The 57,671-nt window shown below is 65.8% G+C and carries 47 protein-coding genes and 2 pseudogenes (2 of these 49 cut by a window edge); 23 read left to right on the top strand and 26 right to left on the bottom strand.

Annotation, left to right across the window (positions count from 1 at the left end; all coding sequences use genetic code 11):
* On the bottom strand, positions 1-46 hold the start of the coding sequence (locus tag MAAFP003_RS13160; RefSeq protein ID WP_096287542.1) for a ferredoxin. 302 nt of this gene lie to the left of the window's left edge; 46 of the gene's 348 nt are visible here — the first part of the coding sequence; the start codon lies at positions 44-46; its stop codon lies off the left edge, out of view.
* Positions 37-1,164, bottom strand: a complete 1,128-nt coding sequence (locus tag MAAFP003_RS13155; protein WP_096287540.1) for a 3-ketosteroid-9-alpha-monooxygenase, oxygenase component — start codon at positions 1,162-1,164, stop codon at positions 37-39. Before MAAFP003_RS13155 ends, MAAFP003_RS13160 begins: the two co-directional genes overlap by 10 nt.
* Positions 1,165-1,265: 101 nt before the next feature.
* Between MAAFP003_RS13155 and MAAFP003_RS30105 the strand changes: the two are divergent.
* Positions 1,266-2,968, top strand: a pseudogene (locus MAAFP003_RS30105) (3-ketosteroid-delta-1-dehydrogenase).
* Here MAAFP003_RS30105 and MAAFP003_RS13145 read toward each other — a convergent pair.
* A complete protein-coding gene (locus MAAFP003_RS13145; RefSeq protein WP_096291118.1) occupies positions 2,965-3,576 on the bottom strand; it encodes a PadR family transcriptional regulator in 612 nt (203 codons plus the stop codon). The pseudogene MAAFP003_RS30105 and the gene MAAFP003_RS13145 overlap by 4 nt on opposite strands.
* 209 nt (positions 3,577-3,785) lie before the next feature.
* On the opposite strand from MAAFP003_RS13145, the gene MAAFP003_RS13140 reads away from it, so the two are divergent.
* From MAAFP003_RS13140 to MAAFP003_RS13125, 4 genes are all read left to right on the top strand, one after another.
* Positions 3,786-4,706, top strand: coding sequence for a TIGR03619 family F420-dependent LLM class oxidoreductase (locus MAAFP003_RS13140; protein ID WP_165796400.1), 921 nt, complete (start codon positions 3,786-3,788; stop codon positions 4,704-4,706).
* A 165-nt stretch (positions 4,707-4,871) separates the two neighbouring features.
* The gene (locus tag MAAFP003_RS13135; RefSeq protein WP_423790895.1) at positions 4,872-5,981 is read left to right on the top strand and encodes an alkene reductase; all 1,110 of its coding nucleotides are present in this window, start codon (positions 4,872-4,874) and stop codon (positions 5,979-5,981) included.
* Positions 5,982-6,074: 93 nt separating this feature from the next.
* Positions 6,075-9,623 (top strand): carboxylic acid reductase, encoded by a 3,549-nt coding sequence (gene car / locus MAAFP003_RS13130; RefSeq protein WP_096291116.1) that lies wholly within the window; start codon positions 6,075-6,077, stop codon positions 9,621-9,623.
* Between the two features lie 35 nt (positions 9,624-9,658).
* Positions 9,659-10,591: a TIGR03564 family F420-dependent LLM class oxidoreductase gene (locus MAAFP003_RS13125; RefSeq protein WP_096287536.1), complete on the top strand. Its 933-nt coding sequence runs from the start codon at positions 9,659-9,661 to the stop codon at positions 10,589-10,591.
* 4 nt (positions 10,592-10,595) lie between these two features.
* Here the strand turns inward: MAAFP003_RS13125 and MAAFP003_RS13120 are convergent, their stop codons facing one another.
* Together MAAFP003_RS13120 and MAAFP003_RS13115 are read right to left on the bottom strand one after the other, a co-directional pair.
* Positions 10,596-11,447, bottom strand: a complete 852-nt coding sequence (locus MAAFP003_RS13120) for a hypothetical protein (protein WP_243394016.1) — start codon at positions 11,445-11,447, stop codon at positions 10,596-10,598.
* A 57-nt stretch (positions 11,448-11,504) separates the two neighbouring features.
* Positions 11,505-11,954, bottom strand: a complete 450-nt coding sequence (locus MAAFP003_RS13115; protein WP_096291114.1) for a DUF1003 domain-containing protein — start codon at positions 11,952-11,954, stop codon at positions 11,505-11,507.
* A gap of 339 nt (positions 11,955-12,293) precedes the next feature.
* Between MAAFP003_RS13115 and MAAFP003_RS13110 the strand changes: the two genes are divergently transcribed.
* The 4 genes from MAAFP003_RS13110 (at position 12,294) to MAAFP003_RS13095 (ending at position 15,910) form a co-directional block, all read left to right on the top strand.
* A complete protein-coding gene (locus MAAFP003_RS13110) occupies positions 12,294-13,418 on the top strand; it encodes an FAD-dependent oxidoreductase (protein WP_096287534.1) in 1,125 nt (374 codons plus the stop codon).
* A 63-nt stretch (positions 13,419-13,481) separates the two neighbouring features.
* Positions 13,482-14,570 (top strand): zinc-binding metallopeptidase family protein, encoded by a 1,089-nt coding sequence (locus tag MAAFP003_RS13105; protein WP_096291113.1) that lies wholly within the window; start codon positions 13,482-13,484, stop codon positions 14,568-14,570.
* A 144-nt stretch (positions 14,571-14,714) separates the two neighbouring features.
* Positions 14,715-15,155 (top strand): flavin reductase family protein, encoded by a 441-nt coding sequence (locus tag MAAFP003_RS13100; protein ID WP_096291112.1) that lies wholly within the window; start codon positions 14,715-14,717, stop codon positions 15,153-15,155.
* A 35-nt stretch (positions 15,156-15,190) separates the two neighbouring features.
* Positions 15,191-15,910, top strand: coding sequence for a pyrimidine reductase family protein (locus tag MAAFP003_RS13095; RefSeq protein WP_096291111.1), 720 nt, complete (start codon positions 15,191-15,193; stop codon positions 15,908-15,910).
* Positions 15,911-15,928: 18 nt separating this feature from the next.
* Here MAAFP003_RS13095 and MAAFP003_RS13090 read toward each other — a convergent pair whose 3' ends face one another.
* Positions 15,929-16,414 (bottom strand): SRPBCC family protein, encoded by a 486-nt coding sequence (locus MAAFP003_RS13090; protein WP_096287532.1) that lies wholly within the window; start codon positions 16,412-16,414, stop codon positions 15,929-15,931.
* A 357-nt stretch (positions 16,415-16,771) separates the two neighbouring features.
* Here MAAFP003_RS13090 and MAAFP003_RS13085 point away from each other — a divergent pair, with 357 nt between their 5' ends.
* On the top strand, positions 16,772-17,113 hold the full coding sequence (locus MAAFP003_RS13085) for a hypothetical protein (RefSeq protein ID WP_096287530.1): 342 nt from the start codon (positions 16,772-16,774) through the stop codon (positions 17,111-17,113).
* Positions 17,114-17,243: 130 nt separating this feature from the next.
* Positions 17,244-19,037 carry a serine/threonine protein kinase PknE gene (locus tag MAAFP003_RS13080; protein WP_096287528.1) on the top strand — a complete coding sequence of 598 codons (1,794 nt, stop codon included), beginning with the start codon at positions 17,244-17,246 and terminating at the stop codon, positions 19,035-19,037.
* A 3-nt stretch (positions 19,038-19,040) separates the two neighbouring features.
* Here the strand turns inward: MAAFP003_RS13080 and MAAFP003_RS13075 are convergent, their stop codons facing one another.
* Entirely contained in the window at positions 19,041-20,483 is a 1,443-nt protein-coding gene (locus tag MAAFP003_RS13075; RefSeq protein WP_243394014.1) for an adenylate/guanylate cyclase domain-containing protein, read from the bottom strand.
* Between the two features lie 340 nt (positions 20,484-20,823).
* Here MAAFP003_RS13075 and MAAFP003_RS13070 point away from each other — a divergent pair, with 340 nt between their 5' ends.
* Positions 20,824-22,044 (top strand): sensor histidine kinase, encoded by a 1,221-nt coding sequence (locus MAAFP003_RS13070; RefSeq protein ID WP_133160857.1) that lies wholly within the window; start codon positions 20,824-20,826, stop codon positions 22,042-22,044.
* Positions 22,045-22,090: 46 nt separating this feature from the next.
* Positions 22,091-22,492, top strand: coding sequence for a response regulator transcription factor (locus MAAFP003_RS13065; protein ID WP_096287522.1), 402 nt, complete (start codon positions 22,091-22,093; stop codon positions 22,490-22,492).
* Here the strand turns inward: MAAFP003_RS13065 and MAAFP003_RS13060 are convergent.
* Positions 22,471-24,243: a cyclic nucleotide-binding and patatin-like phospholipase domain-containing protein gene (locus MAAFP003_RS13060; protein ID WP_096287520.1), complete on the bottom strand. Its 1,773-nt coding sequence runs from the start codon at positions 24,241-24,243 to the stop codon at positions 22,471-22,473. The genes MAAFP003_RS13065 and MAAFP003_RS13060 overlap by 22 nt on opposite strands.
* A gap of 684 nt (positions 24,244-24,927) precedes the next feature.
* On the opposite strand from MAAFP003_RS13060, the gene MAAFP003_RS13055 reads away from it, so the two are divergent.
* The 3 genes from MAAFP003_RS13055 (at position 24,928) to MAAFP003_RS13045 (ending at position 31,188) form a co-directional block, all read left to right on the top strand.
* Positions 24,928-25,977, top strand: coding sequence for an adenylate/guanylate cyclase domain-containing protein (locus tag MAAFP003_RS13055; RefSeq protein ID WP_243394012.1), 1,050 nt, complete (start codon positions 24,928-24,930; stop codon positions 25,975-25,977).
* A gap of 32 nt (positions 25,978-26,009) precedes the next feature.
* Positions 26,010-29,252: an MFS transporter gene (locus MAAFP003_RS13050; RefSeq protein ID WP_096291109.1), complete on the top strand. Its 3,243-nt coding sequence runs from the start codon at positions 26,010-26,012 to the stop codon at positions 29,250-29,252.
* 256 nt (positions 29,253-29,508) lie between these two features.
* On the top strand, positions 29,509-31,188 hold the full coding sequence (locus MAAFP003_RS13045; RefSeq protein WP_096287518.1) for a serine/threonine-protein kinase: 1,680 nt from the start codon (positions 29,509-29,511) through the stop codon (positions 31,186-31,188).
* Here MAAFP003_RS13045 and MAAFP003_RS13040 read toward each other — a convergent pair whose 3' ends face one another.
* The 5 genes from MAAFP003_RS13040 to MAAFP003_RS13020 form a co-directional block, all read right to left on the bottom strand.
* On the bottom strand, positions 31,189-32,313 hold the full coding sequence (locus MAAFP003_RS13040; protein ID WP_096287516.1) for a hypothetical protein: 1,125 nt from the start codon (positions 32,311-32,313) through the stop codon (positions 31,189-31,191).
* A 161-nt stretch (positions 32,314-32,474) separates the two neighbouring features.
* A complete protein-coding gene (locus tag MAAFP003_RS13035) occupies positions 32,475-34,652 on the bottom strand; it encodes a glutamine synthetase III family protein (RefSeq protein ID WP_096287514.1) in 2,178 nt (725 codons plus the stop codon).
* Between the two features lie 174 nt (positions 34,653-34,826).
* Positions 34,827-35,642 (bottom strand): sulfate ABC transporter permease subunit CysW, encoded by an 816-nt coding sequence (gene cysW, locus MAAFP003_RS13030; RefSeq protein ID WP_096287512.1) that lies wholly within the window; start codon positions 35,640-35,642, stop codon positions 34,827-34,829.
* Positions 35,639-36,541 carry a sulfate ABC transporter permease subunit CysT gene (cysT, locus tag MAAFP003_RS13025; RefSeq protein ID WP_096287510.1) on the bottom strand — a complete coding sequence of 301 codons (903 nt, stop codon included), beginning with the start codon at positions 36,539-36,541 and terminating at the stop codon, positions 35,639-35,641. The genes cysW and cysT overlap by 4 nt, the downstream gene beginning before the upstream one ends.
* Entirely contained in the window at positions 36,538-37,590 is a 1,053-nt protein-coding gene (locus MAAFP003_RS13020; RefSeq protein ID WP_207768563.1) for a sulfate ABC transporter substrate-binding protein, read from the bottom strand. The genes cysT and MAAFP003_RS13020 overlap by 4 nt, the downstream gene beginning before the upstream one ends.
* A gap of 479 nt (positions 37,591-38,069) precedes the next feature.
* Between MAAFP003_RS13020 and MAAFP003_RS13015 the strand changes: the two genes are divergently transcribed.
* Positions 38,070-38,723 (top strand): cysteine peptidase family C39 domain-containing protein, encoded by a 654-nt coding sequence (locus MAAFP003_RS13015; RefSeq protein WP_096287508.1) that lies wholly within the window; start codon positions 38,070-38,072, stop codon positions 38,721-38,723.
* 27 nt (positions 38,724-38,750) lie between these two features.
* On the opposite strand, the gene MAAFP003_RS28950 is transcribed toward MAAFP003_RS13015, so the two are convergent.
* Positions 38,751-39,017, bottom strand: a complete 267-nt coding sequence (locus tag MAAFP003_RS28950; RefSeq protein ID WP_133160856.1) for a hypothetical protein — start codon at positions 39,015-39,017, stop codon at positions 38,751-38,753.
* Between the two features lie 103 nt (positions 39,018-39,120).
* Entirely contained in the window at positions 39,121-39,888 is a 768-nt protein-coding gene (locus tag MAAFP003_RS13010; protein ID WP_096287506.1) for a class I SAM-dependent methyltransferase, read from the bottom strand.
* Positions 39,889-40,099: 211 nt separating this feature from the next.
* On the opposite strand from MAAFP003_RS13010, the gene MAAFP003_RS13005 reads away from it, so the two are divergent.
* The gene (locus MAAFP003_RS13005; RefSeq protein WP_096287504.1) at positions 40,100-40,789 is read left to right on the top strand and encodes a DUF899 domain-containing protein; all 690 of its coding nucleotides are present in this window, start codon (positions 40,100-40,102) and stop codon (positions 40,787-40,789) included.
* Here the strand turns inward: MAAFP003_RS13005 and MAAFP003_RS13000 are convergent.
* The 4 genes from MAAFP003_RS13000 to MAAFP003_RS12985 form a co-directional block, all read right to left on the bottom strand.
* A complete protein-coding gene (locus MAAFP003_RS13000; RefSeq protein ID WP_096287502.1) occupies positions 40,786-41,814 on the bottom strand; it encodes an epoxyqueuosine reductase in 1,029 nt (342 codons plus the stop codon). The two genes, MAAFP003_RS13005 and MAAFP003_RS13000, sit on opposite strands and share 4 nt — an antisense overlap.
* Before the next feature lie 21 nt (positions 41,815-41,835).
* A complete protein-coding gene (locus MAAFP003_RS12995; protein ID WP_096287500.1) occupies positions 41,836-43,509 on the bottom strand; it encodes a tetratricopeptide repeat protein in 1,674 nt (557 codons plus the stop codon).
* 34 nt (positions 43,510-43,543) lie between these two features.
* Positions 43,544-45,004 (bottom strand): MFS transporter, encoded by a 1,461-nt coding sequence (locus MAAFP003_RS12990; RefSeq protein ID WP_096287499.1) that lies wholly within the window; start codon positions 45,002-45,004, stop codon positions 43,544-43,546.
* Between the two features lie 212 nt (positions 45,005-45,216).
* The gene (locus tag MAAFP003_RS12985; RefSeq protein ID WP_096287497.1) at positions 45,217-45,438 is read right to left on the bottom strand and encodes a hypothetical protein; all 222 of its coding nucleotides are present in this window, start codon (positions 45,436-45,438) and stop codon (positions 45,217-45,219) included.
* A 300-nt stretch (positions 45,439-45,738) separates the two neighbouring features.
* Here MAAFP003_RS12985 and MAAFP003_RS12980 point away from each other — a divergent pair.
* Positions 45,739-46,850, top strand: a pseudogene (locus tag MAAFP003_RS12980) (GGDEF domain-containing protein).
* Between the two features lie 43 nt (positions 46,851-46,893).
* Here the strand turns inward: MAAFP003_RS12980 and MAAFP003_RS12975 are convergent.
* Both MAAFP003_RS12975 and MAAFP003_RS12970 read right to left on the bottom strand, forming a co-directional pair.
* Complete coding sequence (locus tag MAAFP003_RS12975; protein WP_096287495.1) at positions 46,894-47,634, bottom strand: SDR family NAD(P)-dependent oxidoreductase; 741 nt, start codon at positions 47,632-47,634, stop codon at positions 46,894-46,896.
* A 57-nt stretch (positions 47,635-47,691) separates the two neighbouring features.
* Positions 47,692-47,976 (bottom strand): hypothetical protein, encoded by a 285-nt coding sequence (locus MAAFP003_RS12970; RefSeq protein ID WP_096287493.1) that lies wholly within the window; start codon positions 47,974-47,976, stop codon positions 47,692-47,694.
* 145 nt (positions 47,977-48,121) lie between these two features.
* Here MAAFP003_RS12970 and MAAFP003_RS12965 point away from each other — a divergent pair, with 145 nt between their 5' ends.
* Positions 48,122-48,772, top strand: a complete 651-nt coding sequence (locus tag MAAFP003_RS12965; protein ID WP_096287491.1) for a biliverdin-producing heme oxygenase — start codon at positions 48,122-48,124, stop codon at positions 48,770-48,772.
* A gap of 13 nt (positions 48,773-48,785) precedes the next feature.
* On the opposite strand, the gene MAAFP003_RS12960 is transcribed toward MAAFP003_RS12965, so the two are convergent.
* The 3 genes from MAAFP003_RS12960 to MAAFP003_RS12950 all read right to left on the bottom strand — a co-directional run bounded on the left by MAAFP003_RS12960 (position 48,786) and on the right by MAAFP003_RS12950 (position 52,509).
* A complete protein-coding gene (locus tag MAAFP003_RS12960) occupies positions 48,786-51,062 on the bottom strand; it encodes a SpoIIE family protein phosphatase (RefSeq protein WP_243394010.1) in 2,277 nt (758 codons plus the stop codon).
* A gap of 307 nt (positions 51,063-51,369) precedes the next feature.
* Positions 51,370-52,131 carry an SDR family NAD(P)-dependent oxidoreductase gene (locus MAAFP003_RS12955; protein WP_096287489.1) on the bottom strand — a complete coding sequence of 254 codons (762 nt, stop codon included), beginning with the start codon at positions 52,129-52,131 and terminating at the stop codon, positions 51,370-51,372.
* A gap of 78 nt (positions 52,132-52,209) precedes the next feature.
* Positions 52,210-52,509, bottom strand: a complete 300-nt coding sequence (locus MAAFP003_RS12950; protein ID WP_096291106.1) for a hypothetical protein — start codon at positions 52,507-52,509, stop codon at positions 52,210-52,212.
* A gap of 155 nt (positions 52,510-52,664) precedes the next feature.
* Here MAAFP003_RS12950 and MAAFP003_RS12945 point away from each other — a divergent pair, with 155 nt between their 5' ends.
* Both MAAFP003_RS12945 and MAAFP003_RS12940 read left to right on the top strand, forming a co-directional pair.
* Positions 52,665-53,303, top strand: coding sequence for a TetR/AcrR family transcriptional regulator (locus MAAFP003_RS12945; RefSeq protein WP_096287487.1), 639 nt, complete (start codon positions 52,665-52,667; stop codon positions 53,301-53,303).
* Positions 53,300-53,959, top strand: coding sequence for an enoyl-CoA hydratase/isomerase family protein (locus MAAFP003_RS12940; protein ID WP_096287485.1), 660 nt, complete (start codon positions 53,300-53,302; stop codon positions 53,957-53,959). Before MAAFP003_RS12945 ends, MAAFP003_RS12940 begins: the two co-directional genes overlap by 4 nt.
* A 27-nt stretch (positions 53,960-53,986) precedes the next feature.
* On the opposite strand, the gene MAAFP003_RS12935 is transcribed toward MAAFP003_RS12940, so the two are convergent.
* Both MAAFP003_RS12935 and MAAFP003_RS12930 read right to left on the bottom strand, forming a co-directional pair.
* On the bottom strand, positions 53,987-55,168 hold the full coding sequence (locus MAAFP003_RS12935; RefSeq protein ID WP_096287484.1) for a serine hydrolase domain-containing protein: 1,182 nt from the start codon (positions 55,166-55,168) through the stop codon (positions 53,987-53,989).
* Positions 55,165-56,637: a biotin carboxylase gene (locus tag MAAFP003_RS12930; protein WP_096287482.1), complete on the bottom strand. Its 1,473-nt coding sequence runs from the start codon at positions 56,635-56,637 to the stop codon at positions 55,165-55,167. The genes MAAFP003_RS12935 and MAAFP003_RS12930 overlap by 4 nt, the downstream gene beginning before the upstream one ends.
* A gap of 717 nt (positions 56,638-57,354) precedes the next feature.
* Here MAAFP003_RS12930 and MAAFP003_RS12925 point away from each other — a divergent pair.
* Positions 57,355-57,671 carry the 5' portion of a DUF732 domain-containing protein gene (locus tag MAAFP003_RS12925; RefSeq protein WP_165796399.1) on the top strand. It continues 82 nt past the right edge of the window, so only the first 317 of its 399 coding nucleotides appear in the window; its start codon is at positions 57,355-57,357; its stop codon lies off the right edge, out of view.

Here is a 57,671-nt window from a genome sequence, read left to right as displayed (position 1 = left end):
TCTCGTCGAGCCGATTATCCATCTGCACCGGCGAATTCAACCACATACCGAACCCTGAGCCGCCATGTTCGCCTCGACCTCTTTCATCCACGCCTCGTACGGCCGAGTGGTGTCGAGCTCGAACTCGAAGCGGTCCACCATCTCCGGCTCGACATCGGCGACGTCGACGTAGAACTGCTCGTACCAGCGCCGCAGCTGATAAACCGGGCCGTCCTCCTCGACCAGGAGCGGATTGTCGATGCGCGCCTTGTGCCGCCAGATCTCGACGTCCTGTTCGAAACCCAGCTTGACGTAATCGCCGAGCTGAATCGCGGTCTGGACTGGGTCTCCGGGCAGCGCTTCGGACTTCTTGACGATTATGCCGTACTGCAGCACAAAGGAATTCGAGTCGATCGGATAGTGGCAATTGATCAGCACGGATTGCGCGTCACCATATTCGTAGTGATAGGTCAGGTCGTCGATCATGAAGGACGGACCGTAATACGACGCCACCGACGTGTTGCCGAGCATCCGAGCACCTTCGGTGCCACCCATGTCGGGGCGACCCTCGCCGTTCATGTACTGCGTCGCGACGTGACCCTCGAAGATGTTCTTGAAGTAGGTCGGCAATGCACCGTGGATGTAGTAGAAGTGCGCCATATCCACGACGTTGTCGATGATTTCACGGCAGTTGCTGGTAGCGACGACCGTGGTGTACCAGTGCCAGTCGGTCCATTCGTCGCTGGTGGCACCCTCGATGCGCGGGATCGTCACCTCTGGCGGCGGTGGTTTGCGTTCCGGATCGTTCCAGACGAACAACATGCCGTCCTGCTCCAGCGTCGTCCAGGTCGCCGTGCGGGCCAGCCGGGGCGCACGTCGGGCGTACGGGACCATCTTGCATCGTCCGTCACCGCCCCAGCGCCAGTCGTGGAACGGGCAGGCGATCTCGTCGCCCTTCACCTCGCCCTGGGACAGGTCGCCGCCCATGTGCCGGCAGTAGCTGTCCAGGACGTTGATTTTGCCGTCCCCGCTTCGGAAGACGACAAGCTTCTGGCCGAACGCGTTGACCGCGTGTGGCTTGCCGTCACCGAAATCTCTGATCAACCCCAGACAATGCCAGCCGCGGGCAAACCGCGTCGGTGCGGCCTGGGCCTCAATGAGCCGAATGTCGTCGGTGTCATGCATAGGCACGATTTAACTCCGCGAATAGACCCTTTTGGACTTGGCTGTTCCACTCATCAGGACGACCATTCCGCTGCCTGGGCGGCGCGAAATACCGTTCTCGGGTGACAGCACACAGCGCGACCATCCCCGCTGGACTTCCTGTGGCCGACACGAGCGCCGACTTGCTGGTCGTGGGCTCGGGCACCGGGATGGCCGCGGCGCTGGCCGCCCACGAACTCGGGTTGTCGGTGCTGGTCGTCGAGAAGGCGTCGCACGTCGGGGGCTCGACCGCGCGGTCCGGCGGCGCACTGTGGTTGCCCGTGGGTCCGGTGCTGGCCGAAGCGGGTGCCGGCGATACGCAAGAGCACGCCACGACCTACCTGGACGCGGTGGTTGCGGATTCGGCGCCCCGGCAGCGCTCGACGGGATTTGTGACGCACGTGAGCGCGATGGTCGACATGTTGCGACGAACCACTCCCCTGCGATTCTTCTGGGCGCGCGACTACTCCGATTACCACCCCGAGGAACCCGGCGGCAGCGCGACGGGACGCACCTGCGAGTGCCATCCGTTCGACACGTCGCTTCTCGGCGCCTACCGCACCCGCCTGGAACCGGGCTTGATGGAGGTGAGCGTCCCGGTCCCGACGACGGGCGCCGATTACCGCTGGATGAATCTGGTGGCACGAGTGCCGCGCAAGGGAATTCCGACGTTCGCCAAGCGAATTGGGCAAGGAGTGGGCGGCCTGATGCTGGGCCGGCGCTACGCCGCCGGCGGTCAGGGTTTGGCGGCGGGCATGTTCGCGGGCGTGTTGCGCGCCGGCATCCCGGTATGGACCGACACCAGCCTGTTGCGTCTAGACGTCGACGGTCATCGGGTCCGCGGCGCGATCGTGGTGCACGGCGGCCGTGAGGTGTCGATCACGGCTCGGCACGGCGTCGTGCTGGCCACCGGCGGTTTCGATCACAGCATGGACATGCGCTGGAAATTCCAGTCGGAATCGTTGGGCGCCAACCTGAGTCTGGGTGCGGCGGCCAACACCGGCGACGGTATTCGCGCGGGGCAGGAACTCGGCGCTGGCATCGATCTGATGGACCAGGCATGGTGGTTCCCCGCCGTCGCGCCGCTGCCCGGCGAGGCGCCCGCCGTGATGCTGGCCGAACGGTCGCTACCGGGCAGCCTGATCGTCAACCAGCATGGGAGCCGCTTCGCCAACGAGTCCTCGATTACATGACCTTCGGCCAACGGCTGCTGGAGTTGGAACGCGCGGGCAGTCCGGTGGAATCGATGTGGATCGTTTTCGACCAGCAATACCGCAACAGCTATGTCTTTGGCGCCCAACTCTTTCCGCGGATGCGTATCCCGCAGAGGTGGTACGACGCCGGCATCGCGGTCCGCGCCGACGACTTCGCCGAACTCGGCGCCCGGATCGGCGTGCCGGTTCCGGAGTTCACCACGACGGTCACCCGCTTCAACGAAAACGCCGCCGCCGGTGTCGATCCCGACTTCGCGCGGGGTCGCAGTGCCTACGATCGCTATTATGGCGACCCGACGATATCGCCGAACCCCAACCTGCGAGCGTTGACCAAGGGCCCGTTCTACGCCGTGAAGATGGTGCTCAGCGACCTGGGCACCTGCGGCGGATTGACAGCCGACCACCGGGCGCGGGTGCTGCGTGAGGACGGCGCCGTGATCAACGGGCTCTACGCAATCGGCAATACCGCTGCCAACGCGTTCGGCACTACGTATCCGGGTGCGGGTGCCACGATCGCGCAGGGACTTGTCTACGGCTACATCGCCGCGCGGGACGCGGCCGGCGCCGATTAGTCGGCTTCGCGCTTGGCCTGGACCTGTTTTTCGACCTCGCGCCAGGAACCTGGCGTGGTCCGCGGTTTGCCCGAACTACCCTTCGGCGCCGTCTGCAGTATGCGGTCGGCCTCGTCGATGTCCTTCATCATCTCCAGGGCGAACTCGCGCTCGGCGGCGTAGTACTTGGCCGCCCAGCGCAACGCGATCACCGAGTAAGCCCACGCGGGTTCGGCTTCGGCGCCCTCGGCGTCCTCGACCGCCTTGCGATGGCAGGCCTCGGTGTAGGCCACGTAGTCCTGCAGCAGCTCCTTGAGCCGGCTCGGGTTACTCAAATGCCCCAGCGTCATGCGCATCAGCACGCTGTGTTTGAGCACCGGGGGGTCCACCGGTGCGTCAGTGGCCCACTCGGTAACCGCCGCCATTCCAGCCTTGGTGATCTTGTAGAGCCGCCGGCTGCGGGTGCCCTCGTCGTGCTCGACGCGAGACGTCGCCAGGCCCAGGCCCTCCAGCTTCTTCAGCTCGGTGTAGATCTGGCTGTACGACGGGCTCCAATAGTAGAGGTCGACACTCCAGTCGATCCACTTCTTCAGGTCGTAACCCGAAACTTCCTCTTCGTAGGAGAGCATGCCCAGCAGCGCCCAGCTGGTCGCCGCAAGCGACCCTTTCACCGGCTCTTCGCTGGTCCGCGCCACGTGGCCAGGTTAACAACTCCGCACCCGTGATCGCGCGACACTGACCGCTGGCCGGGACACGCTAGGTTTCCGGTTTTGGATGACGACGGCGGCCGGGTGAGCTTTGATTTCGTGGTGGGCAGCATTCGAAAAGGAGTTCCCGCGTGAAATTCGTCTTCCCGCTTCCGCATATGCTCCGGCTCAAGGCCACGATGCAGCCGTGGGAACCAGAGGTCACCGGGCCCGATCAGACCCGAATGGCAAAATGCGCCGACCGCTGGGGCTACGACATGATCGCTTTTCCGGAACACCTCGTCATTCCGGTCGAGCATGTCGAATTGTCCGGGCCGCACTATCTGCACTCAACGGTCGCCCAAGCCCATGTCGCCGGCGCCACCGAACGCATCGCCATCAATTCCTGTGTCACGATCTTGCCGCTGCAGCATCCGATCGTCCTGGCCAAGGCGTTGGCCACCGCCGACTGGATGAGTGGGGGCCGGATGATGGTGACCTTCGGAGTCGGTTGGCTGGCACGGGAGTTCGAACTGCTCGGGGTGCCGTTTCACGAGCGGGGCCGCATCGCCGACGAATACCTCGCCGCGATCGTCGAATTGTGGACCAGCGACACACCGCAATTCGAGGGTCGTTACGTATCCTTCGACAACGTCGTGTTCGAGCCGAAACCCGTTCAGAAACCACATCTTCCGATTTGGATAGGCGGTGACGCCGACGCGGCTCTGCGGCGGGCGGCCCGGCATGCCTCGGGTTGGTGGGCGTTTCTGACGCCGCCCGAACACATTGCCGAGAAGGTGGACTACATCAAATCCCAGCCGTGCTACGACGGTCGGCCGTTCGACGTGATGCACGGGATGGGCACCAATCGGGTCGGCGAGGGACACGTTGTCCGAAAGGGGATCCGCGACCGGCCGGGTATGAGCGCCGAGCAGATCATCGACAGGCTGAACTGGTTTGCCGAGCAGGGCGTGACGGTCAGCGCCGTTCCCGTTCCGGCGGTACGCGGCGTCGACGAATATCTCGACTACGCGCAGTGGGTGATCGAGGAGATCAAGCCGAACGTCCGTTAGCTGCGTTCGCTCGCTGTGGGAGTCCACGCCTCGCATGCGGTAGGACACGTGTCCTAGCGGCGACGGTATCGCACCGACACCATGGAGGTGTCCGCACGAACAACGGGCAGTTCGCAGGTGCGGTGTTGTGGCGGTCAACTCCCCGGACGAAAGGAGCGGACAACCGTGGCTCGAAGATTCGCCGCTCGCGCACTACCCACGCGGCTGCTGTGCCCGGGCCATCCTTTGCTAGCCCCAATTCAATTGGGCGCGTTGTACGCTCCGAACCGGATTCTGATGGCGCCCATCACCCGCACCCGCGCCGACGACGACGGAGTGCCCACCCAGCTGATGGCCGATTACTATGCGCAGCGGGCGAGTTCGGGTCTGATCATTTCCGAAGGCACCTTCGCTTCGGCGCGTGGGCGGGCGTACCCCAACCAGCCCGGTCTGCACACCGACGCACAACTTGACGGATGGGCGCGCGTCGCCGAAGCGGTCCACGCGGCGGGTGGCCGAATTGTGATGCAAATCATGCACTCTGGCCGGATCTCACATCCCGCTATCCTGGGCGGTCGACGGCCCGTGGCGCCGTCGGGGATCAGACCCAACGGCACGGTGCACACCGCCGTCGGCAAAAAACCCTTCGTTGTACCACACCAACTCACTGCTCACGAAATAGATTGCACCGTAGCAGTTTTCGTGTCCGCCGCGTGCCGTGCCCGCGCCGCCGGCGCCGACGGTGTCGAGATCGACGCCGCCGACGGATACCTGTTGAGTCAATTTCTCACCTACGACGCGAACTATCGACGCGACCCCTATGGCGGCTCCGCTCAGGCTCGGGCACGGCTTCCGAGCGAGGTCATCGCCGCGGTCGCCGACGCGATCGGTCCCGACCGGCTGGGGCTGCGCATCTCGCCGGGCAATCCGGAGAACGACATTCACGAACCGGACCTCGAGGCGCACCTGATCCTCGCCAAGCACGCCCGCGAACTGGGGTTGGCATATCTGCACGCACGAGTCCCACCCGAACGGCCGATCTACTCGTGGCTGCGTCGCCGCTGGCCAGACCGTCTGCTGCTCAATCGCAGGTTCCAGACGACGACCACCCGCGAGCGAGCCGTCGACGTCGTCACGACCGGTACCGCAGACGCCGTCACCATCGACAGTGCGTTTCTGGCGAATCCGGATCTGGTGCGGCGATGGACCTACGGCAGCCAACTCAACGCGCCCCGGATGGAATTCCTCTACACCGGCGGCGCATTGGGCTATACCGATTACCCGTCGATGTCGTGACGCGTAACCGAACTCACACTCACTGGGCGCAATACCCCAATCATCCGGGTGGTGGCCGGCTTCGAAGAAGAAATAAAGACGGAAGGACACACGATGACAAGCGGATCGCTGCGTGACACAACCTTGACCGGGACGGGTGATGACCGAGACGAGCAGCTGGCCCGGCGGGTGGCTGAATTGTTCGACACCGAACCGCAATTCCCGGCGGCCGTGCCGCTTCCCGAGGTAATCGAGGCGGCCTGCACGCCGGGCCTACGGCTCACCGAGGTCATCGCGACGATCGTCGGGGGCTACGCCGATCGTCCCGCGCTCGGGGAGCGTGCTCGCGCGTTGGTGACCGACGCCAACGGCCGCACGTCGATCCGGTTGCAACCACGCTTCGAGACCATCAGCTACCGCGAATTGTGGGACCGGGTGCGCGCGATCGCCACCGACTGGCACAACGACCCCGAGAACCCGATCGGCTCAGGCGATGTCGTGGCGACGATCGGATTCTCCAGCGCTGACTATCTGGTCATCGACCTGGTCTGCGCCTACCTCGGCTTGGTGACCGTGCCGCTGCAACACAACGCCTCGGTGGCCCGGCTGCGCCCGATCATCGAGGAATGCGAACCGACGATCGTCGCAGTCAGCGCCGAATACCTGGACCTGGCAAGGGAATCCGTGCTGACCAGTGCCTCGCTGCGGCAGCTGATCGTCTTCGACTATCACGCCGGCGTCGACGAGCAGCGGGAGAACCTCGAACAGACCCGGGTGCGCTTGCAGGGCTCGGGCACTCACGTCGTCGTCACCACGATCGACGATGTCGTCGAGCGAGGCAGCCAATTGCCTGCGGTCGCACCGATCACCGACGGCGGCGACGACCGCTTGGCAATGATCATGTACACCTCCGGCAGCACCGGAACGCCCAAAGGCGCCATGTACACCGAGGCGACGGTCACCAAGGTGTGGACATCGGGCTCGTTCCTCACATCCGGCCTGCCGGTCTTCAACGTGAATTTCATGCCACTGAATCACCTCGGCGGCCGGCTGCCCCTGGCGTCGGCATTCATCGCCGGCGGCACCAACTACTTCGTCCCCGAGTCCGATCTGTCGACGCTGTTCGAAGACTGGGCACTGGTGCGGCCCACCGAACTCGGTGTGGTTCCCCGGGTGGTGGAGATGCTGTACCAGCACTACCGCGGCGCCGTTGACCGCGGGATCGCCGAGGGGGCAGATCCCGCCACCGCGGAGCGGGATGCCGCGACGGAGATGCGCGAGAGTGTGCTGGGCGGCCGGGTTCTGGGCGGTTTTGTCGGGAGCGCACCGCTGGCACCGGAGATGAAGGCCTTCCTGGACGGGGTGCTCGGCACGCACATCCTGGACGGCTACGGTCTGACCGAGACCGGAATCCTCACCCGCGACGGTGTGATCAGCCGCAAGCGGGTCGTCGACTACAAACTGATCGACGTCCCGGAGCTCGGTTATTTCCTGACCGACCGGCCTTATCCGCGTGGGGAATTGCTCGTCAAGACCGACATGATGACGCCGGGCTACTACAAGCGCCCGGAAATCACCGGCCAGGTTTTCGACGAGGACGGCTTCTACAAGACCGGCGACGTGATGGCCGAGGTCGGGCCCGACCGGCTGGTCTATGTCGATCGTCGCAACAACGTGCTCAAGCTTGCCCAGGGCGAGTTCGTCGCGGTGACGAATCTGGAGTCCATCTACGCCGGGGCACCGCTGGTACGACAGATCTTCGTCTACGGCAACAGCGAACGACCCAGCCTGTTGGCCGTAATCGTGCCCACCCCCGAAGCGCTCACCGAATACGGCAACAGCCCTGCTCTGAAAACTGCTGTGCACCAATCCCTTCGGCAGACCGCGGCGTCCGCCCAGTTGCAGTCCTACGAGCTGCCCGTGGACTTCATTCTGGAAACCAAACCGTTCACCACCGAAAACGGGTTGCTTTCCGGCTTGGGCAAGCAGCTGCGCCCCCGGCTCAAGGAACGCTACGGCGAACAGCTCGAGCGGCTGTACACCGAAATCGCGGCCGCACAGGTCGACGACATCCGGATACTGCGCGAGAGCGCGGCCGACCGGCCCGTGGTGGAGACGCTGGCCGGAGCCTGTCGCGCCCTGCTCGGCGCCACGAGCGCCAACTCCGAAGCGCATTTCACCGACCTTGGCGGAGATTCATTGTCCGCGTTGACCTTCTCGCACCTGCTGGATGAGATCTTCCGCGTCGAGGTCCCCGTCGCGGTGATCACCAGCCCGGCCAACACCATCGCGAAGATCGCCGACTACATCGACGCCCAGCGCGGTGCCGGTATCCGTCGGCCGATCTTCAGCACCGTTCACGGGCAAGGCAGCACCGCTATTTCGGCCGCCGACCTGACGTTGGACAAGTTCATCGACGCCCGCGCATTGTCCACCGCTGCGTCTCTGCCGCACGCCGCCGGTGCGGCGGATACGGTGCTGCTGACCGGAGCGAACGGTTGGCTGGGACGATTTCTGACTCTCGAGTGGCTGGAACGCCTTGCCGAACGGGGCGGCAAGCTGATCACGATCGTGCGTGGCCGCGACGACGATGAGGCCAGGGCTCGCTTGGAAAGCGCCTTCGACAGCGGCGATCCCGAGCTGCTGAGCCGCTTCCGCGAGCTTGCCGCCATGCATCTCGAGGTGCATGCGGGCGATGTCGCCGACCATAACCTGGGCCTGGACCCCGCGACCTGGCGGCAGCTGGCCGACACCGTCGATCTGATCGTGCATCCCGCCGCACTGGTCAACCACGTGTTGCCCTATGCCCAGCTATTTGGGCCCAATGTCGTTGGGACCGCCGAACTTATCCGGCTGGCGATCACGACCCGAATCAAGCCGGTCACCTACCTGTCCACCATCGCGGTCGCGATGACGGTGCCGCCCGGCGAGTTTCAGGAGGACGGTGACATCCGGCAGGTAAGCCCCACCCGTGCGCTCAACGACGACTACGCGAACGGGTACGCCAACAGCAAGTGGGCCGGCGAGGTGTTGCTGCGGGAGGCCAACGAGCTGTGCGGCCTGCCGGTCGCGGTGTTCCGCTCCGACATGATCCTCGCCCACACCCGATACCGCGGGCAACTCAACGTGCCCGACATGTTTACCCGGCTGATCTTCAGCCTGCTGGTGACGGGCATTGCGCCGCATTCGTTTTACGAATGCGACGGGATCGGCGGCCGGGCGCGGGCACACTACGACGGGCTGCCGGTCGACTTCATCGCCGAGGCGATCACCACGATCGGCTCGGGGGTCACCGGCGATTACCGCTCGTTCGACGTCATGAACCCATACGACGACGGGGTCTCGCTGGATGTGTTCGTGGACTGGCTGATTCGGGCCGGACACCGGATCCAGCGCATCGCCGACTACGACGAATGGCTGAGCCGGTTCCAGACCGCGCTGACGGGTTTGCCCGAGCGGCAACGTCAGCGGTCGGTCCTGCCGCTGCTGCACGCGTTCGGAAAACCCGAGAAGGCAATCCGGGGTGCGGCCGCACCCACCGCCGTGTTCCACGCCGCGGTGCGTGCCGCCGACATCGGACCCGACAAAGACATCCCGCATATCTCGGCGGAGTTGATCGACAAGTACGCCGAGGACTTGCGGCAGCTGTCCTTGATCGGCTGAGACTCGCCGATAACCACCGAAGAAAGGAATGGTTTATGGAGATCAGCATCTTCAACAGCCTGGGCGACGGCGACGGACCGTCGCTGGTGGACGAGTACATCGAGACCGTTGCACGCGTGGCCGCGGAGGGCTTCACCACCATGTGGTCGGCCCAACTTCCGTGGCAACTCGATCTGCTGACCGTGCAAGGACTCGCACTGCGCGCGGTGCCGGATATTGAACTGGGCGTGGGTGTGTTGCCCCTCCAGGTCGCCCATCCCATGTTGACCGCCCAGCGCGCGCTGACCCTCAGTGCGCTCGCCGGTGGGCGGTTCAAACTCGGTCTGGGAGTGAATCATCCGCAGATGAGCGAGGAGTTGTGGGGAATCCCCTGGGACAAACCGGTACGGCGGATGAACGAATATCTGGACGGTGTGCAACCGCTGCTCGCCGGTGAGGAGGCCCACGCTGTCGGCGAGACGGTGACAACGCGTGGCGCGCTGCGGGTTTCCGGCATCTCGGCTCCCCCGGTCTACATCGCCGCGCTGGGGCCGCAAATGCTGCGCGTGGCGGCGCGGCGCACCGCGGGCACATTCACCTGGATGACCGGACCCACGACGCTGGCCAATCATGTCGGACCCACCTTGCGGGAGGCCGCGGCCGCGGCTGGGCGGCCCGAGGGCGCCGTCGAGGTACTGGCCGGCCTGCCGATCTGTGTCACCGATGACGCGAACGGCGCCAGGGCCCGGGCCGCCGAAGAATTCGCGATCTACGGCACGCTCCCGTCATATCGCGCGATGCTGGAGCGCGAGGGAGTGAGCCGCCCCGAGGAGATCGCGCTCATCGGCGACGAAGCCACCGTCGCCGATCGCGTCGCGGAAATAGGCGCCGCCGGCGTCGACGAATTCGTCGCGTACCCGTTCGGCGACGACGAGACCATGGCACGAACCCGCGCGCTGTTGCGGAAGGTCTCCGACCCCACCACCTGACGGATCACCGGATCCGCAGTCCCCGCTTGCGCACCCAGAGCGTCGCCGCAATGGTTCCGGCCAACCACACCGCGACCGCAATGCCCAGGTGCACGAAGCTTTTCGTGTCGCGGCCGAAGACCGGCCAGATCAGCGCGGGCACCTTCGTCCAGAGCAGCTGATGCTCTACCCCGTTCATCGGGTCGGCGAAGTAGTACAGCGCGTAGGGCAGCGTCAGCGCAACGATCCAGCCGCGGGTGCGGCGATGGTCGCCACGCTGCCGCCAGCGCCGGGTCAGCGGCGCGACGCCGACCGGGTGCAGCACGGAGAAGAAGTTGCCCACCCCGAGCCAGGACACGATGGGCACCGCGACCGTCGGGATCGTGATGCCCAGGCGCTGCGGGGTTTCCAGCCACAGTGTGAGCACCACCGCCGTCACCAACGTCGGCAGCCCGACGATTACCAGCAGGGCCAGGTTCTTGATCACCAGCACCCGCCCGAACGGCACGCCGTCGGACACCGCCTGGATGACTCGATAATGGTCCGAGCCAAGCAGATTCGTCGTGGTGACATCGGCGAGGATCCACGACGAGAAGTACGTGCCGACCAGTACCACCCAGTCCTGGTGGCGGCCCAGCGTCAGCGGCTGCACCGCCAACCACCCCACCGCGAAGACCAGGTTCGCCACCACGCCCATCAACCAGGTGCGGGGCGGGGTGAAGGCCCAGCGGATTTCGGCCGCAACGGCCGGCCACAGCGGGTGACTCAAATCCTTGGCCGCCCGCTTGGCCGCGGCGGGACGAGGTGCGGATGCCCGCACCACCGTTCGCAAGGCGGCACGCAACCGCGGGCGCATCGTCTCCTGCAACTCCGCCATGTCAACCCCCACCCGAGCGACCACCCGCTGTACCAATGCCTATTGATCGAGCGAATGTCACTGCGGCGTTGTCCCGATGAACCGCCGGTGCAGTTCCTCGGTGAGCAGGTGGATCTCACGGGTCAGTTCGGTGTTGGTCTTCAGCTCCAGCTCCTGGGTCTGGAAGTCGTGGTCGGCCCTGGCCTGTTGGAAAGCCGCTTGACGGTTCTGGCCGATCATCACGAATGTCGACAGGAAAATCGCCTCGAGCGACACGACCAGGGTCAGCGTCGGCCATGGACTGGGTTCGACGAACACCATCCACACGCCGAACAAGGCCGCGTGCAGCCAGACGAAGTTCATCGATCCGGCGAATGCCGTGATCCGGTCCGCCAGTCTCAACTGAAAATTGTCGCTGCGCCGCTTGGCTTCCTCGAGGACAGCGGGGTGATGGATCTGCCCACCGCGCAGCAGCCGGCGCGGAATCAATTGGGGGCTGTGTCGATGGCCCTCGGCTGGTGTCGTCATCGGAAGCCGTTCCTTTCTGCGGCGGTGATGCGCGCGTTCGGTGTCCACTGAGCCGCTCCGGCGAATGGACGAGCCGCTGGCCAATGCTAGTGGCCGACGAGCGGCGCAACGGCGAAGACGTTGACCCACAGGCGGTCTTCACCGTGGCGACGAGCGATTACTCGCCCCTGTCCGCAGCTGAGCTCACACCCCAGGTCGCCGAGTAGAACGTGTTACAGTTTGCCGATTCCGGCCGGTGGTGTCAGCCGGGCGTCGCAGGGGCGAGGAGGCCCGCATGGATTCCAGCGCCGGTGGCCGCGCGCGTTCCAAACGCCTTGGGGCAGAAATGGATACGCCGTAATGGCGGCGCGCAAGCGCGTCGTCGTGGCGGGGCTGGGCGACGTGGGCCTGTTGACCGCGATCCGGCTGGCCAAGCACGCCGACGTGGTCGGAATCTCCGCCAAGTCCGCGCTGGTAAGCGGCCAGGAACTCGGCGTCCGAATCTCCCGGCCTGGCGACTGGGCACGCGACTACTGGATACCCTTCGACCGGTTCCGCGGTCTGGATCGGGTGCGCACCGTGCAGGCCACCCTGACCGGAGTGGACCTGGCTTCTCGAACGGTGTTCGGCCGCGGCGGCGACGGCGCGACGACAGCCGAGGAGTTCGACGCACTGGTGATCTCCACGGGGGTGACGAACGGCTTCTGGCGCCAACCGACCATGGAATCGGCCGACGAGATCGGCGCCGGGCTGCACGCCGCGCACAATCGCCTGGCCGCAGCGGGCTCGGTCATCGTTGTCGGCGGCGGGGCCGCGGCGGTTAGCAGCGCGGTCAACATGGCAACCACCTGGCCGGACAAGCGAATTGACCTGTACTTCCCCGGCGAGGCCGCACTCGTCGGGTATCACCCGCGGACCTGGGACCGGATCCGCGGCCGACTCACCGCACTGGGCGTGGGGGTGCACCCCGGCCATCGTGCGGTGCTCTCGAACGGCGCCGGCCACGAGATCACCAGCGAACCCGTCAGCTGGACCACCGGACAACCGCCGGCCACCGCAGACGCCGTGCTCTGGGCCATCGGCAAGGTACGGCCCAATACCGACTGGCTGCCACCCGAACTGCTCGACGAACACGGTTTCGTTCGGGTGTCACCCGAATTGGAGGTGCCCGGCCATCGCGGTGTGTTCGCCGTCGGAGACGTCGCGGCCAGCGACCCTCTGCGCAGCTCGGCACGCAACCGCGGAGACTCGTTGGTAGCGCACAACATTCGTGCCGAGTTCACCGGTCGACGGCTGCGCACCTACCGAACGCCGGGACGACGGTGGGGCTCGTTGGTGGGGATCCAGGCCGACGGGCTGGAAGTCTTCCTGCCCACCGGCCACGCGTTCCGGCTGCCCGCCTGGTCGGTCCAGCGCGTGGTGATGCCGGGCCTTGTCCGCTGGGGCATGTACCGCGGGGTGCGGGCGAACGACCCGCTTCGATAATCACCTGTGAAAGTCTGATCGCGGTGGGTGCTGTTCGACCCGGCGGTATGCCACGATGATCGCGTGCGCGCATTCGCCTGCCCGGTGTGCCACGGGTTCGTGACGTTCGAATCGCACCGTTGCCCGAATTGCCAGGCCGCGTTGGGGTTTCACGCGTCGTCGATGGCCATGGTCGCGACCTCGTCCGGCGCCGCGGTCGTGGACGGTAGCCGGTGGATCGGCTGCACGAAAGCGGCCGACCTGGGCTGCAATTGGCTGGTGCCCGCCGAACAGCCGGATCATGCCAGCCGGGGGCGCTGCCTGCCCGATTCTGCGATCCGGCAGGAACCGGCCGCCGACGACACGATCGCACGCGAGAAGCTGGTGTCGACCGCGGTCGACCTGCGCCGGCTCACCTATCAGCTGTTAGACCTCGCACTTCCGGTGGATCCGTTCTGGCGGGCGGAGGGTGGCCTCGCCTTCGACCTGCTGTCCAGCCACAGCTCGGGGCGCAAAATCGTGATCGGCCATGCCGGCGGGGTGATCACCATCGACCTGACGGAGTCCCTGGACGCATACCGGGAATCATTGCGGGTGCACCTCGGCGAGCCGTATCGCACGATGTTGGGGCATTTCCGGCACGAGGTCGGCCACTACTATCAGAACCTTTTGGTCGAGACCGGCCCCGGCGTGCGCTATCTGGACGAGTGCCGGGAGTTGTTCGGGGATGAACGCGCCGATTACCAAGCCGCAATCGCTCGCCACTACCAATACGGCGCGCCCGACAGCTGGGAAGAGTCGTTCATATCGGAATACGCGACGATGCATCCGTGGGAGGACTTCGCGGAATGCTTTGCGCACTATCTGCACATCACCGACACGATCAACACGGTGCGAGAGGCCGGTTTGATTCTGGTTGCCGACCGCGCGAGCGTTGCCGTTCCCCGCGACATCGTTCCGCTCGCCTCCTACGCCGAGGCCCCCATCGAGCAGCTGCTTTATGACTGGCATTGGCTCGCGCTGTTTTTCAATCGCATCAACACCGCGATGGGCAAGGCGCCGTTGTACCCCTTCGAAATCCCGCCCCCGGTGATCCGCAAATTGGGCTTCGTACACAAGGTAATTCGTCAGGCGACTCCCAACGATTACACAGGACCGCCGAATACCCTCTGAACGGCCGAATTGGACGACCGGACTGTGCTCCTGAAGACATTGGCGTCGATGTGATTCCAAACCGCACCGAATGGGAATAGAGAGCGGGTGGGCGAGCCGGGGGTCAGTGCGTTTGAGAAGTTGGTGGCGCTGCTCAACTACCCGATGTTCGTGGTAACCACGCAGTCCAACGGGTCTACGGCCGGCTGCCTGGTGGGCTTCGCGTGCCAGGCCAGCATTCGTCCGCCTCGATTCCTGGTCGGCTTGTCCTCGCAAAACCACACCTTCCGCGTCGCCGCCGAGGCTACCCATCTGGCAGTACACGTGTTCGATATCGAACACATCGACCTGGTCGAACTGTTCGGCAGCCAGACGGGCGACGAGACCAACAAATTCAACCGTTGCCGCTGGCACCGCGGCCCAGCCGAGCTACCCATCCTCGACGACTCAGCCGCCTGGTTCGTCGGGAAGATCGTTGATCGCTTTTCGCTCGGCGATCACGTCGGGCACCTGCTGGAACCGTTGGATGGCGACCCGCCGACCGAACAGGAGCAATGGGTGTCCTTTGACGATGTCCGCTCGCTGGACCCGGGCCACGAGGCATGACGGCATCCGAACAGCACCGCGAGCAGGCCGACACGGTGCACGATTCACCCCGGGTGGGGACCGTCAGCGACATCGCCGAACTCGCGTCCTGCTATGCCGAGCCCCCCGACGGGGTGCGCGTCAACATGATCTACAGCGCCGACGGCGCCGCCGTCTTCGGCGGTCGCGCCGGCCCGTTGTCGGGCCAAACCGACCAGCAACTCCTGAAGATCCTGCGCGGATTCGCCGACGTGGTGCTGGTCGGCGCCGGCACCGCGCGCGCCGAGAACTACGGTCCGGTGCAGCTCAGCGACGGTCAACAAGCCGAGCGGCAGCGCGAAGGACGGAGCAAGCCGCCTCCGATCGCCGTGATCAGCAAAACTGGCCGGCTCCCGACCCGGCTCGTCAGCGACCCCAACCATCCACCGCTGTTGGTGACTTGCGCCCAGTCCGCGGCGCGACACAACCGCAGCAGCGATCAACGATGCGGCGTCCTGGTGGCCGGCGAGGACACCGTCGATGTCGCACGCGCGATTGCGCTACTGCGCGCGCATGGACTGTCCCGGGTGCTGTGCGAGGGCGGACCGACACTGCTCGACGAACTCGTGGACGCCGACGTGGTCGCGGAGATCTGTGTCACGCTCGCCCCCAAGCTGGCCGCGAGCCAACCGGTGGGACACCGACGGCAGCCGTCGCGACTGCCGCTGCCGGCCGCGTTGCGGCTCGAGCACGCCCTGGCCCACGACGACTACCTTTTTTTGAAGTATCGCCGCTGACCGCGGGGCGCCGAGGAGTTAGGGCCGCGGATATCCCCGTCGCACCGTGCGGTCGAGAATGCCCAGCGTCGCCCGCAGTGCCCCTTCGGAGATCACCGGGAAAATCCCGGCTTCCCGCCACTTCGGGTCGATGTTCGACCAGTCGTAAAACGAGGTGACCACGGTGCCCGCCGCTTCCTCGGTCGGCTCCAGCTGGAAGCCGTAGATGTGGCCGATCTGGGGGCGCAGCTGACCGAGAACCGTCCACGAGATCAGTCGGTCCTGGTCGAACTCGGTGATCTCGACGGTGACGTCGTACTTGCCGAGTTGCGGGTAGTCGTTGAGCGCCTCACGGTCCATGTGCACGACGAAGCTCTCGCCGGCCGCGGTCACCGGACCGCCGTCGGCGTCCTGCAGCATTCCCGTGGAGTCGATCGCGACATGACCTTGCGGGTCGCACAGCACCCGGAAGATGTCGGGCGCCGGCGCCGCAATGGTGCGCTGAATCTCAATGCGTTCGGTCATGCGTCCTCCCAGCCAACGTTGATGGGTCGGGAGGTTACTTTACGACGCTCACGCCGGTCGATGTCCGAAAGCGGTGCCCCGCAACGGCTGCCTCGCGGTCCCGCGACGCCGCTGCTGTGCTGCTGCAATGGCGCCGGCGACGGTGCTGTGTCACGGTGGATTGATGTGGCGGCGCAATTCCCGAATGCATGCCCGGGCCTATTCTCCGTCTCGGCCTGCGACGGGCCAGTCCGGGGCGTGCTCCCGGTTTCGCTGTGGTGACACGAGTTCAAACGATCGTCGAATTGCCTGTGCGACATCACCTTGCGCACCCCGTCGTCCACTTTCGCGCGGTTCCCGAGGAGGACCATCGGCCAAGTGAACAATTCAGACGACGATGACGGCTACCGCAACATCGCGGTGAACCGGCTGCGGCCCAACGAACTTCGCTGGGCGCTCAACCACGATTCCGTTCATGGCATTGCGTACGCGTTCAAAAATCCCGTCGCGGTCGCCGACTCCAGCGACGACCCCGACGACGACCGCATGACCTACTTGGTGCGGATCAAGCGCGACCACCTGGCCGCGGCGCTGGGAAACATCAACGAATGGATCGTCAAGAATCCCGGGAAGGCCGGGATTCACGCGTATGGGTTCCTCCGGGCGCTGTCCAGGGAGGGCCTCAGCGAACGCCGGACCGGTGACGAGGAACGCCGCTGATACTCGGCTGCTGAAAGCGCTTTTCGGCCGCGCGACCGCACGCTATCGAATTAGCCGGCATTCTCTCTATTCACCGTGCCTGCGGTGGGCCCAAACTATTAGCCTGATGCCTGGCAAAGAGGAGTCGGCGATGGGTGACACCGCGGGTTCGCGGGAGGGCTCGCAGTTCGGGCCGTATCTACTGCGACGGCTGGTGGGTCGCGGCGGGATGGGCGACGTCTACGAGGCCGAGGACACCGTCCGGGAACGGGTCGTGGCGCTCAAGCTGATGTCCCAGACGCTGTCCAGCGATCCGGTCTTCCGCGCCCGGATGCAACGCGAGGCCCGCACCGCGGGACGGCTGCAGGAGCCCCATGTCGTGCCGATTCACGATTTCGGTGAGATCGACGGCCAACTCTATGTGGACATGCGCCTGATCGACGGTCGCGACGTCGCCACCATCTTGAGCCGGTACGGACCGCTGAAACCGCCGCGGGCGGTGGCGATCGTGCGCCAGATCGGCTCCGCACTCGACGCCGCCCACGCGGCGGGCATTACGCATCGCGACGTCAAACCGGAGAACATCCTGGTCAGCGGGGACGACTTCGCCTATCTGGTGGATTTCGGGATCGCCAGCGCGACCTCCGACGAGAAACTGACCCAGTTCGGCACCACGGTGGGCACCTTCAAGTACATGGCGCCGGAACGGTTCAGCGACTCCGACGTCACCTACCGGGCCGACATCTACGCCCTGACCTGCGTCCTCTACGAGTGCCTGACCGGATCTCCGCCCTACCAGGGTGATCAGGTCAGTGTGATGAGCGCGCACCTGCACCAGTCGATCCCGCGGCCCAGCGCCGCTCGGCCGGGCATCCCGGCGGCCTTCGACCAGGTAATCGCGCGCGGCATGGCCAAAGATCCGCTGGACCGCTATCCCACCTGCGGCGATCTGTCCGCCGCCGCGTACGCCGCGCTGGCCACCCCGGATCAGGACCGGGCGTCCGATATTTTGCAGCGCAGCCAGGTCGCCGAACTACCGACCGCGTACGCGAGTCAGGCGCCGCTGGGTTTCGCGTCCACTCCACCCGCCATGGCGAACCAGACGCCGGGCTGGCCCCCATCGGCGACCGGGATCCCGGCTCCGCCAAGCGGACTGCTCCCACAACCGACGGGATGGCCCGGCGCTGCCGGCTGGGGCGATCCCTCCAGCGTCGGCACGGCGTGGGCCCAGCCGCCCGCACCCCGGCGCGCAAGCAAAGCGTGGCTGTGGGTCGGCCTTGCGGGCATCGTCGTGGTAGCGCTGGTAGGCGCCGTTCTGGTGGTCGCCCAGCCCTGGCGGCCGTCGGGACCGTCCTCGTCCAAACCGCCAACCACCCCCGACGGGGTCGAGCTCCGCGTACTCGAGGACGGTGTGCTGGTGGGCAGCACCGCGGCACCGGTCACGATCGACATCTTCAACGAACCCATGTGCCCGCCGTGCGGCAGCTTCATCCGGTCCAATGCGGGCGACATCGAAACCGCGGTGCACAACCAGAAACTCGCGGTGCGCTATCACCTGCTGAACTTCCTCGACGACAAGTCGCACAGCAAGAACTACTCCACTCGCGCGGTGGCGGCCACGTACTGCGTGGCGGCCCAGAACGACCCGAAGCTCTACATGAGCTTCTACTCGGGGATCTTCGCCAGCGCCTTCCAGCCGCAAGAAGGCGCGCCCGAAGACCGAACCGACGGCGAGCTGGCGCAACTGGCCAAAACCGTCGGTGTCGACGCCGACGTGATCAACTGCATCAAAGCCGGCGACGACATGGCCACCGCCAAGGCCAAAGCCGAGGCCGGAGACACGACGCTGGCCGGGTTCAATGCCTCTGGGACACCGTTCGTTTGGGACGGCAACAAGTCGATCAACTACCAAGACGCGACCTGGCTGACCAAGCTGCTCGGGTGAGCATCAGGAACGGACCGGATCGGCGCCGTTGACTGCCGACAGCGCTTGGCGCACGTCAGCCGGCACCGACGTGTACACGGCGAAGAGGTCGTAAATCCCTTCTTGCCTATCGCATTCGATCACCTTCACGAACGCCTGCTGGCCGGCAACCTCGAGCACGAGGTCGTCAAACGGACAGACGGTCACTTCGGTGCGAATGCGAAGCGCTTCCTCACCGCTGGCGATCACCTCGGCGGCATGCTGTTCGCCGATGATCTTGTCCTTGACGATCGCAATGCCAATCGGTTTGGGCACCGCAAGACTGCTCAGGACCCGGTTGGCGCTGGGCAGCTGGAGGTCGTACTCACCGGCCAGGCCTCTGACGTCGTGGACGGTCACCGGATCCTTGAAGCCCTTCGCACGGATCTGAAAAGAACCCAAAGTGCTTGCGATACCGCTGATCTCGCGATATGTCCAATCGGAGACCAGAACCTGGCCGCCGACGGTGTGTGCCTCGATACGGGCGACCAGGTTGACCGTCCTGCCGACGGCGGTGTACTTCTGCCGTCGGCGCGAGCCGATGGTGCCGACCACGACCTCCCCGGTATGCACGCCGATCCCCAGCGCCAGTTCGGGCAGCCCCTGTTCGCGATGGCCCACGTTGAGATCGTGCATCGCGAGCTGCAATTCGAGTGCGGCGACGACGGCGTGCTCGGCGGCGTTGTCGTCGGTGATGGGTGCCCCGAAGAAGACGAGCAGGCCGTCGCCGAGGATTTCGTTGATCGTGCCGTTGCGGCGAAACATGACGTCGGTCGCGCGCTCGAGGAAGCCGTTGAGCACCTGGACCACCTGCTCCGGCGGTAGAACCTCGGACAAGGCGGTGAACCCGCGAATGTCGGCCATCAGCACCGTGAGGGTGAGTCGCTCACTGCTGAGGTTTCCTTCCGGGCGCGCCAGTAGCCGCGCCTTGACCTCTTCGGAGACATAGCGGCCGAAGATCTCCTCGACACGGCGCTTCTGTTCGGTCAGTTCCTTCGCCTGTCGCCGCGCGTCTTCGCCGGCTTGCAGCTCGCGCACAATCGTGACGGCCTTGGAGATCGTGGTCCGGAGGTCGGCCACATCGAGCGGCTTTACTTGAAAGTCGAAGGCCCCCCGCATCATTGCCGCGCGCACATTCTCCAGGTCGTTGTAGGCGGTAAGCACTATGGTCTTAAGCGGACGGCGCAGCTTGGTCACCTCGGTGAGCAATTCCAGGCCGTTCATCTGCGGCATGTTCAAGTCGGTGATCAAGACCTCGAGGTCCGGGCTCGCATCCACCAGCTTCAGGGCGTGCACCGGATCCGTGGTGAAGATCAGGTCGTACTCGCCGCGCTGCAACTCCTTGCGGAAGCGGCCCTTGAACAGCGCCCCGACGTCTTCTTCGTCATCGACGACCAGAAGCCGCACCGGCTGCTCAGTCTCTGGCACAGCGGCCCCAATCATCTACGCATCAATTACGTTGCCAACGTGTTGGTTTGGTGTTTGTTCACCAGGCGGTCATGCAGTGTGCACCTTCATCGCGTTGCCCGCGTCGGCTGAGGTTCTCGCGTATCGTAACCGACACGTACTCGCACCGAGTGCGATTCCCGGGCGTCAGAAGCTATCTCGCGGTTGAACGCAAGGTTACAATCCGGCTTCGCCCGCGGCGGAACGGTCGGCGATTCACTGCCGCAACGGAATTCGGGCGAGCATGTTTCTCGTCGTTGCCGCGCATCGGCGCCGACGATGTCCCTACACTGCGCATACACACGAACACCGATGAGGCAGCGTGGAACAAGACAGCGATCCCCCGAACGTTCGGCGGCCTTGGCCGACAAACAGGGTCTTCTGGAACCTCGCCGTGGCGATGATCGGCTTCGGGATGCTCGTCGCCGTGGTCGGACGAATCTCTCTTCTCGGGCTGGGAATTGATCGTCACGAAGCGTTTCGCCCGGAGCCCGTCTTCATCAGCATCACGGCCGGGTTGTTGATCGGCCTGTTGAACTATCTGATCGTCAGCCGGGTGGTGCGCCACCGTTTGCACGTCGTCACGACTCGCCTGATGGCGGCACAACGCGAAATCGCGGCGAGCGTGGGCGCCGATGACTGGGAGCCGCTGACGATGCGGTACGGGCTGCCCGTGTACAGCGACGACGAATTCGGCCGGACGGCCGCATCGTTCAACTACCTGCTGAGTTCGCTTGATTCCAGCCAACTGGCCGAACGCGAGCTGCGCCAGAGCCTGGTCGAACAGGCCAAGCTCGCCGCAATGGGAACGCTGACCGCCGGCGTCGCGCACGAGACGAAGAACCCGTTGAACTTCGTCAAGAATTTCGCGGAGCTGAACCTCGAGCTCTGCGATGAGCTGCGCGAACTCGTCACCGAGGACGGCGAAGAGCTGGTCTCAGACATCGGGGCCAACACGACCAAAATCGTTCACCACGCCGACCGGGCCCTCGCGGTGATGGCGACGATGCTCCAGGTCGGCCGATCGCATGCCGGCGACGCACAACCATGTCATCTCAATGCGATCGTCGAGCAGAGCGCCGGGCTCGCCGAGCATTCGTGGCGGGCCAGCCACCAGGGCGCGCGCTGCGCGATCCAGATCAGCCTGGATGACGACGACCCGATCGTGCGCGGCTTCGAGGGTGACCTCGTGCAGGTGATGATCAATCTCGTGATGAACGGGCTCGAGGCCGCGTCGACGGACGCCGACCGGGTTGGCGAGGTGCATATCACGGTGCAGCACGAGGAGCATTGGACGACGGTCGTCGTGACGGACAACGGGCCGGGCGTCGACCCCGAGACCCTGCCCCGCATCTTCGAGCCCTTCTTCACCACCAAGTACCGCAGCGGTGGCACCGGCCTTGGTCTTTCCATCAGCAAGAACATCGTCGACAACCGGCATCACGGCGAGCTGTCCGCGAGCAACGTGCCCGGGGCCGGCGCCCGGTTCGTAGTAAAACTCCCGCTGGAGGCGGTGGCGGCCAAGGCCGCCACACCCGCCTAGAGCGCTTGCGACCCAATCCATTTCACGCCGACAGGGGGAAAAGCCGATGAACGGAACCGACACCGCGGTCGCCGGCAAGGCGACGCATGTGCTCGTCGTCGACGACGAAGCCGACGTCGTGACGCTGTTTCGGCAGCGGTTTCGTCGTGAACTGCGCTCGGGGCAGGTCATCATGCAGTTCGCCGACACCGGGCGCGCGGCCCTCGAGGTGCTCGAGATGGTCGACCCCGACGTCATCCTGATCTTCAGTGACATCGAGATGCCGGAGATGAACGGCCTCGAATTGCTCGAACACGTCCGAGACAAGTGGCCGCACGTCAGCATCTACCTCGCGACCGCGTACGACAGCCCGAACTACACCCAGCGTGCGGCCGCGCTCGGCGCCCACGGCTACTTCACCAAGCCGCTGGACTTCTCGGCGCTGCGTCAGATCATGTTCGCGACTTGAGGATGGGTGTTGGCGCCGACCAGGTGTGGCTGCGCCTCCAGCACGGCCCGGGTGGCGAGCCGTCCGGCCTCCACGGCGGCATCGATCTTCTTGAAGTCCAGCGGACCGATCGTTGAGATATCCGGTTCGATGATGGCCGCGATCCGCGGCAGCGCGCGCAGGTCGCCGGTGGAGGCCGCCAGGTCGACGGTGCGCAGCAGCGTCTCCTGCAGCGGCGGCAGGGCGATGTCGGTCCCGGTGAGTAGGCGCCGGACAAATCCGGGCGGCTGAACGATTGCGGGCAACAAACCAAAACCCTTGGACGGCGAAAACTTTCGCCGCAAGTCGACACAGATGACCTCACCGTCGCAGTCGGCGCACATCACATCGGCGGGAAGGTTGTTCAGCAGACCCCCGTCGATCAGCAGGCGCTCGCCGTGCTGCACCGGCGGAATGAGACCCGGAATCGAGATCGACGCGCGCACCGCGAGCGTCAGCGATCCGCGACGATGGACGATCTGTTCACCGGTGATCATGTCCGCCGAGACCGAGAAGAATCCCTTCGGCAGATGCTCGATCACGCTGCCGCCGAAAAAGTCCTCGAGCAACCGCTCGATGCGGGTCCCTCGGGTCAGCGCGATCGCGGGGACCGTGTAATCACCGAGCGGGCTGGTGTTTCCGACAAAGCGGTAGGCCGCGTCCGTCGCCTCGTCCGCGGTCATTCCCTGTGCGAAGGCCGCGGCGGCGATGGCACCGGCACTCGTGCCGCCGAAGCGGTCGATGACGATGCCCGCCCGGGTGAGTTCTTCGTAAACGCCGAAGTGTGCGAGTCCCCGAGCGCCGCCACCCGCCAGCACGAGTCCGTAGGACCGGCCGGCGATCCTGCGAGCCATCGCAGCGATTCCGTCGTCGTCGCCGCGATGGTGCGACACCGGGTCCAGCAGATCCCACCAACTGGTATCCGGCTCGGTCAGCGCGATCAGGTGGACCGGCCCCTGGGCATTGAGCTGATCGAGCCCGTCCGGCGGCTGGGCCTGGTCGACCAGCATCACGAGCCGATCGCTTTGCGCCACAACGTATCGCTGCCACAACTCGCCCGAGTCCCCGTCGGCCACCACCAACACCCAATCGTGGCTGCGCTCGGCGCGGTCGAGGATCTCGGCGAACGCCTCGACGAGTTCGGCGTGCGCCGTGATCTCGGCGGTTTTCTCGGCGGGCGGCGCGACCACGGCGATCGATCCGTATCCGCCCAGCCACGTCGCGATCGCATCAACGAACGGTGCCGCCGCCGTATATCCGGTCGAGACGATGCCGATGACGCGCGGCGCCGAGGAGATATTCGCGGACCGGGAGTCGCGCAGCATCCCGGCCATCGCCTTGACCATCGCCAGCTGCAGTTGCGGAGTGTTGGCAAGCACCTCGCTGAAGGTCTCGCCGGCGATCCGCCAGACCACGCCGTCACGAAGCGCCTGGACGCCGGCCGAACGAACCGACCCGGAGATCACACCGAGGTCCCCGATGGAGTCGCCGGACGCCATCTCCCGGATGACCTGCCCATCGGCACCGACGGCCGCGAACCGTCCTGAGTCGATCACGTATATGGCGTCGGATGGCTCACCTAAACGAAAAAGCCATTCGTATGCCGGGATATGCAGCCGGTCCACGGCGCTCGCCAGGTCGTTGAGTTGTTTCGCGTCGATGTCGGCGAGTATCGGCACATTCCGCAGTGCCTTTCGCGCGTCGGCGACTCGCCACTCCCGCCGAGTACTCATCTAATGGCCGGTACGGCGATGGCGCCCGGCGAACGGGCGGCCCAGGTGGCCGCAAACGGGATTGCTGCACGCATGCTCTTCCTCCCCGGCGCTCCAAAAGGATTGAGGTGTCGGTCAGCAGTTTATCTGCCGACCGACGCGCCTTTCGAAATCCCGCCAGCTCTCGGGCGAACCGATCCCCCGTTTGCCGTCGTCAGCGCGGCGGACGCAACGAGTATTCGGTCGTCAATACTACGGTGACCGCCCCACGCTCGAATCCTTTTGGCGCAGAATCCAACCCGGCGTCAGGAACGGAACGCATGAAGGCTCAATTCGGGCGCGGGCAAACGTCATCCTTGATTAACCGGCGATTTACCCATAATTTCGCTTCTGTAGGCCATTTCCAGAATTTCAAACTCCCCGGGGTGGTTTCCGGTAATGTCCGCACCGTCACCAATCACCGGTACGAAGGACAGCCGTGAGTTCGAAGGACCAGCGAGTCGACGTGGTCGCGGCGATCCTCATCACCGGGAAAGGCAGCTCATGGGTGACGACTGGCGAACTGGCGCCCTACCCCGGCTGATGACGGCGTGTCATGAGACCGCAGCGACGTCGTGACTGCGGAGGAACATTGGCACCAACCGACTTTCAGGTGAGCGGACTGACACGGCGGGCAGCGAGGCAATGATGACGTCGTCTATGGGGATGCCAAACCGGGAGCCTGGCACCCCGCTGGCCTACCTCGAATTGCGCGACGGCGGCACCGAGCACAGCGTGCCGATCATCGATCAGCTGTTCATCGGTCGGGAATGCGCCGGGATCAGCGAGTCACGCCGGCTGGTGATCCGCGACCCCGAGATTTCCCGGACTCATCTGGAAATCCGCTTGGATGCCGTCGCCGATCAGGCTTTCGTGATCGACACGAGCACCAACGGCACACTGCTCAACGGGATGCGGCTGGAGCGAGCCGTTCCGCGGCCGATCCAGCCCGGTGACGAGATCCGGATCGCCGACGTGGCACTCATCTTCCGCTCGCAGCGATTCACCGCCGTCGACGCCGGGATCGCCCCTGGCCTGACCCGGACCCGAATCAGCCAGGCCGCCATGGTGATGGTGGTCGGCGACATCATCAATTACTCGACGATCTCCGAAGTGACCGAAGAAGAGGTCATCGCGCAAAGCCTGCACACGCTGTGGCACGAGGTGGGAGGTGTGCTGCACGCCCATCACGGCACGCTGAACCACTACGCCGGCGACGCGATATTCGCGATCTGGGAGGCGAACAGGTTCCCGGATGCCGCCGAGCGCGCGATCGATTTCTCGCTTGCCGCCAACCGGCTGGTCGGAGAGCTAGGACCACGACTACCGTTGCGCAGCCCGGACGGCTCGCCGATCCGCATGGGTTGGGGCGTGGTGGTCGGCCGGGTCGCGCTGGCGGCGATGACGAGATCGGTGGAGGCGGTGATCGGCGACTCGACCAATGTGGCGTTCCGGTTGGCCGGCCTCGCCGGACGGCAAGGGCGCGCGTCGGTGATGGTGACCAGCGGAGTGCGGCGGACTGTCGAGAGTCACTTCACGTGGGGGGAAGGCGAAGAGGTCGAGCTCAAGGGCCGAAGCGGGAAAGAGACGGTATTTCCCGTTCTCGGCCGCGGGCAGGCCAGCGGGTCGACGACTCTTCCGGGGAGAAACGCTGCGGGGGATCCGGGCGGTGGTCCCGAATCCACTGCGGAAATGCCCATCCGAAAAGCCGACTGAGCCGCCCGCCGGCTTCACCCCAGGGGTCAATGATGGATCTCGGAACGTCCCATGTGCAGGGCCAATCGAAAGCCGCCGACGCGACGACAACGGGTAACGGTGCAGCCAAACGCAATACGGCCGTAACGCGTCAGGACAACCAGGCGCTCACGGGCACGCTCAGCGTGCGCCGCCAGCCGTCGTCGACGGCGGTGCTGTTGGTCGCGGCGTTCGGGGCCTTCCTCGCGTTCCTCGACTCGACGATCGTCAACGTCGCGTTCCCGAACATCCAGCAGTCCTTCCCCACCTACCCCATCGGCAGCCTGTCCTGGGTCCTCAACGCCTACAACATCGTGTTTGCGGCCTTCCTGGTGGCGGCGGGCAAACTCGCCGACTTGCTCGGGCGCAAGCGGATGTTCATCTGGGGTGTCGTGCTGTTCACGGGCGCCTCGTGGCTGTGCGCGCTGGCCGCCACCGTCGAGCAATTGGTCGCCTACCGGATCCTGCAGGGCGTCGGGGCGGCGCTGCTGGTACCGGCGTCCCTCGCTCTGGTCGTCGAGGGCTTCGAGGTTGCGCGCCGCGCCCACGGCGTGGGGTTGTGGGGAGCCGCGGCGGCCATCGCGTCGGGCCTGGGTCCGCCGATCGGCGGGGCGATCGTGCAGGTGTCCGATTGGCGCTGGGCGTTTTTGGTGAACGTGCCACTCGGTGTCGTCGCGGTGGTGGTGGCCCGACGCGAGCTGGTGGAGAGCCGTTCGCCCGGACAGCGACGACTGCCCGATCTGCGCGGGGCGGTGCTGCTCGCGGCCGCGCTGGGCTTGCTGACACTCGGCTTGATCAAGGGCCCGGACTGGGGTTGGTCCAGCACCGGCACGATCGGGTCGTTCGTGGCCGCGGCCGTCGCCCTGGTCGGGTTCGTGATCAGCTCCCGACACCACCCGTCGCCGCTGATCGAGCCCGCTTACCTGCGCGTCCAGTCCTTCGTCGCGGGCAACGCCCTGACCATCGTCGCGGGCGCGGGGTTCTACGGCTACCTCCTGACGCACGTGCTGTTCCTGAACTACGTGTGGGGATACAACCTGCTCAAGACGGGCCTCGCGGTCGCCCCCGCGGCGCTCGTCGCGGCCGTCGTCGCGGCGCGGCTGGGCAAGATCGCCGACCGGCGCGGACACCGCGCAATCATCTTCGTCGGGGCGCTGATCTGGGCCGGCAGCCTGGTCTGGTACTTCCAGCGCGTCGGGACACATCCGAACTTCCTGCGCGAGTGGCTGCCCGGCCAGCTGCTGCAGGGGCTCGGCGTCGGCGCCACGCTGCCGCTGCTCGGCAGCGCCGCCCTGGCCCGGGTACCCAAGGGCGGCAGCTACGCGACCGCGTCGGCGGTGGTCAGCAGCTGCCGCCAACTGGGCGCGGTGATCGGAATCGCGTTACTGGTCGTCCTGATCGGGACGCCGGCACGCGGTGAAGCCGCCGACGCGCTGCGCCGAGGCTGGGTGATGGCGGCCATCTGTTTCGTGGCGGTTGCCATCGGGGCGTTGTTCCTCGGCCGCACCGGTCAGCAGGCCACGGACGACGCCGTGGCTGCCACACCGCCACCGAGACTCGAACCACGTTCGCGCGCAACGGCTGTCGCGCGGCACGAACAAGTGCTCGCGGTCGACCGCAAAGACGACCTCCTGGAGAACCTGCCGCTGTTCGCCGGCCTGGACGCGGACGCTCTCGCCGATCTGCGGCACAGCGCCGAGGAGATCGAACTCACGGCGGGCTCGTATCTGTTCCACGAAGGTGATACGGCCGACTCCCTGTACGTGGTGCGCAATGGCCGCGTTCAAGCGCTGCAGCAGGGCGTCGCGATCCGGGAACTGGGGCGCGGCGACGTGATCGGCGAGCTCGGGTTGCTTACCGGCACACCACGGTCCGCGTCCATCCGGGCCGTACGCGACTCCACCCTGGTACGGCTCACCAAGGCGCAGTTCGACAAGATCGCCGACGTCGGCATGCTCGGTGCGCTGGTGCGCTCGCTGGCCACCCGGCTGCACCAACTGCCACCGCCGACAACGGCGCACCTGACCACATGCGATGTGGTGGTCGCGATTGTCGGCGTCGACGCCGACGCGCCCGTGACGATGGTGGCCCACGAGTTGGTGCACCTGCTGTCGGGCTACGTCCGCGCGGTGCGGCCGGGCCGCGTCAACCGCGAGGGCCTGGAGCGGGCCGAACGGGCCGCGGACAAGGTCGTGTTGCAGGCGCAGGTCGACGACGCGGAATGGCGAGACTTCTGCCTGCGCGTCGCCGATCGGATCGTGCTCGTCTCCGGAAATCCGGCGCCGCCTGCCGATCCGCTGCCCGAACGCGCAATCGGCGCGGACCTGCTGCTGGCCGGTCCGCCCGCCAGCCGGGAGCACCGGCGCGCCTGGGAAGAACTGATCACGCCGCGGTCGGTACTGACGTTGCACGCCTCCGGTTCGGCCGAGGACCTGCGGCCGCTCGCCGCGCGCATCGTCGGGCGTTCGATCGGTTTGGTACTGGGCGGCGGGGGTGCGCGGGCGTTCGCCCATCTCGGTGTGCTCGAGGAGCTGGAAGCCGCCGGCGTCGTCGTCGACCGCTTCGCCGGCACCAGCATGGGCGCGATCGTCGCGGCGCTGGCGGCCAGCGGCTTGGACGCGGCGGGCGTCGACGCCTACGTGTACGAGTACTTCATCCGCACCAATCCGATCCGCGACTACACCGTGCCGATCAAGGGATTGACACGCGGGCGGCGCATTCCGGCGCTGCTGCGTCGCGCCTACGGCGAGCGGCTGGTCGAGGAACTGCCCAAGGAGTTCCGGTGCGTGAGCGTCGACCTGCTGGGCCGGCGCACCGTCGTGCATCGCCGGGGCCCGGTTGCCGACGCCGTGGGGTGTTCGTTGCGCCTGCCCGGCATCTTCCCGCCCTACGTCTATGGCGGCACGCTGCACGTCGACGGAGGGGTGCTCGACAACCTCCCGGTGTCGTCGCTGTCGAGCACCGAGGGCCCGCTGGTCGCGGTCGCGGTCGGTTTCGGCGGCGACGCAACGGCGTCCAGGAGCGAATTCGCCGATCCCCCACGTGTTCCCGGCATCGGTGAAACCCTCATTCGCACGATGATGATGGGCAGCGGGCTGGCCGCCGCCGAGACGCTGGCTCAAGCCGACGTGGTGATCCGGCCCAGCACCCGCGGCGTCGGGCTGCTGGAGTTCCATCAGATCGACGCGGCCCGCGAGGCCGGCCGGGCCGCGGCCCGCGAGGCACTGCCCCAGATCCTTGCGCTCGCACATCGTTGAGCGGCAACGAAAATTGCTGCGACGCAAGCATTTTCGCTTTTCGCTGCGAATCGCAACCAACGCGTTGCCGGGAGTTCACCAACCGTTCGCATCGGCTGGTCGTGGTGCGCGCGAATAACGGTGACCTGGACGAAAACCCGGGCACCGGTGCGGCTAACGCGATCGCGCATTTGCCACCGCGATGTTGTAGTTTTCGAGCGGTGATATTGGCCGGGGCTTACCGTCATGGTTGCCAGACCGTGAATAGGAGTCAGCGATGAGCGGCGCGCAGGGCTCGCGGTTGGGAACGATGTTCGGCCCCTACCATCTCAAACGGCTGCTGGGCCGCGGTGGCATGGGCGAGGTCTACGAGGCCGAGCACACCGTCAAACAGTGGACCGTGGCGCTCAAGCTGATGTCGCTTGCCTACAGCCAGGATCCGGTTTTCCGCAAGCGGATGGAGCGTGAGGCCCGCATCACCGGCCGTTTGCTGGAGCCCCACGTGGTGCCCATTCACGACTACGGCGAAATCGACGGGCAACTGTATTTGGAGATGCGCCTGATCGAGGGTATCGACCTGGGCAGCCTGCTCGAGCGGGACGGGCCGCTGTCCCCGCCTCGCGCGGTGGCCATCATCCATCAGGTCGCGGCGGCGCTGGATGCCGCACACGCCGCCGGGGTCACGCACCGCGACGTCAAACCGCAGAACATCCTGATCACCGGCAACGACTTCGCCTACCTCGTCGACTTCGGTATCGCCAGCGCGAAAACCGACGAGAAGCTCACTCAAATGGGCACCGCGGTGGGAACCTGGAAATACATGGCACCCGAACGCTTTTCGAGCGACGAGGTGACTCCCCGGGCCGACGTCTACGCGCTGGCCTGTGTGCTGTTCGAATGCCTGACCGGGGCGCCGCCCTATCCCGCGGACAGCACCGGCGTGCTGGTCACCTCGCACATGTTGGAGCCCATCCCCCTGGCCAGCGCCCAAGGCTTGGGCGTGGACCAGGCATTCGACGCCGTGATCGCGGGCGGAATGGCCAAGAACCCGATCGAACGCTATGCCACCGCGGGCGATCTGGCAGAGGCCGCACACGACGCCCTTTCCCGCCCGGAGCGCGACCGCGCCGCAACCATTTTGCGGCGCAGTGAAACATCGGCGAAGGCAAAGGAAACCCAGCCGAGCGCCGTGTCCGAGTCGAGCTCCCCGCACACGCGGTACAACCCGCTGACATCCCTGCCCGAGACGCAGCCGGACAGCGCAGCGCCGCCGCTGACAAACGCCGGCGGTGCGCCACCCACCGCCGGGCAATCCAGCCCCGAAATCGCAGCGGGCGGCGCCGGCTCGGATCAGCCGGTGCCGGCACGCAAGCGCAGTCGCTGGCCAATCCTGGCCGCGGCCGGCGCCGCTGTCGTCGTGGCCGTTGCCGCGGTCGGCATCTGGCTGTTGTTGAAACCCTCTGCCCAGCAGCATTCAAAGACAGGCGCGGCGAAAACCGCGCCGGCATCCGCCGCAGCTCCCAGCAATGACCTGGACCGACTGCTGAACCTACTTCCGTCCGGCTACCCTGCTGGCGTCTGCACACCGGCCACTCCCGAGTCGGGCAGCGTATGGGTAACGGCGGTGGCCCTGGTGTCATGCGGGCAAAACACCAACCCCGGCGGCCCGACGCACGCCACCTACGGACTCTTCCCGAATGCCGCCAGCCTCAAGCAGGCTTTCACCGATGACGTCGCCAACGTCAGCCTGGTGAAATGTCGCGGGGAGTCGCGGTCACCCGCCAACTGGCACTACGACCAAGGTCCCACCGAGACTGCGGGCATGCTCGCGTGCGGGACTTACAACAACCACCCGAACGTGGTCTGGACTTACGACGAAAAACTGATGCTCAGCGACGTCTCGGGAGACCCGGCCACCATCGAGGATCTGCACACCTGGTGGGACAACTACAGCTGATCATTCCGCCAACGGCGGCGCCGGCACCAGTTCTGTCGGATTCGGCGACACCGTTGCGTTCAGCCGTTTCAGGCACACGGACGGGTCAATGTCGTGCAGGTCGATCCCGGCGAACGTGTCCGCGTCGACCCGCGCGCTGATCAAGCACGGGCGGACCGGCTGGTCGGTGCTCGGGTCCGTCGTCTCTACGACACCGCTGAAGATCACCACCTCCAACCGGCGCTCGCCGTCGAGGGCGAAAACAGTCGCCAAAGCCAGCAGCGTCAGCTGCGCAATAGTGCTGGCGTACAACGCTTTCACCTGTCCCGCCGGCCGCGCCGTCTCGACAACCGTGTCGCGGCTCTTGACATACCGGTACGCCTTGGCCGCCGGAACGACAGCCACGGTGGGCAGTTCATATTCGACAACCAATTGGCCGGTGGCCGGGGCATACTCGACGACCGACTTGGGGGTGCAGCCCCGCGGCAACGGCATTGCCGCCAGCGCCGATTCGACGTGGGCCGCCAACTCGGCCGGGTCCGGCGTCAGCGTGTCGGGCAGCTGGCGCAATCCTGTTCGCAGCAGATCGGTCAGGGCGGCAATCTGGGAGTCGATTTTCGCGTTCTGCCGATCCACCTGCGCGGCCACGCCGTCGAGGTCGTAGACGTCGCTGTCCAGCACAATGCCTTTGGGCCAGCAGCTCTGCTGCCGTTCACGCCGGCGGGCCAGCTCCGCGGCTTCGGCTCTCGCTTCGGCGGCCCGCACCGCCGCATACAGCGCCTTGGTCGTTTCGAGTTCTTTCAACCGCTGCTGTTCGCGCACCGGGTGCCGCCGCCGGGCCAGCTGATATTGATAGCGGGCCTGCCCCAGCAGCCGCTCGGCGTCGGGCACGCGGTCGTAGGCCGGCGGCTGCACGAAGTCCGCAAGCCGGGGCAACGGTTCAGCGATCTCCAGGTAGCGGATCCGCATTTCGCAGACTTCGGCGTTGTCTCGGGCTTTGCCGACGGTGTAGTAATTTTCGAGCATCCGGCACGCCGACTCCCAGTTCTCGATGTCGGTTCGTCGCGCGGACCGCCACAGGTTCCAGAGCGCCTGGTACGCCTCCAGTTCGGCGGCACGACGCCGGCCGTCGTCGAATGGCCCCATGCTCTCCCCTGACCGGGCGACTTTCGTTCCTTCAGAACTTAACGCGTCAGGTGCGGCACGTGTAGCGGAGCGTTTCGCGGGATGTCGAGTCGCCGGGCGTGGGAGCCGCGGATTACCAAGCTCCGCGAGCGCGCGGTCGACCCCCACGCCCGACGACGGCTCTAGAGGATGTAGAGCATCTCCTGGTAGGTGGGCAGCGGCCACAAGTCGTCGGCGACAACGCCTTCCAGCGTGTCGGCCGCGGCACGCACCGCCTCCATCGCCGGTAGTAGCGCTTCTTGGGCATGGGTGGCCTCGGCAAGAGCCGACTCCGCCGAGTGATCGGACAGGGCCGCCTGCAAGGTCGTCAGCGCCGCGGAGAGATCGGCCAGTGGGGCCGAAACCGCTTCCAGGGCCGCCGTGCTGGCCGCCACACCGGCCTTCTTCATCGTCGCGACGTTCTGCGCGAGCTCGGTCTGGTAGCGGATTGCGGCGGGCATGATGATCGTCGTCCCGATCTCGAGCGCCAACTTCGCCTCGACGGCGATCGTCAACGCGTACTGCTCCAACCGGACCTCGTAGCGGCTGTGCAGCTCGCGTTCGTTGAACACCCCGTATTTCGCGAACAGCTCGATCGCGTCCGGCTTGATCAGCTCCGGAATGGCGTCCAGGGTGGTCTTCAAGTTCGGCAGGCCACGCTCGGCCGCTTCGATCTGCCAGTTCTCCGAGTAGCCGTCTCCGTTGAACACCACCGCGCCGTGCTCGGTGATGATCTCCGTGAGCAGCTTCTGAACCGCCTGGTCGAAGTCTTCGCCGTCGGCGACGGCCTGCTCGAGGATGGTGGCCATGTAGTCCAGCGAGTCCGCCATGATCGTGTTGAGCACGATCAACGGCACCGCCACCGTCTGCCCGGAGCCGGGCGCCCGGAACTCGAACCGGTTGCCGGTGAAGGCGAACGGGCTGGTCCGGTTGCGGTCACCGGCATCGGTCGGCAGATGAGGCAGCGTATCGACACCAATGATCATGGTGCCCTTACCCTTTGACGAGGTGGCCGCGCCCTTGGCGATCTGATCGAACACGTCGGCAAGCTGTTCGCCCAGGAAGATCGAGATGATCGCGGGCGGCGCCTCGTTGGCACCCAACCGGTGGTCGTTGGTCGCGGATGCGACCGAGACCCGAAGCAGCCCGGAGAATTTGTGCACGGCCCGGATCACCGCGGCACAGAACACCAGGAATTGGGCGTTCTCGTGCGGGGTGTCACCCGGGACCAGCAGCGACCCCAGCTCGGAATTGCCCATCGAGAAGTTGACGTGCTTGCCCGATCCGTTGACGCCGGCGAACGGCTTCTCATGGAACAGGCATTCCATGCCGTGCTTCTTGGCGATCGTCTTGAAAACCGTCATCAGCAGCTGCTGGTGGTCCGAGGCGATGTTGGCCCGCTCGAACATCGGCGCGATCTCGAACTGGCCGGGGGCCACCTCGTTGTGGCGGGTCTTGGCCGGGATACCGAGCTTGAACAGCTCCCGCTCGGTGTCCATCATGAAGCCGAGCACCCGCTCGGGCACCGCACCGAAGTAGTGGTCGTCGAACTCCTGTCCCTTCGGCGGCTTCGCGCCGAACACCGTGCGACCGGCGTTGATCAGGTCCGGCCGAGCCAGGAAGAAGTGCCGGTCGACCAGGAAGTACTCCTGCTCCGGGCCGCAGAACGACACCACCTTGTTGAGTTCCTTGTGACCGAACAGGGTCAGGATTCGCTCGGCGTGGATGCCCATGGCCTGCTGGCTGCGCAGCAGAGGCGTTTTGTAGTCCAGCGCCTCGCCGGTCATCGAGACGAAAACCGTTGGGATGCAGAGCGTGTTGCCGTTCGGGTTCTCCAGGACATACGCGGGACTGGTTACGTCCCAGCCGGTGTAGCCGCGCGCCTCGAAGGTGCTGCGCAAACCGCCCGAGGGGAAACTGGAGGCGTCGGGTTCGCCCTGGATCAGGGTCTTCCCCGCGAACTCGGCCAGTGTCTGCCCGTCGGAGACGGGTTCGAGGAAGCTGTCGTGCTTCTCGGCCGTGAGGCCGGTCATCGGGTAGAACACGTGGGCGTAGTGGGTGGCGCCCTTCTCCAGGGCCCAGTCCTTCATGGCCACGGCGACCGTGTCGGCGACCGCCGGGTCGAGTTTGGCGCCCTTGTCAATCGTCGCCACCAGGGACTTGTAGACCGACTTGGGCAGCCGTGCCTGCATCTCGGCCTTGGTGAAGACGTTGGAGCCGAATACCTCACCGGGGGTCTCACCGGGGACGAAGCTGTTGGCCGGGGGGACGTATGCCTCGACGTTGTTGATCGCCTGCAGGCGCACTGCGTTTCCGCTCAATGGAGTTCCTATCGCTGAGGGGGTCGACGTTCTTCACGTGCGGTAGGTGGACCGCCCCACCCTAGGAACCTTCGATGCCGAACTTGTTACGCACGCGTCAACGGTGCGCTTCATCGGTTTCGAATATGAGACCCCCGTGTTGCCTACCCGGGCGGGCCGGCTTCCGATGTCGGGTCAGGCGGTGGCCCTGGCGCGTTTGCGGCGCACCAGCAGCGTGGTCTTGACGATCAGGAACAACACGGCAACGCCCATCATCAGCGTGGACAACGCGTAGGCGCCATACTCGGCCCCGCGGGCGTAGCGGTCGTTGACCAGCAGCGTCAATGTTTGCGACTCCCCCGGCAAGTTGGACGACACCATGATGACCCCACCGAACTCGCCGAGAGTGCGCGCGGTGGTCAGCACGGTTCCGTAGATCAGACCCCACCGAATGGTCGGCAGAGTGATCCGCCAAAACGTCTGCCATGGACCCGAACCCAGGGTTGCCGCGGCCTGCTCCTGCTCGGTTCCCACCTCCTGCAGCACCGGTTGGACCTCTCGCACCACGAACGGAAGGGTCACGAAGATGCTGACCAGCACCAGTCCGGGCAGGCCGAAGATGATTTTGATGCCGAGGTCGTTCTCGACGAAGCCCAACGCCCCGGCCGATCCCCACAGCAGGATCAGGGCCACCCCCACGATGATCGGCGACACCGCGAAGGGCAGATCGACAATCGCCTGGAGCACACCGCGTCCGCGAAACCGGCTGCGGGCCAGCAGCAGCGAGGTGAGTACACCGAAGACCACGTTCAGCGGCACCACGATGGCGACGAGCAGCAGCGACAGGTGCAGCGCCGCGATCGCGGCCGGTGTGGCGATCCACGCGTAGAACTGATCGAGCCCCGGCCGGAAGGTCCGCCACAGGATGATCGACACCGGCACGATCAGCATCACGCCGATGTAGGCCAGCGTCACGGATCGGGTGACGTAGCGGGCCAACGACGGCGTCATGCCGCCTTTTCCTCGCGTTTGGCCGTGCGCCCGCCCACGAGACGCAGCAGCACCAGCACGGTGAACGAAATCGACAGCAGCACAATGGACATCGCGGCCGCCCCGGTCCGGTCGTCGTTTTCGATCAACGAGCGGATCCACTGCGACGACACTTCGGTTTTGCCCGGCACGGCACCGCCGATAGTCACCACCGAGCCGAACTCGGCGATGCACCGCGAGAAGGCCAACCCGGCGCCGGTCAGCAACGAGGGCGCCAGCGAGGGCAGCACGATCGTGCTGAAGACCTTCGTGCCGCTGGCCCCCAACGAGGCCGCCGCCTCTTCGACGTCGCGATCGATCTCCAGCAGCACCGGCTGCACGGCACGCACCACCAACGGCAGCGTGACGAACGCCAGCGCCATCCCCACGCCCGGCGGCGTGTGCTGCAGATGAATGTGCACCGGGCTGTTCTTGCCGTACAGGGCCAGCATCACCAGGCTGGTCACGATGGTCGGCAGTGCGAACGGCAGATCGATGATCGCGTCGACCAGTCCTTTTCCGGCGAAGTCGTCCCGCACCAACACCCACGCGGTCGCCAGTCCGAACACCACATCGAGAACGGTTACCACCAAGGAAATCCCGAACGTCACCTGGAACGACTGCACCGCGGCATGCGAGGTGACGGCCAACCAGAAGGCCTGCCATCCGCCGTCGGCGGCCTGCCACGCGATGGCGGCCAATGGCAGCAGCACGATCACCGACAGCCACAGCGTCGTCACCCCGACGCGCAGTGAGGTCAGGTCCGGCCGGGTCGTCGCCCGCAGCCCCTCGGGCGGCTCCGGAAGTTCGCTACCGGGCGTGGCCAGCGCGGGCCGGATCGCCTCCGGACCGAGGTTTGCGCCTAAAAGCGATCCAGTCATCCGGTGGCCTGCCGATAGACCCTGGTGATGCTTCCGGTGTTCTTGTCGAACAGCTGCGCATCCGCCGTGCCCCAGCCTCCGAGATCGTCGATCGTCCAGAGTTTGACCGGCACCGGATACTGACCACGGAAGCTTGCGGTGACCGCGGGGTCGATCGGCCGGAAACCTGCTTGCGCCCATAGCTTCTGCGCCGCGGCGCTGTATTGGAAGTTCTTGAAGGCGGTCGCGACGTCCAGGTGGGCGCTGGTGCTCACCACGGCCACCGGATTCTCGATCTTGAACGTTTGCGACGGGATGACGTGTTCGACGGGCTTGCCCTGCCGCTCGGCGGCGATGGCCTCGTTCTCGTAGCTGATCAACACATCGCCACTACCCTCGGCGAAAACCGACGTAGCGATCCGCCCCGACCCGGGCCGCAACTTGACGTGCTCGTGGACCAACGTGCTGATGAAATCGATACCCGCCTGTGGATCCGCGCCGCCGCGGCTCTTGGCGGCATAGGGCGCGAGCAGATTCCATTTCGCCGAACCCGAGCTCAGCGGACTGGGCGTGATGACCTCGACACCGGGCCGCAGCAGGTCGTCCCAATCTCTGATGTTCTTCGGATTGCCCTTGCGCACAACCAAAGTCACGACCGACCCGAATGGGTTGCCATGGCCGGCTCCCTTGTCCCAATCCGCGGCCACCTTGCCCGCCTTCACCAGGCGGGTGATATCGGGTTCGACCGAGAAGTTCACGATGTCGGCCGGTTTGCCTTCGACAACCCCGCGCGACTGGTCGGCTGACGCCGCGTAAGACGTGACCACCTGGACACCCCTGCCTTCTGCCGAGGCATTGAAGGCCGGAATCACCTTGCTCCAACCAGGTTCTGGAACCGAATAGGCGACGAGAGTGATCTTGGTGTCCGCGTTGTTCGGCGCGCCGCCGCCCACGGCGTCGCTGGCGCCGCCGGCACACGCCGCCATCAAGCCGGCGGCCGACAGCATCGCGACGGCGTGGCGCCACCGGGTTGCGACACCGGTGTCGTCGAACATGAGTCGGCCTTCCATGCGGGGTTTGGGTGCGTCGATCCCGTTGCTGCGGAAGGGCACTACGGCATTGGAGGAATTCGCCGGCACGAGACCAGACCGCGAACGGACAGCAGCGTCAGCGACAACAGCGCACGACGGCAAAGCGCACCAGAGAACCGGCTGCCGCATGCATGGGGCGAGCGTAGCAAAGCAGACGGACCCGTACGACGGTGCTAGACCGTGGTATTCGTCGTTGCCGGGCCGGCGACGAAGCCCGCACACCGACTTAGCCGGGCGTGATGTCCGTGCACGAGTGGCGCCGACGTAAAAGTCACGCTGATGAAAAGAATCGGACACCGGCGGGTAGCCGGCGGATCGGCGCGGTCTCATGCCGGCAACATTTCGGCGCGTTCGCCCGCGATCTTGGCCAACTTCGGAGTTTAATGCTCCGGAAAGGGCGACCAATAACCCTTTTCTCAATTCGTTACGCGCCCGCCATCCTCGAGAAAAGGACGCCGATGGCCCACACCCGGACGACGAGACTCGGCACGGCCGCTCTGTTGTGGGCAACCGCCGCGGCGACATCGGCCGCCTGGGCCACCGCTGCCCAAGCGACCCCGGGCCCACCCGCGCCGGACGCCGACCACGAGGCGGGCATGTACGGCGACCCGGCAGCTGCCGCGCCCCATTGGCGCCGGCAACACTCCTCGGACTGCGGCGAAGTCGCGGTCGCAGACGTGGTCGGCGAGCTCACGGGCCGCCAGCCCACCGAGTGGCAGATCACCGCGGTCGCCGAAAACACCTCAGGCGCAACCGGTTTCAAACCGATATGGGATCCGCCGGGCAACACCGACATCAGGGATTTGCCGCCGCTGCTCTGGCACTACTGGGTCAGGGCCGACAACATCCAGACCAATATCGCTGCCTTACAACAGAATCTGGCCGACCACCGCAAGGTGATCGCTCTTGTCAACGCCGAGACAGTCTGGAACCACTCCGGCAATCGTGACATCGGAAACCACTTTGTCGTCGTCACCGGCATCGACACCAAGGCCGGCGTGGTGCACCTCAACGACAGCGGCATCGATAGCGGCCGCGACGAGCAGATACCGATCGCCGCCTTCGAACGGGCATGGGCGCCCAATCACAACTCGGCGGTCGTGACCCGTTAATGACCCGTTTGTGGCGATAACCCTGTTTCAGGACAGGCTTTTCATCGGGTCCGACGCGATCACCGCGGATCCGCGCCGACCGCGGGCAAGGCTGCACGACTCGCCCAGCTCGGGCCCATAGGTGGCCGCACCGCACTCGCATTCCCAGCAGATGTGCCGGCCGCAGGAGCACGGCATGGTTGCCACGATCATGTGTCCCGGCAACAGCCAGTGACCACGTGCACACCGTTGTGGTGGTCTGTCCATCCATTGCGTGCGCGAGCCATGCGCCAGCTCGTTGACATGAACACTCACGGGCACCACCCTCTCACCGGCGTTGACGCCATGCCAGGGCGATGTGCGAATCGTTATCGTCTCGTTGGCCGTGTCGTTGTCGGCAGAACGCGCGCGGGCGCGTTCAGTTCTTCTCGAGGGTCACCTGGTTGACGTCGATCTGGCCGGTGCGAAACGCGTTGGCCCGGCCGGTCAGGTAGTGCAGGTATCGCTCGTAGACCTCTTCGGACTGCATTTCGATGGCTTCGGCCCGATGCGCCTCGAGAGCCTCGGCCCACAGGTCGAGGGTTCTGACGTAATGCGGCTGCAGCGGCTCGCGCTGGGTCAGGGTGAACCCCGCCCCGGCCGCGTGCAACTCGACGGGGTCGATGGACGGCAGGCCGGTGATCGTGTGCAGAAACATGACGCCGTCGTCGGGCAGAACGGTGTAGGCCATTTCGAAGAAATCGTCATAGCGGTCGTAACGGCCCTGCTCGAACGCCCCGATGGACACGATCCGGTCGACGGGCTCGGTGAACTCTTCCCAGCCCTGCAACAGCACCCACTTGCTGCGCTCGGTGTCCATCTCGTCGAACATTTTCTGGACGTGGGCGGCCTGATCGCTGGACTTCGTCAGGCCGACGACGTTGACGTCGTACTTCTCGATTGCCCGGCGCATCGTGGTGCCCCAGCCGCAGGAGATGTCGAGCAGCGTCATGCCGGGCCGCAGATCGAGCTCGGCGAGTGCCAGATCGATCTTGGCCATTTGGGCCTCTTCCAGCGTCATGTCCTCGCGCTCGAAGTACGCGCAACTGTAGGTCTGAGTCCGATCGAGGAACAGGCGGAAGAAGTCGTCCGACAAGTCGTACCGGGCCTGCACGTCGTCGACGTTCGGGCTCAACCCCTGAGTCATGTTGCGTCGCCTTTCCGGACCCAGGGTCCCCCCGCGTGACATCTAAAGTTTGCACATAGATACCCCGGCGCGCGCGTCGCAAACCATATTCAAAGCGAGTTCTCAGCTGTGAGCAGCGCTTTTTGCGCCCGCCGACGCTTCCCGATGAATTCCGGGTAGCCGACCGGTCAGACCTTTGAGCCGGAGAAAATCGAGAGCAAAGGTGCATCCCATGTCCCCCAACCACACCGCGCTGCCGCCCATTGTCGATGCCCGGGCCTGGCGTGCCGAGCTCGATGAACTGCGCAAACGCGAGAAGGCCGCTACGCGTGAACTGGATGCGATCGCCGCGCAGCGCCGCCGTTTGCCGATGGTCGAGTTGCCCGACTACACCCTGATCGGCGCCGACGGGCCGGTCCGCCTCGCCGAGGTGTTCGATGGCCGTTCGCAGCTCATCACCTACCACCACATGTGGTCGGACGGCGCTCAGTGGCAGTGCGGCGGGTGCACCGGTTTCACGTCGCAGTTCACTCGGCTCGAATTCCTGGACAACTACGACGCCCGGTTCGTCATTGTCACCAACGGCCCGATCGAGGAGGCGCTCGCCTACAAACAGCGGGTCGGCAATCGGATGCAGTGGTACTCGTCGTCGCAGAGCACCTTCGGCGCCGACACGGACGCGCCCCCGGGCGGGGGCTTCGGGGTCAACGTGTTCCTGCGTGACGGCGACACCGTGTATCGCACCTGGCACACGAACGGTCGTGGCACCGAACAACTCAGCCACTCGTTCGCGCTGATCGACCTGTTGCCGTGGGGACGCCAGGAGGAATGGCTAGATTCGCCGGAGGGTTGGCCGTCGCGGCCCACCTACTCGGGCTGGCTGGACTCCCCCGACATCGCCCGCGCCTACGGTTCTGGTTAGTCGCGCCGCCCGCTGTCGACGACCTTCACCTGCTTGTGTGGATAGCGGCGTTGCGCGTATTCCTTCGCCTTGGAGTTCGGCAGCACGTACAGGGTTTCCTTCTTGTCCTGCAACGGTTTCAGCACCAGGTCCATGAAGCTCTTGCGATTGTCCAGGTAGGGCTCGATCACGTCTTCGCCGGCCGGGCACACCGCCAGACAGTAGGCCGCCTTGTAATTGGGCTTGAACGACAGGCTCTGCCACATCGACGCGTTCTCGGAATCGGTTACCCGCGAACGAAAATCGGCCGCATCCGTGCTGTCGGCAACGGTCTGCACCCAATCGGTGAAACCGCCCATGAACTCGCGGTAGTTGTGGGTCGAACACGCCAGCCAATCGAAACTGCCATCCTTGCCGATCGCGCCGACCGGGCACGCCGCGACACACAGCTTGCATTCCAGGCACGGGCTGTAGTCCAACGGCTCGCCGTAGCTGCTGATCGGGGTGTCCACCAAGATCGTGCCCAGCAGGATGAAATTGCCGAACTTGGGATGAATCACGTTGCGGTGGATGCCCATCACGCCGAGTCCGGCAGCGACGGCGACGGGTTTGTGTGCCACCACCCAGATCCGCCCCGGGTAGTTGTCCATCTCCATCGGAAAGGTCGCCGACGGGTTCAGCACCCGGTGGCCCGCGTCCTGCAGCCGACGCACGATGCGGTAGGCCGCCTCGTTGAGCAACTCACCGCTGCGGTGAAACTCCTGGTTGGCGACGCTGCGCGCCGTCGAGCGGATGTTGTCGCGGTTCATCTTGACCACCAGCGAGATGTAGCTTCTGGTGCCGGGCAGCGCGGCCTCGACGTGCTCGACCTCCGAGGCCAGGTCGGGGTTGTCGACGCTGGCGAAAGCGACGTCGTCGACTCCGGCCTCCAGGCAGGCCTCGCGCAGCCACCCCGCGTCGATCACTTCGGGTTTCGGTAACCGGCGCGATCGCACTTTTCGCACGGTGGGATGCTCCGCCAGCCGAGCCGGAAGTTTCTCACTCATGCTAGGTATAGTACACAATACTCAGGAGGAAGCGGCTCCGCTGCAGGCGCAGGACGCGGTGATCGGAACGTCGGAGTGGGCGCGCGCCATGGTCAGTTGCTGCTCGACGATCGCCGCTTCCGCGGAGCGACCAAGACGTCGCAAGCACTCGTGGTACCCGTGCAGGCTCCACACATTCCCCGGATGTTGGCAGCATCGGCGCACGGAGGGGTCCAGACCAAGATCGGCCGCGTACACGCCGGCCGCTTCTTCCACCTGGCCCTGCTCCAGCAGCAACGCACCGAGGGCGTGGCGGGTCGGCTGCATCCAGCCCCATGGCTCGTCGTACGGCAGGGTGTCGTCGAGTTCCACCGCGCGGCGCAGGTGCGCGAATGCCGAATCGAATTCCCGGTAGCGGTAAGCGATTTCACCGTCGAGCATCGCTGCGGCGACCGCGAGAATGTCACGACTGGCGTTGTTGAACAGATACCGTGAGGCAGGGATGCGGGCGTAGGCATCGGTGAAGGCTTCCCGCGCGGAATCCGCCTGTGCCAGTTGACCGGTGGCCGCATAGGCCACGCCGCGGCCGTAGTACACCGTGGCCACCGTGGTGCAGTACAAATCCTGGTCTGCGGGCAGCGGCTCGGCTATCAAATCCTCCCAACGGCCGAACCGGATCAAGACGTGCACCCGAAGCGGCACAAAGGCTTCCAGCCAGTCCGCCATGGGCGGGGACGCGATCGACAGCACCTCCGGGGTGAGTTGCCGGGCGATCTCGTCGGCGGCTTCGAGCGCGACCGCCGACTGCCCGGAGAACATCGCCGCGTACACCACGAAGTGCAGATCGTGGGCACGGTAGGCCGAATAGAAGTTCAGTGCGCCTTCGCGTTCAAGGAATTTGCGATCGGCGCGCACTGCCGACAGGTTTGACACCACCGCGTTGCGGTAGTCGCCGCACAGTACATCGATATGGCTGGGCATGTGTTCGAGATGACCGGCGTCGGGTGCCAGCCCACGCAACAGGTCGGCCGCGGGCAGCGCCTCCTCGGGATGGGCGGATAGCTCCATCGTGTGCAGGTAGAGGTGCAGAATGCCCGGATGGGCACGGCCGGCGGGGGTCGACAGGGCGGCCTCCAGAATGTCCTTGGCCGCCAGCACCCGCGACCCTGCCGCCGGCTCACCGGTCCGGGTGTCCCATAGTGCCCAGGCCGTCACGTTGACCAGCGCATCGGCCGCCAGAGCCGCGATGTCGATGTCGTCGGGAAACACCGATGCCAACCTCGACATCGAGTCCGCGTACGCGGCGTTCCCGTCGGCCAGCGCCGCGGTGTCGGCGACGTCGAGGGTCGGAAAGCGAACGGCCAGGGCGTCGATCAGGCCGCGCTCGGCGGCCGTGGCGCGGCCCGCGGCGGCGAGGCGGAGTTCCTCGCGAGCCCGGGCCAGCGACTCGACCAGATCGACGGGATCGAATGCGTCCCAGGCCTTGTTGTAGTTCGGGCCGACCGAGTACGCGATACCCCATCGCGCGATCGCAAGGTCCGGGTCCACGGCGAGCGCCCGGTCGAAGCACCGCACCGCCTCTTCATGGTTGAACGCGTAGGCCCACACCATGCCGCGGTTGAACCACACCTGCGCCGCAGCCGAGGGCGTATCGACGGCCCGGTGGTAGGAGCCCAGGTCGTAGTAGGAATCGACGTCGCCGCGCGGAACCGTCACGTCGCCGACGATAACCCCGGCCGTCGTCGCTTCTTTATTGGTGCTCGGCGTCGGCCACCGTCAACGGCAACGCCAGGTCTTCCAGGGCGCGTTGCTCGGCGGCGATCCCGAGCCATAGCTCGACCAAACCCGCGACCGCCATCACGATCGCCCCGATCAGGAACGACCACAGCACCTGGCCCCGATCCCCCGAGTTGATCAGCTCCCCGAACAGCACGGGGCCGGTGATGCCGCCGATCGCGGTGCCCACCGCGTAGAAGAATGCGATCGCCAGCGCCCGGGTCTCCATCGGGAAGATCTCGCTGACGGTCAGGTAGGCCGCGCTCGCGCCCGCCGAAGCCAGGAAGAACGCCGCCGCCAGCGCGACGATGAAGGTCCAGACCCCGCCGACCTGATCCACGAACAGCACTCCGAGGACGACCGCGATCACCGCGGAGCCGATGTAGGTGCCGGTGATCATCGGTTTGCGGCCGATGGTGTCGAACAACCGTCCGAGAATCAACGGGCCGAGGAAATTGCTCATCGCCCACAGGATGAAGAACACCGGCACTCTTCCGGATGGAATGCCGTAGAACCCGCTCAACAGCGTGCCCAGGTTGAACGTGACGCCGTTGTACAGGAACGCTTGACCGATGAACAGGGCCAGCCCCAGGACCGCACGCTTGGGATAGAGCTTGAACGCCACCCGGGCGATCTCCATGAACGAAATCGCGTGGCGCTGACGGATTCTCAGCGGCTCACCGTCCGGCTCGGGCAGCGGCTGCCCGGTTTCGCGCTGCACGTCTTGTTCGATCTCGCCGACGATCTGCTCGGCTTCCTCATCGCGCCCATGAATGAACAGCCAGCGGGGGCTTTCCGGAATGTTGCGCCGGACCAGCAGGACGAAGATGCCGAAGATGGCTCCGATGCCGAAGGCAAGTCGCCAACCGACGTTGGCGGGGAAGTTCGACGTGTCCAGCAGGACCAGGGCGCCGGCGGCCCCGGCGGCCGAACCCAGCCAGTAGGTGCCGTTGATGATCAGGTCGACGCGGCCGCGCACCCGGGCCGGAATCAACTCGTCGATCGCCGAGTTGATCGCCGCGTATTCGCCGCCTATGCCGGCACCCGTGAAAAAGCGGGTGATGAAGAAGTACCACGGCGCGAATGCGAATGCGGTCGCGACGGTGGCGACGAGGTAGACGGCCAGGGTCAGGATGAACAGATTGCGGCGGCCGAACCGGTCGGTCAGGTGACCGAAGAACAAGGCGCCCAAGCATGCCCCGGTGATGTAGATCGCCGCCGCGTAACCGATCTGCGCCGGGTTGAGCTCGATGCCGCTGCCCTTCTCGGTGAGCCGGGCCGAGACGTTGCCGACCATCGTGACCTCGAGCCCGTCCAGGATCCATACCCCGCCGAGCCCCACCACGACGCGCCAGTGAAACCGCGACCACGGCAACCGGTCCAGTCGCGCCGGAACATGCGTCGTGATGGTTTTCGTTTGCGCGCCTGGGCTCATCCTGTCTCCGTTCTCGGTGGATAGAGAGATACCCGCCACCGCGCGTCGCAAGCCGCAGAAATCCAGCTCTCGGATCAGCCGCCCGCGAGGGAGAAAATGCCAAAACGGATGGGCCGCGCGCAGCCTGGCATCCTGGCGGACCCTACCAGCCGGGTCAGTTCACGCCGATCGTCGCGGTTCGGCGTATGCCACCTGCCGCGGGCAGGTCCGGCTCAGGCCGAGGGGTGAGCGTGGGCGACCACCGGAGGAAATTCGGGTCGCAGCGCGGTGTGCGGATCATCAAGCTCGATGCGTGCCCACTGGTGGGACGAGAAGTACCACGTCCACTTGCCCGTGGAAGGCCCGATCTTGAGCACCGCGCCATCGGTGTCGAAATGGAGTTCGTCACCGTACGTAATTTCGGTGCCATCTGCCCAGGTCACTGTGAAAGCCATGGGGGCACGCTACCCGGTTGACATATCCAATGCCTGTACAAATGCCGACAACTTATTTCGTCCGGGCGCGATCCCGGCTTGAATGGGACGCGGCCCAAGAATGGTGCCGCGACATCCCGCTCAGATGCGCGAACGCCGGCGCTTTTGCGACATCAAAGTGGCCGCCATCAGGGCGCGGACGAGTCGCCGAACACACGTTATTGGCAAAATCAGCGCGGCGAGACGACCGGTGAATGTTAATGTTGGCGACCACTTGTGGAGCCGTGGGGGTAGTTACGGCCTGTTCGCTCGGAGGTGGACATGGAACCAGTGTTCCTGTCCGGGCCGCCGCCAACCGCTGCGCGATCGCCCCGATTCGGCGATGCCGAGTACCTCGAACGCATGGAGCGCCTGTTGCAGGCCGTCCAGGACCTCTCGTTGGCGCGTAGCCAGGCCGACATCCAGCAGCTCGTCTCGTCGTCGGCGCGCGAACTCACCAGCTGTGACGGCGCCACATTGGTACTGCGCGATAACGGCAAGTGCTTTTACGCCGAAGAGAACGCGATCGGCCCGCTGTGGAAGGGCCTGCGCTTTCCGATGACCTCGTGCATCAGCGGATGGGCGATGCTTCATCGCGATGCGGTGATCATCCCGAACATCTATCTGGACTCGCGCATCCCGCACGACCTCTACCGCCCCACATTCGTCAGAGCCTGGTGATGGTTCCGATCCGCCGGCGCGACCCGATCGGCGCGATCGGCAATTACTGGGCCGAGGAACATCAGCCGACCGAACAAGAGGTCCGCTTACTGCAGGCGCTGGCCGACTCGATCTCGATCGCGATGGAGAACATCCAGGTCTACTCCGAGCTGGAACAGCGGGTTCGCGACCGCACCGCCGCGCTCGAGCAGGCCAACGAGGAGATTCGCCAGCTCTCGGTGACCGACGAAATGACCGGGCTCACCAACCGTCGTGGTTTCTACCTGTTGGCCGCGCAAAAGCTCCGCGGGGCGCACTACCTCGGCCACGACAGCGTGCTCGCGTTCCTCGACGTCGACGGGCTCAAACGAGTCAACGACGAATACGGCCACGAGGTCGGCGACATGCTGATCAAAGATGTCGCCGATGTGCTGGGCGAAACACTGTCCGAGTCCGACATCCTCGCCCGCTTGGGCGGTGATGAGTTCTGCATCATGGTCACCGAAAGCGCAAGCGACACCTCGACGCTGCGGGACCGAGTGTCCCAGGCATTTCGGGCCTTCAACGAGACGAGCGGACGGCCCTATCGTCTTTCGGCCAGCGTCGGCCTGGTGCGCGCGTTCGCCGACGGGCCCACCACCACCGTGGACGCGTTGCTGACCCAGGCCGACGAGTTGATGTACGAAGAGAAGAAGTCCAACGCGAACTCGCGGGGGCGGGCCGAGGAGGTCTGATCAGGCGCTGACTTTGCTTGGCCCCGAACGGCGTTCGGCTAAGCTACCCGGCGCCCTTGCCATTGTCGACACGGTAGACGGCGCCATGAACGGCCACCGCGGCGTCGCTGGCCAGGAACGCGATCACATTCGCGACGTCGAGGGGCTGCATCATGCCGCGTGGCGAGGCCGTGCGCATGATCAGGTCGTAGTTCGGATTCTCCGGCGCGGTGAACTGTTCGATTTGCGGAGTGAGCATGCCGCCCGGGCATACCGCGTTGACGCGCAAGCGGTCCGCGGTGTACTCCACCGCCAATGCCCGGGTCAGCCCGATAAGTCCATGCTTGGCCGCGCAGTAGCCGGCCGAATAGGCCTGCCCTTCGACACCCGCAATGGACGCGACGTTGACGATGTTGCCGCCCCGTTCCAGCAGCTGAGGCAGCGCGGCCCGGCACAGATAGAACGGACCGTTCAGATTGACCGCGAGGTCCTCGGTCCAGTCGTCGTCGCTCATCGACTCCGTCCGGCGCATCTGGTGTTTGCCGGCGATGTTGATCAGGACGTCGAGACCGCCGAACTCGCGGACACACTGCTCGACGGCGTCCTTGCAGGCCGGCGCCGAGCCGACGTCCACCGATGCGAAGGAACCACGCTCGATGTCGGCGAAAACCTCGGCCAAGCGTGCGGTATCCCGCCCTATGCCGAAAATCGTCGCGCCCTGACGGGAAAGCAGCTTGGCTGTTTCGGCGCCCAGGCCCGACGATGCACCGGTGACGAACGCGATCTTGCCTTGCAGTGTTGTCATGGCGACTAGCAAATCAACTCTCGCGGTCGCGCATCCCACCAGGGGTTCCCAGCCGCGTCACACCAGCCTTGCTCGCCTCAAGACCAGCGCCACACTCCAGCGCAGAAGTTCAACCGGCTCAACCGATTTCAGGTCTGCGGGGCGGAACGGGCGGTGCGTCCGGGCGGTTTGCCGGATGCGCCGGGCAGCCACCAGCACCACGAAACTCAGCGCGAGCCTGCCCATCGCGAACCGACTGGTGCGCTGTCTCCAGGTCGGCGGCGACGAGCTGGCGCGACGGCCCAGGTAATAGCCGAGCGATGTCGCCGTCGCAAGCGCACCGACCAGCACCAGAACCACCATGGTGACGAGCGTCCATTGCCGCAGTCGCGATCAGGTCACGCGCGAGATACACCTCGGCCAATAAGGATCAGCCTCCCACCGCGGGTGGTGGCTCGGTAGCATCCAAGACGATGAATGGGGCGGGCTACATCGAGGAGAGCACGCAATGCCGGTGAGCGTCGCCGAGACGGGCCGGCCGCTTTCCGTCGCGATGAAGGAAGGCTCGGCCGAAGAGCACGCCCGGGCCGAGCAGTCGCCGTTCGTGACCGAGTTGCTGGCGGGACGGGTCAACAATCACGGCTACGCCGATTACCTGCTTCGGCTGCGCGTGGTTTATGCCGCCTTGGAGGATGCCGTCCGCAGCCGTCGCGACGATCCGATGGTGGCTGCGGTATACGACCCGATGCTGGAACGCCTGCCGGCCATCGATGCAGACCTCGAACACTGGAAACCAAACGGCGGCAACGAGATCCAATCGCCCGCCGCCCAGGCCTACCGCGAGCGAATTCAGGGAGCCTCGTGGGGCGGGGCGCTGGTAGCCCACCACTACACCCGCTATCTCGGGGACCTCTCCGGCGGCCAGGCCATCGGTAGGATTCTTGACCGCACGTTCTCGCTCGGCGGTGCCGGGCTGGCAATGTATCGATTCCCGATGCGGCCCAAGCCTTTCAAAGACCGCTATCGGGCTCGCCTTGACGCGCTGCGCCTCGGTCCCGACGCGGTTCGTCGTGCGGTCGAGGAAGTCAAGGTCGCGTTCGGCCTCAATCAGGCGGTGTTCGACGAACTGTCGGACAATCTGCCGGCCTATCAGCAGTAGTCACCGCGAAAGTTCAGGGGCGCCGGAGGGCGACGATCGTGACGTCGTCGTCGATATTGCCCGAGTCCATCGCGGTCCAGATGCTGGATGCCGGGGCATCGGCCGCGCGGCTCAAGGTCTCGGCGAGACGGTCCAGACCCTCGTCGATCACCTCACCTCGCCGTTCCACCAGGCCGTCGGAGTACATGACCAACCGGTTGCCGGGCTCGACGGTGAATTCGCTCGGTACGTACGTCACGCCGCGGATGCCGATCGGCGGCGAAAGTTCGATGGGCGCAAGGACTGTCGCCGGGTGGGTCAGGTACGGGATCAGGTGGCCCGCACACGCGGCCTGCACCAGGCCCGAGCCGAGGTCGACCCGCACGGCGACGACGGTGGCGAAGGCGCCGGGCAGCATGTGCACACAGAATTCGTTGAGCTGGGTGAGCGCCTCGGCCGGCGTCGCCCCGGCGAACAATTGCGCCCGCAACGCGTTGCGCAACTGCGCCATCGTGCCGGCCGCGGTGATGCCGTGCCCGGCGACGTCGCCGATCAGCAGGATCAGGCGGCCGTCGCGCAGCTCGAATGCGTCGTACCAGTCCCCGCCCACGTTGCCGCCCGCCGCTGGCTCGTAATACGCTGACAGCCGCCAACTTTCGAGCTCGGGTATCGACTCGGGCAGCAGGCTGCGCTGCACCATCTCGGCCATGCGCAGCGCGCCCCGGGTGCGACGGTACAGCGACTCCACCAGGTGGCGTCGCAACGACTCAGCGGACTCGCACTCACTGGGTGTCCACGGTTCGCTGCGTTGATGGACGACCTCGCGCCACCGGTCGAACGACTTGCGCGGGCTGAGCCGCACGCCGTCGCCCTCGCCGACCGCGATGGTCTTGTTGTGCGGGTCGCCGCCCCAGTCGACCGAGCGCAGCACCTCGCGGCGGAACCAGACGGCGTACTGGCCGTCGGGCAGGTTGATCACGAGCGCGCCGGCGGCCGACTGCGGGTCGAGGTCGAGGTCGGGGAGCTCGCTCGAAAGGCATTCGCTGCCGGCGATCTCGTCGTCGGCGCCGCGTGCCCAGTCGATGACCGCGGCCACCACCCGCGGCGGCGGAACCGACCCTAGGGTTTGGTGATCGCCCTGGATGTTGACCACGACGCCTTCGGCGGGCACCAGGTCGAGCAGATCGGGCGCCCCGAGCAACGCCGCCGTCAGTGATTCGCGGTCGTCGAGCGTGGCGGCGGTCAGCTTGCCCAGCACCGCTTGGGCGGCCAGTCGATGGTGTAGCTGTTCGTCCTCGAACCGGTCGACAAGTCGCAACGACAGGGTCGAGCCGAGGAACTCCGCCGCCGCCCGGGTGCCGAACGGCGGCAGATGAGGGCCGGCGTAGTGATGGCAGGCGATGAGCCCCCACAGCCGGCCCTGGCGCAGCAGCGAGATCGACATCGACGCGTGCACGCCCATGTTCTGCAGGTACTCGACGTGGATGGGCGAGACGCTGCGCAGCGTCGCGTAGGTGAGGTCCAGCGGCGTGCCGCTATCCGGGTCGACACTCGGCAGCAGCGGCGTCGGCGCGTAGTCGACGTCGGAGATGAGCCGAATCCAGTTCTTCTCGTAGAGCGCGCGCGCCTGCGCGGGGATGTCGGTGGACGGATAGTGCAGTCCCAGAAAGGAATTGAGGTCGTCGCGCTTCGATTCGGCGACGACCTCGCCGTTGTACTCCTCGTCGTAGCGGTACACCATCACCCGGTCGAAGCCGGTCAGATCGCGGACGGCCCGCGCGGCGGTGGCGTACAGCTCTGTCAGGGTGGAGGCCCGGTTCAGCTCCTCCACCGCGCCGCGCACCGCCTGATAGGTGTTCGGGAAGGAGAACGGCCGCTCGCCGTAGGCGATCTCGAGCTCCACCAGGAGCACCCCGCCCGGCTCGCGATGCAGGATGGCGTCGAATGCTCGCCGCTCACCGGCCACGTCGATCATGCATTCGAGCGGGTTGTGCTGGCGCAGGCTGCCGTAGCTCGAGGCCACCTGCTCGATGCGCCCGGCCTGTTGGTGGCCGACCAGTGCCGACAGATGCCGACCGAGGACGGCGTCGGCGGGACGACCGAGCAGCTCGCCGACATTGGCGCTGACCTGACGCACCTCGAAAGCCGGCTCGTGGACCACGGCGAGCACCCCGCGCGGCTGGATGCTGCCCGGGATGTGGATCGGCTCGCGAGCACAGTTTTCGAGGTCGATGGGTGTTCCGACCGGAACGAGATCGTCGATCTGGTGGCCCTCCCCTGCCAGTCGCGGAATCCGCACCTCGTTCGTCACAAGGGCGAGATGCTCAAGGTCTCGTTGAGCACGCAATCTCCCGCGAAAGCATCCTTTTATACTTCGGCAAAGAGGGGCGACGGCCCGACCGTCTTCGACCAGGTTAGCGAAACTGAGGTCGTGCTGTGCCAGCCGCTGCCGAGTGTCGGGCGCCCGGCGTTGACCTCAGGAAGCCGTCGGGCCCCGGCCCGGTCCGGCCCGAGAAATCGTGCAAACAACGACTGTAGGTCTATGCGCAGCTCCATGTCCGTCAGTGCGCACCCCGGCAAACGGGCAGGCCGCTACCGAAGCCGAATCGCCAGCCAAGTCAGACCTGGTTGAATCCCCCGTCGGCGGTCAGCGTCGACCCGGTGGTAAAGCTCGACAGGTCGCTGGCGAGAAAGACCGCGGCATGGGCGATTTCGACGGGGTCGGCGAAGCGTCCCAACGGGATCGTGGCGACGCGGCCGGCGCGAAACTCTTCGATCGACGCGTTCGGGTTGGTTTGAGCCGCCAGTGCGTCGCTGCCCGGGGTGGCGGTGGAGCCGGCGACCAGGACATTGACCCGAATTTTGCGGTCAGCGAGTTCGCCGGCCCAGGTGCGGGCAAACGACCGCACGGCTGCCTTGGTGGCGGCGTAGATGCTGAGCCCCGGGCGGCCGCGGTCGGCGGTGGTGGACCCGGTCAAAATGATCGAAGCGTTGTCATTGAGTAGCGGCAGCGCCTTTTGGACCGTGTAGACGACGCCTTTGACGTTCGTCGTCAACAGCGTGTCGAGATCCTCATCGGTGATCTCACCGAGGCGAGAGACCCTGGTGGACCCGGCATTGGCCATCAGGATGTCCAGACCCCTGCCGGCCTCCTCGACCTTGGCGTAGAGCCGGTCGAGGTCCTCGGGCTTTCCGACGTCGCCGCACACCGCGGTGGCGCGGGACCCCAGTTGCAGTGCCGCGGAATCTAATTCGGCTTGCCGCCGACCTGTGATGAACACTCGGTCGGCACCTTCGGCGATGAAACGCTCGGCGGTGGCCAGGCCGATACCCGAATTGGCGCCGGTAACGACGGCGGTCTTGTGGTCGAGCAGTCCCATCGAGGTCTCCTAAGGCAGGCCGGCACTGTGCGGTTCAACGCGCATGCTGCCGCCGGCCTTCCCGTGCCGGCGTTATCGCTATTCGGCGTCGCCGATGGCACCCAAGCGCTGGCTCACCCGAGCCAGTGCCTCGTCGAAGATCTCCACCTTTTCGCCGCGCTTTTCGTTGGCCGGCTGCGCGGCGCCACGGGCGCCTTCGGCCTCCACCCGAGCCGCACCCTGACGCCGCAACAAGCTGAAATTCTTCTCGCGCGCCTGCCTGAGCCGGCTCTGCAATTCCTTCAGCGACTGCTCGTCCATCCGCTTGAGTGACTCGGGATGACTCTCGGCGATCAACGAGCTTTCCTGCTGGGTCAGGTTCACATGGTGGGTGCTCACCGTTGATTCATAGCCTGCACCGAACACCCCGGCGCGTCGAATCGCCAGACGTCATGCCCAACCGTCACCGCGGAGACACTTCACGTTCACGTCGCCGGGGGGCCGACATAACAGAGCAGTCGCTCTGTTATGGTGTCGACATGCCTCGCCCCAGGGTGCTCGATCTGTCCCAGTTGATGGATATGGCCGAGCGCCTGGCCGCGGAATCCGGACCTCGTGCCGTCACCATCCGCGCTCTTTCAGACGCGACGTCGATATCGAATGGGGCGATCTACCACGCATTTGGATCGCGCGCGGGGTTGCTGGGTCACGTGTGGTTGCGCGCCGCGAAGAGATATCTCAGCGTCCAACGTGCCGCGGTTGCGCAAGCATTGTCGTCCGGTACCGCGCGGGAGCCGGTGGTCGACGCGGTAGTCTCGGCCGCCCGATGTCCCGCGACCTTCTTCAGCCAGGACCCCTTCTCAGCCCGATTCCTGCTCGCGGTGCACCGGGACGAGCTCTTCGAATCCGGTGATCTACCCAGCGAATTGGCCGACGATCTGCGTCGGCTCGATGACGAGCTGGGCGGTTTGCTCATCGAGCTCAGCGAACGCATGTGGAACAGGCGGGACCGCTGCGCGGTAGCCGCCATTCGCGCCTGCGTCGTCGAATTGCCCACTGCGCTGGTGATTCGAGGCCAGGAGCCGCCCGATGGCGCGGCGTTGCAACGGCTCGACGTCGCCGTGCGTGCCGTGCTGACGCTGACACCCCCGATCAAGGCATCCACCAAGAAGAAACACGGGAGCACACCATGAGCGTGACGGTTGAACGTGATGGGTCGATCGCGATTTTGACGTTGGGAGACGACGAAAACCGTTTCTCACCCGAATGGCTGGACACCGTCAACTCTCACCTGACGGACATCGAGAACAACGCCGACGCGCTGGTCACGGCGGGCACCGGCAAGTTCTACTCCAATGGTCTCGACCTCGATTGGCTGTCCGCGAACAGCAGCCGCGGCGATTGGTATATCGAAGCGGTGCAACGTCTGCTAGCTCGCCTGCTCACCTTTCCGCGGCCCACGGTCGCTGCGGTCAACGGCCACGCCTTTGGCGCGGGCGCCATGTTGGCCATCGCACACGACTACCGCGTGATGCGATCGGACCGCGGCTACTACTGCTTTCCCGAAGTCGACATCAAGATCCCCTTCACCAAGGGCATGGCGGCACTGGTGCAAGCCAAACTGTCCCCGCAGACGGCGGTGACGGCCATGACGACCGGCTATCGTTTCACTGGACCCGATGCGCACGCCGCCGGCCTCGTCGACGACACGGCCCCGGACGAAGAGGTGGTCAGTGCCGCGGTCAGCCGGCTGCAGCCACTACTGGGCAAAGACCGCGGCACCCTCGGAGCCATCAAGACCACGATGTACGCCTCGGTCACCGCGGCCCTGCGGCCGGGGGACGACTAACGCAGGCCAAGGCAATGCAGTAGTGAACTACTCGGTCGTGATTCCCGCCAATTCCCTTGCCACCGCGTCGAATGCGTGCAGCGTGTCCCACAGCATCTGCGGGTCCCCCGCGTCCGGCTGGGTGGATAACTTGGCGGCGACCAGCTCGGCGTCCCGGTTGACGTAGATCATCTGGCCACACATCCCCTGGCACAACACGATGTTGTTGCCCGGGTAGGGAAACCACACCTGGTTGCGGTACATGCCGCCGGGCATCTGGGTGTCGTCGGGGCTGGCGGCAAACGCTTCACGCGAATCCGGACCGCCGTCGACAGTGTCGGCGATCCAAGCGGCCGGGACCACTTGCTGCCCGGTCAACGAGACACCGTCGTGCAAGAACAGCGACCCGAACCGGATCATGTCGGTCAGACAGGCGTTGATGCCGCCGTCGAAGAATCCGGTCCCGGCCGTGTCGACGGCGATGGTGGCATCGCGTTGGGCGCCGATGCGGCTCCACACCAGCTCCGACATCAGCGCCGGCATCCGCTGGGCGCCGGCCACCTCGCAGATCCAGCCGAGCACGTCGGTTTCGCACGAGCGATATTCGAACGGGCCGCCGTGTGCCGACTTCTGCTGCAGGGTCAGCAGGAAGTCGCGCAGCGTGGACGGGACGTCCGAGTGGTTCGTCGGCGCCCATCCCATCGCCTGGTCGAGAACGTGGATCTCCGCGGTCGGATGAAGGTAGTTGTCCGAGAACGCGATACCCGACCGCATGTCCAGCAGGTGGCGCACCGTCGCACCGGAGTAGCCGCAATTCCCAAGAGCGGGAACGTATTTCGTGACCTGCGCGTCAAGATCGATCGCACCGGCGCCGTGCAACGCGCCTACCACCGCACCCACCAGCGATTTGCTCACCGAGAACAGCAAGTGCCGGGTCTCGGCACCCATGCCGTCGAGGTACTCCTCGGCCACGATCGACCCGCGGTGGGCGACGGCCCATCCGTCGGTCGCGGTGCCGGTCATCACCGCTCCCACGGTGGTGGCGTCCCCTTCGGTGCTGATCACCGGGATCTCGGGGATCGGGGCGCGGGCCGCGGGCAGCGCCGCGACCGGACCGTCCCCGCGCGGGATCACCGCTGTCGGCACGAAGTCTTCGATGTGCTGGAACGACCAATGCGCATACGGCGGCGACAACCAGTTGTCCAGCGAGATACCGGCCGGGGGGCTCACGCTCGTGCGACGAGCCGCGAGACGATCGGCGCGGCCGGCGTCAAAGGCGTCGAGACGAACTTCGCCTTCATCCCCTTGACCCAGCGCTGGCAGCGCTCGCTGAGCTGATAGTCGTCGGTCTGCAAGTGTGAGCGAGTGACGAGCACGCCGAGTTGGGCACCCTCGGACCGCAAGTCGCCGGGTGCCGCGACACGCATGTAAAAGGCCTCGGAGCCGTCGAGCAGCGTCGCCCAGTCGTTGGCGGTCCGCGAAAAGGAGACCCGACCGTCGTCGTCGATGCGCCATACCCCGGTGCGTGGCGTCGCGGTGAAGATCTCGATATCCGGGGACGTCTCCGTGATGATCACCTGGCCCCATACCTCGTCTTCGCCATAACCCCGCTCCCAGCGCGCGTTGATCTCGTCGATGTCGAGCTCGTACTCCACGTCCATGTACTCGAGCAGGTGGAAGAGAAACAGCGGCATGTCGGCGTAGGCCTCGGTGGTCAAGTTCGTCATCGGGCTGGCGCCGGACAGCCGCGGATTCACCTCGCCGAGGTACAGCTGGTCGGAGTCGAGGTCGTGCAGAAGATCCACTTCGAAATAACCGAGGTAGCCCTCGCGGCGCATGACGTCGCCCAGCTTTGCCACCATTTCTCGCGCGGCGTGGGTCTGGGCGGGCGGCAGCACCTCGCGCCAGATGTCATTGCCGCACCAGCTGCCCCGGCTCGGGGTGAGCTCCGAGTACCCGACGAGACTCGTCATCGCGGGGCCGACCACCGTGCCGTGGCGGGTCACAGCACCCTCGAGGCAGACCTCGACATTGCGGATGCGCTTCATCACCTTGAGTTCTTGCTGCGAGGTCAGGTCACCCGCGTGCTCGTCCCAGTCGCGCTGACCGCGCACGAAGAACGTCCCGCTGCCGGCGTTGCCGTACGCGATCGAGATGACGAGGTCGTCTCCCAATCCGGCGCTTTGTGCCAGCGCCTGCAATTCGTCGTAGGAGCCGGCCCGCCCGATCACGTTCGGAACGCTGGGGATACCCGCCTCGTTCGCCAGGCGCGTCATGACGATCTTCGAGCCCAGGCGCTGGCGCAGCTCGATCGGCGGATGCATCCCCTCGAGCCCCGCGGCCCGGGCGAGGGCCTGGATCCCCTCGTTCAGCACCACAAAGCAGCCCTGGCCGCCGGGCCCTTTGCCCGCCACGAACTCGAGCGTTTCGGGATCGGACAGCAGATGGCTGCACACCTCGTCCATCGAGTCGAAGTCACGGCGGTCGCGTCGCCGGGGCACGAACACCCGCGAATGGGTGCCCTCGAAGGAGTCAAAGTAGGTGAGGTAGAAGAAGTTTCGTATCCAGCGGTCAACGCCGAGCAAATTGAACGGGGTCGGCGAGATGAAGTACAGCGGCACCTTGTTCGTGTGAAAGAACGCGCGTATATCCGACAAACCGTTAAGCACCCGACGCTCGGGCTCCGGCGCCACGATCACGCCTGCCGCGGTGATGTCGCGGCTCGGGCGGTTTCGGTCAACACGGTGAGCTCAGGTATCTGCATGCCCACAAGTGTGCCCTTGCCGCTTGCCGTGCGCAGCCTCTCGGAGCATCCCGTTCCACGCGTCGCCTGCCTCAGGGCGAGAGCTGGACGTGGCCTCCCGGGGGGCGCCTGGTGCGGGTGCTTGCTCCTGGGGTGCGGGTGCCTGGGGTTGCGGTTTAGGGGCTTGCGGCTGTTGTGCTCGCGGTGGCGGCGCCGCCACGGGCGGCTCGAGCGGCTTTGCCGTCGGGGCCGGGATGCCCGGCGGCGGATCCGGTGTGATGTCCCCCAGGGGAGCCGGGCCGAGCTGTCCGATCAGCAGCACGCCGCGCTCGCCGGTTGGGGAAATGTTTGCCGAACGGGCCCCGTTCGGGATGCCGACGGCAGCCCGGTGCATCGGCCCGCTCGCCACACTCGAGCTGATCAGGGCCGCGATCACCACAACCAGAGCAGGCACCGGCCGCCTGCGGGTAGCCGTCGTGTCAGACGGCCACATCTCGCTACGGTTCGATTCGGTCATACCCCTGCGCGACCGTCGCGCCCCTCCCCTCATCTGCGAGTGCGCGCGAAAGCCAAGTGGTGATTCACGGTTGCAGCCAGTTACGATTTCCATCATTGCAGGCGCTAGTTGCCTCCATTGTTACCGGTTGGTGTCGATCTAATGAGACGCGGGCAGGTGACACCGACGAAGCGGGAACGTGCCGTGCGCATCCACATCAGCAGGGTTGCAGGCGCTCTGGTCAGCGCCTCGACGGCGCTTTCCGTCGCGATCACCTGTGCCGGCGCAGCGGGCGCCGATGCGCAGGAAGATCAGTTCGTGGCGACGCTCGCGCAGCTACAGATTCCCGTCATCGACAACGTGCCCGGGCTGGTCTATCGGGCTCGCGAAATCTGTGGCGAACTCGATCGCGGCGCCTCGTTCCAGTCCGTCGTCGACGAGGAGACGAACACGACCTACTCGGGCAGTCCGTCCTTACATCTGGTCCCCGATCG

The organism is Mycobacterium ahvazicum (genome assembly GCF_900176255.2).
Classification (GTDB): domain Bacteria; phylum Actinomycetota; class Actinomycetes; order Mycobacteriales; family Mycobacteriaceae; genus Mycobacterium; species Mycobacterium ahvazicum.
The sequence above is the reverse complement of the archived record's forward strand: the minus strand, read 5'-3'. Positions and strand labels throughout refer to the sequence as shown.

Excerpts from the sequence above, each read along its gene's own strand:
- MAAFP003_RS13155 (WP_096287540.1), bottom strand. The coding sequence starts at position 1,164 with ATGCATGACACCGACGACATTCGGCTCATTGAGGCCCAGGCCGCACCG.
- MAAFP003_RS13145 (WP_096291118.1), bottom strand. The coding sequence starts at position 3,576 with ATGCTCTCCTACGAAGAGGAAGTTTCGGGTTACGACCTGAAGAAGTGG.
- car (WP_096291116.1), top strand. The coding sequence starts at position 6,075 with ATGACAAGCGGATCGCTGCGTGACACAACCTTGACCGGGACGGGTGAT.
- MAAFP003_RS13125 (WP_096287536.1), top strand. The coding sequence starts at position 9,659 with ATGGAGATCAGCATCTTCAACAGCCTGGGCGACGGCGACGGACCGTCG.
- MAAFP003_RS13120 (WP_243394016.1), bottom strand. The coding sequence starts at position 11,447 with ATGGCGGAGTTGCAGGAGACGATGCGCCCGCGGTTGCGTGCCGCCTTG.
- MAAFP003_RS13115 (WP_096291114.1), bottom strand. The coding sequence starts at position 11,954 with ATGACGACACCAGCCGAGGGCCATCGACACAGCCCCCAATTGATTCCG.
- MAAFP003_RS13110 (WP_096287534.1), top strand. The coding sequence starts at position 12,294 with ATGGCGGCGCGCAAGCGCGTCGTCGTGGCGGGGCTGGGCGACGTGGGC.
- MAAFP003_RS13100 (WP_096291112.1), top strand. The coding sequence starts at position 14,715 with ATGTTCGTGGTAACCACGCAGTCCAACGGGTCTACGGCCGGCTGCCTG.
- MAAFP003_RS13090 (WP_096287532.1), bottom strand. The coding sequence starts at position 16,414 with ATGACCGAACGCATTGAGATTCAGCGCACCATTGCGGCGCCGGCGCCC.
- MAAFP003_RS13080 (WP_096287528.1), top strand. The coding sequence starts at position 17,244 with ATGGGTGACACCGCGGGTTCGCGGGAGGGCTCGCAGTTCGGGCCGTAT.
- MAAFP003_RS13065 (WP_096287522.1), top strand. The coding sequence starts at position 22,091 with ATGAACGGAACCGACACCGCGGTCGCCGGCAAGGCGACGCATGTGCTC.
- MAAFP003_RS13060 (WP_096287520.1), bottom strand. The coding sequence starts at position 24,243 with ATGAGTACTCGGCGGGAGTGGCGAGTCGCCGACGCGCGAAAGGCACTG.
- MAAFP003_RS13055 (WP_243394012.1), top strand. The coding sequence starts at position 24,928 with ATGCCAAACCGGGAGCCTGGCACCCCGCTGGCCTACCTCGAATTGCGC.
- MAAFP003_RS13050 (WP_096291109.1), top strand. The coding sequence starts at position 26,010 with ATGGATCTCGGAACGTCCCATGTGCAGGGCCAATCGAAAGCCGCCGAC.
- MAAFP003_RS13045 (WP_096287518.1), top strand. The coding sequence starts at position 29,509 with ATGAGCGGCGCGCAGGGCTCGCGGTTGGGAACGATGTTCGGCCCCTAC.
- MAAFP003_RS13040 (WP_096287516.1), bottom strand. The coding sequence starts at position 32,313 with ATGGGGCCATTCGACGACGGCCGGCGTCGTGCCGCCGAACTGGAGGCG.
- cysW (WP_096287512.1), bottom strand. The coding sequence starts at position 35,642 with ATGACGCCGTCGTTGGCCCGCTACGTCACCCGATCCGTGACGCTGGCC.
- cysT (WP_096287510.1), bottom strand. The coding sequence starts at position 36,541 with ATGACTGGATCGCTTTTAGGCGCAAACCTCGGTCCGGAGGCGATCCGG.
- MAAFP003_RS13020 (WP_207768563.1), bottom strand. The coding sequence starts at position 37,590 with ATGGAAGGCCGACTCATGTTCGACGACACCGGTGTCGCAACCCGGTGG.
- MAAFP003_RS13015 (WP_096287508.1), top strand. The coding sequence starts at position 38,070 with ATGGCCCACACCCGGACGACGAGACTCGGCACGGCCGCTCTGTTGTGG.
- MAAFP003_RS13010 (WP_096287506.1), bottom strand. The coding sequence starts at position 39,888 with ATGACTCAGGGGTTGAGCCCGAACGTCGACGACGTGCAGGCCCGGTAC.
- MAAFP003_RS13005 (WP_096287504.1), top strand. The coding sequence starts at position 40,100 with ATGTCCCCCAACCACACCGCGCTGCCGCCCATTGTCGATGCCCGGGCC.
- MAAFP003_RS13000 (WP_096287502.1), bottom strand. The coding sequence starts at position 41,814 with ATGAGTGAGAAACTTCCGGCTCGGCTGGCGGAGCATCCCACCGTGCGA.
- MAAFP003_RS12990 (WP_096287499.1), bottom strand. The coding sequence starts at position 45,004 with ATGAGCCCAGGCGCGCAAACGAAAACCATCACGACGCATGTTCCGGCG.
- MAAFP003_RS12985 (WP_096287497.1), bottom strand. The coding sequence starts at position 45,438 with ATGGCTTTCACAGTGACCTGGGCAGATGGCACCGAAATTACGTACGGT.
- MAAFP003_RS12975 (WP_096287495.1), bottom strand. The coding sequence starts at position 47,634 with ATGACAACACTGCAAGGCAAGATCGCGTTCGTCACCGGTGCATCGTCG.
- MAAFP003_RS12970 (WP_096287493.1), bottom strand. The coding sequence starts at position 47,976 with ATGGTGGTTCTGGTGCTGGTCGGTGCGCTTGCGACGGCGACATCGCTC.
- MAAFP003_RS12965 (WP_096287491.1), top strand. The coding sequence starts at position 48,122 with ATGCCGGTGAGCGTCGCCGAGACGGGCCGGCCGCTTTCCGTCGCGATG.
- MAAFP003_RS12955 (WP_096287489.1), bottom strand. The coding sequence starts at position 52,131 with ATGGGACTGCTCGACCACAAGACCGCCGTCGTTACCGGCGCCAATTCG.
- MAAFP003_RS12940 (WP_096287485.1), top strand. The coding sequence starts at position 53,300 with ATGAGCGTGACGGTTGAACGTGATGGGTCGATCGCGATTTTGACGTTG.